Raw genomic sequence first — 57,671 nt, forward strand, 5'->3', positions numbered from 1 at the left:
ATATTCTTCTACCTTCTTTACGTCTTCTAGTTGTATTCTTTTTCTTTCTTCTTTTGTCTTTTTTAGACTTTTTTATAATTACCATAGGTCAACTCTTCTCTACTTACAAATAGGATGCCTTTATCTATATAATTATAGATAGTCTTCCAATGTAATTCTATTTCAAAATCTTCACTATTTTTTTATCATATCTGCAATTACTTCTGGAGAATACTTATCTTTGATTTTTTCCTCTATAAACTCAGCTAACCTGTGATCTTTACCTATTTTTATTTTAGCTCCTTTAGCTGTAGCATTTTGATCATATACCTTTTGAGCCTTTAATGCATCATATTCTATTCTAATTGTATAGTCCCAATTTAATAGCTCTATTTTGCCTTTTTTAACCTCTCTGCTTATTGTAGTTCTATGTCTACCTAACTCTTGTGCAATCTCTTTGGGAGACTTGTTTTGTTGATTATACAAGTGTTCTATTACTTTTCTATCTTCCCATTTTAAGTGTTCACCTTTGTTCTCATTTGTGTTATAATTATCTTGGCACATATCAATACCTCACTTTATGTTATTTGTGGTTATTTAACATTATATATGAGGTATTCATATGTGTCATTTATTTTTTGCACTATCCGTGCATTTAATTATACAATGTTCCTAATAATATTAATTAAGTGTAACTTTCAGTTACAGGAACCTCTAAAACCTTAAAAGCTCAGAATGCCTCCTGCTCCTATTAATCTTAAGAGGGAGGATCTAGTAGCTTTCTCTTAAGATTGAATTGTGAGTTCTTGACTTTACTGATTCCATATTCCTGACTCTACTAGTCTTACAAAACAAGACTCTCCGTGAAAGCCCTTCAGGGCTTATCAGCCCTTTCGTGAAACCCATAAAAACCATATCCACAAAAACCGTATCTCCTAATTCCCGTAATAAAGCTACGTCTTTATTACTAACACCACATCGACATTTTCTTATAAATACACGCCCAAGACCTTCTACAAAATAAACACTTAACCCCTTCACTTTTAGCCTTTAACTTAACATCTTCACAGAGATTATGACTAACATAATCAGTCAAAACCAAAACCATATCTATATTCTTTGCTATCTTACACCGCTTAGATTTCCTACCTGTTATATGTAAGACTTCATCAAAACCCAAACTCTTTAACTTGGAAGGTATATTCCCCAATGAATCTCCTCCCACCACCAAGATCGAAATTTTAACCACCCTCTCCATTGTGTAATAACGAAATTCATTCTCAATTAACTTTCCTAAGCAAGGCTACCGACCCCTCGATAGCCTTGCTTAATTATTTATTACCTACTTAACTTTATTCTTTTTGTCCAATAAGAACTCCAGCAACTATAGCAGTAATAGGAATCGCAATAATCAACCCTATACTCCCTGTAACCCCTCTTACAAATTCAGTTACTATTAAATCTAAGTTTATTATTCTAATGAAATCAGCCTGGTTCCCAATCAATAAGAGCATTAGTGGTATGGCACTACCTACATAAGCTAACAACAGAGTATTGGCCATAGTTCCCATAATATCTCGACCGACATTCATTCCACAGATAATCAAATCTTTACTCTTAGTATAAGGGCTACTATTCTTAACTTCAGAGATAGCAGAAGCTATAGACATAGCCACATCAGTTACCGCTCCTAAGGAACCTATAATTATCCCTGCAAATAAAAGCCCTCTCACATCTATCGTTTGATCCATAAAGGAGAGCATCTGAGCCTCTTCACTACTAAAGCCAGTTAAATGTGATATATTACCTACCCAAAGGGCCAACATACCTGCAACTAAAACTCCACAAGCTGTTCCTACAATAGAAGCAAAAGACTTAGCATTAAAGCCACCTATAACCAATAAAGTAGGGATTATTATGATTATCGCAGATAAGGTTGCCACAATTACTGGACTATATCCTGCCAATAAGAGAGGTAAGAGAACTCGCATAATTACAAAACCGGTAAAGACTAAAGTGATGATCGTCTTTAACCCTTTAATCCCTCCAATCAAGAGCATCAAAGCCAAAAATAATATAGTTAAATATAACACTCCCCTTTCACGGGATACATCATATATATTAACTTGACCTAACCTACCATCTTCTACTGTCGCCATCAATATAACATCCATTCCTTCTTCTAAAAGAACATCTATATACATATTATTCTTAGCATAAAGATTATCGACAATAACAGTCTCTCCACGATAAGGACCACTTCTAATAACTATCTCAGCCCTCTGTTCTAATTCAATAAAATCCAATTCTGATTCCTTACTCTCTACCGATACTACCCTACCCCGATAATACTCGTCGCTTCTACCATATATTTCTTGTTGGATTGATCCACTATCCATCTCATCTACAACATCATTGTTTATTGCAAAAACGGCTGTATTACTAGTCAAAAGCAAAATTGCCAAAAATATAAAGATAAACTTACCTCTTCTACTTAGCAAAATACCACCCCTTAGATATATAATAATTAATAGGCACCTATTAATTATTATATATCTATTAGATTAATTTAGCAATTCCAACTTTTGAAGTCTATTTACTATAATAGAATTAGATAAAAAGGCCACCTATCCTTGCAACAATTCCACCTAATAAAAATGATAGACCAGTAGTTAGTGTTAAAATACCAACTGCAATAGATACCTTAAACTCTCTAGCCAATACAGCTAAAACTGCAATACACGGAACATAAAAGAGACCTACCGTTGCCCCTACAAAAAGCTGCAAGCTCGTCAAATTCATCTCAAGAAGAGGTAATACTGAAAGCTCCCTTCTAACCACTCCCAAAACCAGAGGAACTGCTGCCTCTTCTGGCAACCTAAGCCAACCTGTAATTAAAGGGCTTAAAAACCTACCTATATAAACCAATATCCCCAGCTCATATAATAATGCAGCCAAAGCAATGCCATAAATCATCGTTACTGCACCACTAAAGACATAAGCCTTTATCCTAATTAAAACCTTCTTTCCTAACATATTCCACTTAGGTACCAATAATTCAGGAACCTCAACTATAGTTAAAGGCTTTTCTCCTTCTAAGGTCTTATCTAATATAAGCCCTGCACCAATTAAAGCCAAAAACGAGAACATAAATAATCCTACAACAATCCATAGTGAAGCTTCAGACAATAAGGCTATAAAAGCACCGGTTTGAGATACGCAAGGTACGGCTAAACAGATCATTGTAGAGACTGTCAACCTCTCTTTTTTCGTATTCATAGCTCTAGTAGCCATAATACCTGGGATAGCACACCCATACCCTAACAATAAAGGAATTATATTAGACCCTGATAACCCTATCTTCGCAAGAAGACCATCTAATAAAATACCTAAACGAGGCAAATATCCACTATCCTCTAAGATGCTCAAAGCTGTATAAAAAGATAATACATAAGGCAATACAAGGGCAAAAGGCCACTCCAAGCCTTTAATTAAGAATCCATATTCACCAATCAAGATATTTCTAAAAGTTCCCGGGCCAACAATAGTTTCCACAACACTGATCAAAGGAGGAAATACCACGCCTCTAAAGAAGGGAACCAATATAAACTGCCTTATCCCCATACCTAGACCAACTACCACACCAAAGATAAGACCTAAGATGATTATAGCTAATGGTAATCCAGTAAGGGGTTGGACTAATAGATCTCCCCACCTTTCCTTTCTTGAAACTTCTTTGTCTTGACAAGAAGTTTTGACTTGACCAGTTAACTCCTCAGCCATCTTCCAATTATCCTCTTCCTCTAGCTTCTTTCTAAAGATTATATCTTGTCCATCTAAGCAATTCCTTAATTCTTCTTCTAATAAATCAAAACCCTCTCCTGTAACAGCAATAGTAGGGATAACAGGAACTCCCAAAGAATCTTCAAGAGCCTTTACGTCAACCTTATACCCCTTATCTTCTAAAATATCGATTCTATTTAAAGCAACTACCGTAGGTAAGTTATACTCTAAAACCTGTAAAAGAAGATAAAGACTACTCTCTAAATGATTAGCATCAATAACACAGACAACTGCCTCAGCCCCTTGAGATAACATCTCAACTGCTACCTCTTCAGCCTCATTTGTTGCATTTAAAGAGTAGGTTCCTGGAACATCTATCAAATCAACCTTCTCTCCAGCTAAACTATAACCTCCTACCTTATAATCTACAGTAGTTCCAGCATAATTGGCCATACTCACATCAAGACCGGTTAAACGGTTAAAAAATACACTCTTACCTACATTAGGAGGGCCAATCAACAAGACCCTCCGATTCGAATCTTCACTCTTAGTTCCCATCTTGCTCACCACTTCTTATAGTTATCTCTCTAGCTATCTTTCTACTTAAAGCCACACTTCTCCCATCAATTTGAGCTATTATTGGCCCGCCAAAGGGATGCCTACTCTTAATTTCAACCTTTTTACCCACTCTAAAACCTAAAGGAGCCAACAAAGGATGATCATCAACAGCTAATATCACCCCTGACTCTCCTATATCCATCCCCTCTAAATTACTCTCTATAACTTCATCTCCAAAAGAAGCCATAATTCCATTATCAACACTAATATCCATCACAAGCCCTCCCTTATATTATTAAACTTTATATATCAAAACACTCTCTTTGCCAAAACTTTGCTTTCTAATTGTATGATTTATATCTAAAGATAAACTTTCAGGATATACCCTAGGGTATATTTTACTTAATAATCCCCTTGGATTACGATAAACAACCCTAGTACCCTTATCTAAGCCTTCAATAATTTCTTCAATAGTTCTAGCTTTAGGTATTACATGCAGTGATAGTATAATAAGGTCAAAATCATTGTAACCTATACCCAAAGCATCGATCTCTTTAAATTTAACTAAGGATGATAAGCCCATCTTATCCACTAATCTCTGACCACTTCTTATAGCCTTAGGATCATTATCAACCCCCACAACTTCATAACCACCTTGAGCCAAGGCTATAGCAGTCATAGGGTAGGGACCACTTCCTATATGCAAGACCTTACTACCTTTAGCAATCTCTCCTAAAGCAATCTCCCTTGCTACCATCTTCTTATAGAAAATATTATTATATAAGGACCCAAATGCGGTAAATTTACTACCTAAAAATTCAAAACCCTTAACTATAAACAAGAAAAACTCTACTAAATAATTTAATAATTTTGTAAATATATCATTTAAAACTTTCATATAAGACTCCTTAATATATAATGTTTTCAAAGTTTAAATTCACACAACTCCCTGTGACTCTACTTTTGAATTTGATGATTTCCAAGATAATGATAACTTATCGACTAAAATCAAATATATAGTAGCTCCAGCTGAAATCAATAATGGTAACCAGAAAGTAATAAGACGGGTTAATAAAGCAATTGCTAGACCTTGGGTAAACAATAGACCGTTTAAACTGAATATAGCTCCCATTGTCCCCTCAAAACTTCCTAAACCTCCAGGTAATAAAGGTAACATACTGACTAAATAAGCTGCATAAGTAGCTATTGCTGCTAAAATCAAGGTAATCTCAAAGCCTAATATCCAGGCTGCCAGATATATCTTAACAGGATATAACCCCCAGACTAACAGTGATATAAATAATAGATATAACTGTTCACCTTTATTGATTATACCCCTTGTCTCTTTTATAGCATTAAAGAGAAAACAATATCCATTATCAATCTTAGCCAATAAGAACTCAATTATCTTATTACCATTGTAACCCTTTAATAAATTTGAATACTCTTCTTTACTCCATATCACCATTGATAGGCCTATTAATAAAGTAAAGCTAATAAGAATAATAATAAACCCTAGATAAACTATAGCTGGTAAGGTGAATTGAAATAATGAAATAAATAAGACAACTCCACTTATAAGTAAGAAAGGTAATAAAGATATATACTTATGAACTAAAGTTAAAGTAGTTAATCTATTATAACTTACACCAGTATCTTCTTTTAAAAGATAAATCTTTGCTGCTTCTCCACCCAACTTAGATGAAGGAGTAACACTCTCAACAAAGGTCGCAGCTAAATTAATTCTTAAAAACTTAAAGAAACTTATCTCAACCCTCTTCTCTTTGCTTAATAAATAATGCCATTGATAAGCTGTCAAAATAATTGTACCAAACTGGAACAAAGCCAATGCTAATATAATTAAAGGATTAATACCCTTTAATGTTCCTAATACCTCGTCAGCACCAAAATAAATAACCATTAGAGTAAGTACTATAATACCTAAAACCAATAAAAAAGCCTTTTTTGCTACCATACTATCCCTCCATTAACTTATAAAGAGCAAAGATCTATCAAAGGTTATCATCTTCTGTTTAACTGCTCCATCTTCCTTAAATTTATCTGATAATAGATCATATTGACTATTAAAGAAAGGGCGAGGACTTCTAAAGACCAAACGAGACCCTTTAGCAGAATTTTCTAATAAATTCTTCAAGACTCCATTCTTAGGCTCAGTCTGCAAAGCAACCAAGGCAACTGTAAAATCTATCTCTTCTAACTCTGAACCATCGCCTCTAACAACCTTTATCTGATTTTCAAGCTTTAAGTCCTTAACTGCCCTTCTAGCCTTAGCAATGACCTCTGGGTCTTTATCTACAGCAACCACTTTGGCCCCAGTCAACCTAGCCATATATATAGCACTAAAAGGCATTGCACCACAACCAATATTCAAAACCTTATCCTCTGGGCCAACACCTGCCAATGAAATTTCATTTTTTAATATTTCTTTATAAGGCCATGAGTAGATTTTGAATAACAAGGGATATTTACTACACTTCTTCTCCATCTTTGCAACTAAAGATCTAATCAACTTCATATCCTCCTTTTTATATTAGCTTATGTGATTAAAAATAAATAATAATCATTCTCAACGACAATTAAAAAAAATATAACTGCTAATAGTTAGTGTTTTAGCTAAGTTATTTTATTCACACACTTAACTTATAATCTTATTCTAACATATGTTATTAAAGCTTTCAATATTAACTTGAAATTTTTCAAAGAAAAAAGCTATTGCTTATTGACACTCTTCGCAATAGCCATAAAATTTAATTTTATGTTCAGTTACTTTAAAGTTATACTTCTTCCCCAAGTCCTTTTCAAAGTCTTCTAATATTTGATCATTGAACTCCATAACTTTAGAACACTTGACACAAAGAAGGTGGTGATGATGATCTTCTTCACTCTCCAACTCGTATCTTCTACAGGTCTCATCAAAGGTTAATTGCTGAGTAATTCCTAACTCACAAAAAAGTTCAAGAGTTCTATAAACTGTAGCAAGTCCAATTCCTGGATCTTCTTGCTTAACAATACTATAAATCTCCTCCGCACTTAAATGCTCACCTTTATTCTCCAACAAAACACCAAGTATAACCTTCCTTTGTGAGGTTAACTTGTAATTATTCTCAGCCAATATACTCTTTAAATCCTTTAAACTATTTGCCATAAATTTTCACCTACTAAATAGTCCATTATTGATTCTCATTATATCTTATCATTGCTCTAGGTGTCAACCCCTTACAAGAAGTTATTTGTTCAAAAAATATCATTTTCATACTTAGCTAACGAACTTTTTAATTATCTTTATCAATTTGTCCAACAAATAATAAAACTTTTCAGAGATGAGATCTGATAGTTTCTTTCCCCACTCATCATTGGAAATACCTATAGTTACCATCAATAATTCTTGGAGGTTATTAGTTGATTTAGTGCTCACTTTAAGATAATTCATCTCTCCAGGCAAGATTACCTCTCTGATAGTATCTAACACTATTACCTTCTCAGCTTTAACTTTCATCAAAGTATTATATAGATCTTCACCATCAAAACCACCATTTAAAAAGATCATATCTCTTTCATTAGAAAATACCTTCTTTAACTTATCTAATAGATATATAGTTATCCCCTTATCCTTCTTACGTACATCACCTAATCCAATTATAGCCAATTTAAAGGACAAAAAACCACCCCTTTTACTCAAAGATTCTTATTTATCATTATCTTCAAAAGAAGTGGCCCTTATTCATAATTTTAAATTTTCATTTAAGCTTACTCCTTACTTAGAGCTTTAACTGCATTTAAAGCTGCTACCTGCCCCTCACCTACAGCTTTACCAATCTGTAGAGGCTCACCAGTACAATCACCAGCTGCATAAACTCCTTTTACACTTGTTTCAAGATCACGATTAACGCTAATATATCTACCCTCTAACTCTAGACCATCTATAACTTCTGTTGGAGGAACTGTCTCTCTTAAGATGAATACTCCAGCTATATCATATTCACCTTTGTCCAACTTTACCCTCTCTACTAAATCCCCACCTTCAATTTCTTCAACCTTTCCTTGGATAACCTCAATTCTCTCATCAAGATCTTCAACTTCATCATATTGAGCTATATAATAGATGTTCTCACAAATATCAGCTAAAAAATTAGCCTCCTCTTCATGATGAGCACTATCGCTGATAACCATAACATCCTTGCCCTTATAAAGCATACCATCACAGGTAGCACAATAACTAACACCTTTGCCTAGATAGTCTGCTTCCCCACGAATTTTGGCCCTTTGGATAACTCCAGAAGATAAAATCAGCTTCTTAGCATTATAATTATCACCACTTGTAGTAACCATCATCTGATCACCCATAGGATATACCTTAACTACCTTCTTTTTAATTATAGGTATCTCTAACTCTTCGATATGTTCTATAAAGGCCTTTGCTACTTCTGCCCCTGTTGCTTTACTAAACCCTAGGTAATTGTCAATATGAGGAGCCCAGTCGATCTTTTTGGCCAGTTGGCCCCCTTCAAAGATAGCGACCTTCTTATTTCTAGCCTTAGCATTGATAGCAGCCGACATCCCTGCTGGCCCAGCCCCAATAATTGCAATATCATACACTTCACTCATTAATATCACCCCAATTATAGTTTTTACTATTTATCTCTATTATATCAAAGATAATTATAATTTTTAACCTTTAAATTCTAAGTTTTCCAATCGGTTTTATTTAAATTCCTACCTTTGGCTATTTATCTCCCTTTATTATTTGAGCCCTTTCATTAAAGAACGTTTTATAACCCAAAGTAACAAAGATGATAACAGTTAAGGATACACTTCCTAATATCCCTAGCATAATTGCTATCTGATACTCAATTGCCGTTAAAGGAGATAGACCTGAAAGTATCTGGCCAGTCATCATCCCTGGCAAAAAAATAATCCCCATCCCCATCATCGAATTAATTGTTGGTATAATAGCAGCATTAAAGGCTTCATTGACCAAATCATTCACAGCCCTTTTAGGTGTTGCTCCAAACATTAAAGCAGCTTCTACCTGATCATGATTACTCTTAAATCCAGAGACCAACCTCTCTACACCTAACGATATTCCAGTCATAGAATTACCAATTAACATACCTGCAATAGGTATAAAATATCTAGGATCATACCAAGGTCTCAACCCTATAACTACTAGAATAAAATAAAATAGACTAGCCAATGTACCAATTACCATAGAAAGTCCAATAACCTTCTTTAGTTCCTTATTTATTCTCTTATCTACCCTCCCATAAATGTTATAAATAGCAAAGACCTGCATTACTATAATAACTAAAACAGTAAAGATATAATTATCCCGTTCAAAGAGAAAAGTCAAAAGATAACCTACCAATATCAATTGGATAGTCATCCTAGTTGTAGCCAAAAGAATCTCATTCTCCTTCTTCATCCCCCTTAGCTTTACAATAAATAAAAGAAGAAGAACAAATAGATAAGCTGCTAACAGCTGCCATAACTGCAAGTAAATAACCCCATCACCATTCACCTTAATTCCTCCTCTTCAACTATCTGCCCTGCTTCCATCTCAATAATTCTATCACCATAATCTCTAGCTATACTTTTAGAGTGTGTAATCATAATTAAAGTTTTATCCTTCTCTTTTACATAATCGACAACCTTCTCTATCACTAAATTCTCCGTCTCCTCATCCAAGGCTGACGAAGGCTCATCTAATAATAAGACCTCTGGTCTTAACAGCAATATCCTTGCTAAAGACAACCTCTGCTTCTCTCCCCCAGATAAATTGCTCGCACCCTTATCCAAGCCTACATTCAGCCTAACATCATTTAATATATCCTTTAACCTACCATCATCTGGAACCTCTCTATCCAACCATCTAAAGGGTATCTCTAAGTTATCCTTAACGCTACCTTCAAAGGTTATCGACTTCTGTCCAAGCATCATAACCTCTCGCCTTAGCTTAATTGGATCAAGTGCTTTAACATTATTACCCTTATATAATACTTCTCCTTTATCTGGACTAATTAAATTATTCAATAATTTAAGCATCGTCGACTTCCCAGCTCCACTCGGGCCAACAATACAAGTAATCTTATTCCCTGGAACCTCCAAAGAATCAATATCCAAGATATCTTTAAACTCAACATCTTTTAAGACAAACATAAAATAACCTCCCAAATCTACTCTTTACCTGCTTATTTCTATAGTGGCACTTTCGTGCTACTTAGTGTCAGTGTCAGTAAAGTCAAAACCTAAAAGGTCACCTAAATTTAGCACTCTTATTATAGTTCTAAGGTTTTTACTGATACAGACACTAACACTTACACTAGTAATAAAGCTACGCTTTATTACTACATTAAGCCTCTATTTTCTTAGGAAACCATCCCTTGGTTCTATTTGCTATCCCAACTAAGGCCAACATCACAGGCACCTCAACCAGAACTCCCACTACAGTAGCTAAAGCTGCACCAGAAGTCAATCCAAAGATTGAAATAGCCGTTGCTACAGCCAATTCAAAGAAATTGCTTGCTCCAATCATACTTGCAGGAGCTGCAACAGAGTGGTCTAACTTCAAGACCTTAGACGTACCATAAACTAAAAAAAAGATGAAGAAGGATTGAATAGTCAAAGGTACGGCAATCAAGGCAATGTGTAAAGGATTATTTATAATTGTATCACCCTGGAAAGAGAATAAAATGACCAAAGTTAATAATAAACCAGTAACCGTTAAATTACTTAGCTTCTTAAGAAAAACATTCTCAAACCAATCCATACCTTTATTTTTAACCAAATACTTTCTAGATAAATAACCAGCTACCAAAGGTACTACAATATATAAGACAACCGATAAAAAGATTGTATTATAAGGTACAATAAGGTCAGTTACCCCTAGAAGCAGCATAACAATCGGCGCATAAGCAAAGACTAGAATTAAATCATCCAAAGCAACCTGCACCAAGGTATAACTTGCATCCCCATCAGTCAAATAACTCCATACAAATACCATTGCTGTACAAGGAGCTGAACCTAAAAGTATTGCCCCAGCAATATATTGATCTGCTAACTCCGGGCCAATAAAAGGACTAAATACATATCTAAAGAAGAACCAAGCAAAGAAAGCCATAGTAAAGGGCTTAATCAACCAGTTACTAATAGATACCATAGTCAAAGGCTTTGGCTTCTTCCCTGCCTCCAAAAGACTAGAAAAATCGATCTGTACCATCATCGGATAGATCATAAACCAGATCAAAATAGCTACTGGAATAGAGACTTGAGCATACTCAAAGCGGCTTAGAGTCTCTGGAAAGACCGGAAAGAAACGCCCAATCAAGATTCCTGCCACTATACAGATACCAACCCACAGGGTCAAATACTTCTCAAAAAAACCCAACCCACCCTCTTCAACGGTTGTTATTGCTTCATCATAAATTTCATCCTCACTCATAATTAAAACCTCCTAATTTTATTTGTTAAACCCAACATAATATAATTATATTATGTTGCTTTAATTAAGAACTCAAATTCAGAATATTAAGACCATTTTTTACCACTCCCTGAAGATGTTTTTCCTGAAGAAGTAGTCTTTGGCTATGCCTGAGGATAATTTTTCTAAAGAAATGCCCTTGGAGTGCTAATGAACACGAATAGTCTCGAATAAAAGGATTAAAAATAAAAATTATCTGAAATCTATTTCAATCCAATAAATAAATCTTTCGCCGCAAGCAACAAATTTCTAATGATAATTTTAATTATATTAGTATTAATTCATCTCCATTAGTGATTACAAAAGGTCTTGATCTACTCCTTTTGGAACGCTAGCTTCGTCCTTTCTCCAATAGTTCAATCAACTCATCAGCTAATTCGCTCTCTCTTATCTTAGCTGTTACCTTCTCTACATCATAAGGAACCTCGATAAATTCCGTCTTTAGCTTTCCATCCTTGCTTTCGATAATCGTATAAATTGCATTAGGATTCCCATGCTTTGGCTTACCGATACTACCCACATTAATTATATGCTTGCTATTAATTATTTTGTGATAGGGAAGGTGAGTATGACCACATAATAAAACATCCTCGACTAAGCCCTTAGTTACCTCTTCTACTGCTTCACTATCTTGGTATAGATATTCATTCAACCTTCTAGGGCTACCATGAACTAAAAGGACTGAGTAATCTCCTAGCTCTAGCTTCAACTCCTTAGGCAGTTCTCGTAAAAACTCTTTGTTTTCATCAGTTATTTCGTTATTGGTAAATTGAATCGATGACAAACCGATTCTTTGAGCAACCTCAGTCTTATAATCACATCCACAAGCAATCCTACTATGGCCAATAGCATCATCATAATTTCCCTGTACCGTTACTATATTCTCTTCCTTGATCTTTGCAATAACCTCATTAGGAAAAGGTGCATAACCTACAAGATCACCGGCACAGACTATCTTGTCAACACCTCTACCCTTAATATCTTTCAACACTGCCTCCAATGCATAAACATTACTATGAACATCTGAAATAACTCCTATTCGCATATAAATTCCTCCTTTAGTTAAATCTTTTCTTCGTGATAAAGCGGAGCTTTATTACTGGTGATGAGTAATGGGTAAAACCTTAAAAAACAGAAACCCCTTTGTTACCTAAGACTTATAAGAGGTTTTGAGATTTTGACTTTACTCATTACTCTTCACTCATTACCCATTACTAGTGGCACGAAAGTGACACTCTATTACTATATAATTTCAATTAGTACAACGTACTTAATAATAGATTTATCTACATTTATCAGAACAATCGCAGTCTAGATTGTCATTATCTACATTAATTATCCCTGTTAGATACTTTCTCACATAAGACAACTTCTCTCTATTCAAACTATAATAGACCCATCTTCCTTTTTTAATAGAATCAATCAAATTTACATTCTTAAGTATCTTTAAATGATGAGATATATTAGGTTGACTAAGATCTAACTCTTCAGTTAAATCACAGACACATCTTTGACCACAGGACAACAAATCCAAAATTCTCAACCTATTACCATCAGATAATGCTTTAAAAAATCCCACTAACTCATCTTTGCTCTCCATAGTACCCCCCCTTGTTATTTACTAGCTTTTAGCTAAAAGATTCAGATTATATTAAACTATTAATAATATAAATTCACCATAACATATAAACACATAAACATATATTTATATGTTAGCATTAAAATAACTTTTTGTAAAGTGTATTTCATTATTATATTAACTATTCTCCAAAAGAAAACCCCCTAAAAAAGGGGGGCAAAATAAAAGTATTATATTAGTTCAATAAGCCGCTTACTTTCAATCTTTTCTTTAATAGTCTTTAAATTTTTTCCTAAATTACTCTCTATAGCTGCTACCATTGCACCTTCTACCAAAGGTGCACTACTTATAGCCACATTTTCATATCCTTCTAAATCTAAGATCTCTAATGCAACCTTAGAATTCATCAATGAACTTCCTACATCACCTATAATAATGACACCTTCTTTAGTATATACTTTTTCTACAGCATCTATTATATCTTCTAACTCTGTTCCAATTCTTCCATCAGAAGTTCCACCTATTGAAATCAAAGGTACCTCACGTGGCACAAGTTCCTTAGTCAATTCCTTTACACCTTCAGCAATCTTATAACTATGTGAAACTACTACTATTCCAACCATTCCCTCCTATCCCCCCTTAATTTAAAGGAAATTCATTTCCTTACTCCTAATTTTATCAGATATCAGTGGAAATTTCATCACATAATTTAAAATAATTACTAGTATATTATTCTTAAACTTCATATAATATTACCTTCACAAAAATATACATATCTTCATAGTGAAATAAATACCAATATGAAAGAAGCTGATTAGTTAATCAGCTTCTTTCATTATACAGTACTAACTATTTAGATTCAATAGATATTAAATCCCTTGTTGCTACTACATCTACTCCAGTTGCTAATATATCTTTTATTACTACTTGACCCAATTTAACTGGTGCTTCTAACTCTATCTTAGCCAATTCTTTCATTGCTTCTTCTAGTAAAGCTTTAGGTATAGGCTTGGCAGTCTTGACAGGAACTAATGGTAAAACTCCACCTTTAACTCTAACTGTTGTAGGCAAGATTCTAGTAGGGTTAAAATATTCACCCTCAACATAACTCTTACCTCTAGGACATTTATTACCTGATATATTAAGAACCTCATCATTCTCTACCTCTAAACTTACCTCACAACCGATAGGACAACTAATACAAGTGATTAATACCTCTTTCATAACTACTCCACCTCCCCTACAATTTTAACCTCAACCTTTTTACTAGTCACTTTATCTATAACCTTCTCTGGTAATGCTAATGAAATCATCTCTGCAGGTTTAATGAACCTTTCTTTCTTAGTGAAGATCTCTTTATCTCCATCCAAAATAATTACCTTTGCATTCTTCATTGGTCTTTTACCTCTCATATAAAGATCAACTCTTTTGCGCCCTTTAACCTTAGTAGTAATCTTTTGAGGAACAATATAAGAGAGGTTATCACCTGCTATCAATTCAATCTCATCTTCTCTCTTTTCTATCTTATTATTTAAATATTCTGAGGCTGTCTTACCAGCTATTTTGCTCTCTTCAGTTACATAATCAACTAAGTCATGTACATGAAGAACATTTCCACAAGCAAATACTCCTTCAATATTTGTCTCCCTACCTTCATTGACAATTGGCCCGCCAGTTCTTGGATTCAATCTAATACCTGCTTCATCAGATATTTCATTTTCTGGGATTAAACCAACTGATAGTAATAAAGTATCACATTCTATCTTATACTCTGTTCCTGCTATTGGCTTTAAGTTTTCATCTACTTGAGAAACTGTTATAGCTTCTAGCCTTTCTTGCCCATGAATCTCAGTTACAGTTTGGCTTAGCCTAAGAGGAATATCAAAATCATCTAAACACTGAACAATATTTCTTGTTAGACCACCTGAGAAAGGCATCAACTCCAACACTGCTTCTACTTCTGCACCTTCAAGGTGCATCCTCCTAGCCATAATCAACCCAATATCACCTGATCCTAAAATAACAACCTTTTTACCAGGCAGATAACCCTCCATATTTATATACCTTTGGGCTGCTCCTGCTGTAATTACTCCAGCTGGTCTACTACCAGGAATTGCAATTGCACCTCTAGTCCTTTCCCGACATCCCATAGCCAAAATTATTGCTCCAGCTTCTATCTCCAACATTCCTTCTTCAGAATTGATTGCATATATCTTCTTATCCGGGCTAACCTCTAAAACCATAGTATTTAACTTAACATCGATACCTCTACTACCTACCGATTCTATAAATCGTTGTGCATACTCTGGACCTGTCAACTCCTCTTTAAAGTGATGAAGACCAAAACCATTATGAATACACTGTTGCAAAATCCCACCCAACTCAAAGTCCCTCTCAATAATCAAAACTTCCTCTACCCCTTGATCATAAGCCTCCTGTGCTGCTGCTAACCCTGCTGGCCCTCCACCTACCACAACCAAATCATAACTTTGTCTATTCATTATTCACTCACCTCTTTTAGTAAAGATTCTTTTGCTCTTTCTAATAATATCCTTGAATCTCCTCCATCTTCTGTAACCTCAGTATGGTCAATACCTAACTCCTTAACTAAGATATCAACAACCCTTGGCCCGCAAAATCCACCTTGACAACGACCCATTCCTGCTCTAGTTCTTCTTCTTACTGCCCTAACTGAATTTGCACCTACAGGTCTATTAATTGAATCTATAATCTCACCCTTTGTTACCATTTCACACCTACAGATTACTTCACCATATCTAGGATCTTCTTTAATTAATTTTGCTTGTTCTTGGACAGATAACTCTCTAAACCTAACAACTTCTTGCCGATAAGGATTAAAATCTTTATTTGCCTCTAGACCACCTAGAATTTCTGCTAAGATCTCTCTTACCATCTTAGCAATAGCAGGAGCAGAAGATAGACCAGGAGATTGAATTCCTGCTACATTAATAAAGCCATCTACTTTATCACTAGCTTCAATTATGAAATCTCCTGTCTCCTTATAAGCCGGCCTTAAACCTGTAAACTGATTAATAACTCCTCTTCTACTTAACTTTGGAAGAGTCTTTTTGGCCCCTTGTAGTATATTCTCTAAACCTTGACTAGTAGTTGAGATATCCGTCTTGTCATCTATCTCTTGGGCATTAGGGCCAACCAATAGATTACCATCAACTGTCGGAGTAACTACAATCCCCTTACTAACTCCTGTTGGTACTGGAAATATCGTATGATTAATCTGTGAGCCTAGCTTCTTATCATAGACATGATACTCGCCTTTACGAGGAGTAATATCAATATCATCGATACCTACCATCTTAGCAACCTCATCAGCATAAAGACCAGCAGCATTAATAACTACTTTAGCCTTAATTTGACCTCTATTAGTGTAGACTACTTTATGGTCTTTCTTTACTTCTATACTCTTAGCAGCTGTATTTAATAAGACCTCTACCCCATTAACAGCTGCATTTTCGGCCAAAGCCACTGTCAATTCATAAGGACAGACTATAGCAGCAGTTGGAGCGTATAAAGCAGCTACTGAATCAGGATTTAAATCAGCTTCTAATTCAAACAACTTCTCCCCTTTAATAATCTCTAAATCAGGCACCCCATTCTTTTTACCATTCTCCAATATACTCTCTAGCCTAGGGATGTCATCTTCATCTTGAGCTACCACTAATGCACCCCTTCTTTCAAAGGGAAACTTTAACTCTTCCTTTAATTGATCATACATCTTATTTCCTTCTACATTCAATCTCCCTTTTATTTTACTAGCCTCTGCATTAAAACCAGCATGAATCAATCCTGTATTTGCCTTACTAACCCCACTTCCTACATCACTCTTCTTCTCTATTAAGGTAATATCTAACTTATATTTAGCCAACTCTCGGGCAATGGCAGTTCCTACTACCCCACCCCCTATAATTAATAAATCAGCCTCTTTATTCACTTTAACCCCTCCTTATAATTAATAAAACCACACCTCAGATCCTAAAATAGACATACTGCTCCCTTTTAGTCACTTAGATGTGGCTTCTCTTTGGTCTCTACCACATAGCTTATTTTAAGTTATATCTCTTGCTCCAAATTTTATTTTATAATCTAATTCACTTAACTCTTTACTCTTCACTACTTCTCTTCCCAGCCCATAGATCTTTTAACTGCCTTCTTCCATCCACTATATAGTTTTTCTCTTTTCTCTTCTTCCATCTGAGCAGTAAATACTCTATCTACCTTCCTTTTAGCCAATACCTCTTCCTTACTATCCCAATAACCAACTGCTAATCCTGCTAAATATGCTGCACCTAAAGCAGTAGTTTCAGCCACAACAGGCCTTTCTACGTTGCTTCCTAATATATCAGCTTGGAATTGCATTAAAAAATTATTAGCTACAGCTCCACCATCAACCTTTAAATCTTTAAGACATAATTTAGAGTCAGCCTCCATTGCAGTTAGAACATCTCTAGTCTGATAAGCTAGAGATTCTAGTGTTGCACGAATTATATGCTCTTTACTACTTCCTCTAGTCAGCCCTACAATAGCTCCTCTAGCATACATATCCCAATAAGGTGCCCCAAGCCCAGCAAAAGCTGGTACAACATAAACCCCATCAGTACTATCAACTTTGGTAGCAAAATATTCGGAGTCAGAAGCATCTTCAATCAACTTAACTTCATCTCTTAACCATTGTACTGCAGCACCTGCAATAAATATACTACCTTCCAAAGCATACTTAACCTCTCCACCAAGACCCCAAGCAATAGTAGTTAATAAACCATTTTCAGAAGGAACTGCTTTATTACCAGTATTCATTAACATAAAACACCCAGTACCATAAGTATTCTTAGCCATTCCTTTCTCATAGCAGCCTTGACCAAAGGTTGCAGCCTGCTGGTCTCCAGCTATCCCTGCAATAGGAACATTTTGACCAAAGAAATGATAATCTACAGTCTCTCCATAAACTTCACTACTTGATTTAACCTCTGGTAACATTGATTTAGGTATATCTAAGATATCTAGTAACTCTTCATCCCATTTTAGATCATAAATATTATAAATTAAGGTTCGAGATGCATTACTATAATCAGTAACATGGACTTCTCCACCTGTTAACTTCCAAATCAGCCAACTATCTATTGTACCAAATTTCAGTTTTCCTGCCTCTGCTCTTTCTCTAGCACCATCTACATTCTCTAAAATCCACTTAACCTTAGTACCAGAAAAGTAAGCATCAGTTACTAAACCAGTCTTGCTTCTGATCTTCTTTTCTAAACCATCCTCTTTTAACTTATCACAAATACTAGCTGTTCTCCTATCCTGCCATACAATAGCATTATGAATAGGCTTTCCAGTATCAGCATCCCAAACCACAGTAGTTTCACGCTGATTAGTAATTCCTATCCCAGCTATCTGTACTGGTTTTATATCAGCCTTAATCAATGCTTCAGAAAGAACACCAATTACAGATACCCAAATCTCATGGGGATCATGCTCTACCCAGCTAGGTTTAGGGTAATGTTGTTTAAACTCCTTTTGAGCAACACTGACAATTTCACTATCTTTATTAAAAATTATTGCTCTAGAGCTTGTTGTCCCTTGGTCAATAGCTAAAATATACTTTTCCAATTTTATTCCCCCTCTATTATTAGTTTTCTATACTCTGTACTTCTTCACATATCTCTTGATCTAACCTTAAAACCTCTGGTAGATAAGCACGTATCAGTTTTTTATAGACAAATCCACCCAATACTCCCCCCAATAACGGGCCAACAATCGGTACCCAGAAATAATAATTCTGAGCCACAAAAGGCGTTGAGCCCCAACCTGCTACAGCAGTAAATAACTTAGGTCCAAAGTCTCTTGCTGGGTTAATAGCAAAACCTGTTAAAGTTCCTCCAATACCGCCAATCCCTGCTACTAATAAACCTATTGCTAGGGCAGCACCTATCCCTTTAGGAGCCACACTATTTAAAGGTTCAGTCATAGCCATAACACCTATTATGAGTATAGCAGTTAAAATTAATTCAATCATCATCGCCTTTGGATTAGATATATTATCCATTGCAAGTGTATGAAATATAGTCATATTAGCTGCAGTTTTTTCTGTAAACTGCTCAGAGTAGATAAAATAAGCACCTGCAGCACCTAAGAAAGCACCAGTAACTTGAGAAGTGACATAAGGCATTACCTTCTTCCAAGGAAAGTCTCCTACACTGGCCAAAGCAACTGTTACTGCTGGATTAATATGCGCTCCTGATACGCCTCCAGTAACATAGATAGCAATTGAAACACCCAATCCCCATAGCAAACATAACTCCCACCAGCCAATATTAGCTTCAACTAAAACTAAATTAGCTACTACTCCAGCACCAAAGAATAATAATATAGCAGTACCAATAACCTCTGCTATGCATTCTCCAAACAAACTATTATTTTCCATCAAAAAGCCTCCCTTATTATTTTTTGATATAACACAAACACGTTTGAACTTTTATTACATACCACCCCACTTCATTGTAACGTATCTAAACTACTATATCTTATAAGGGTTATTAAGCTCTATATATAATTATAATCTTATTAAACTTGTTAAGCTTGTTGTTATAATATTTAAAGTTTGTTAAAGAGATTAAATCAAGTGCCAAAAATTTAAATTTATACAACTTTTTTCTAATTTTGGTATAGATAAACCCCTAATTAACCCTCTTAGACATAGTATCCCCAAAGGGCATAGTTATCCTAAGAAAATTAATTAGGGGTTCTCTTCTTCTCTACCCTAATTTAATTTTACTATATTCATATATTATTATTATTATAGCAGAAAGATTCCACCTTTACAAAATAAATATTAATTTCACAAAGTCCCATTCAACTCTTAATCAAAATCACAATCCCATAACTCCTTCTGACTTGTAGATATAGCTATAATATCTTCTTTAAGTAATTTTTTTAGTTGAGTGAATTCTTTAATTAATCCACCTGCAATAATTGGAATATCTAACTTTTCTTTTAAATCATCTATTAATTCAGGGATAACTAATCCTGGCAATACTTCTACTAGGTCAGGTTTAGTTGAATTTACTATATTAATACCAGTTCTAAGTGATTCAGAATCTAATAAAAATAATCGTTGTATTGTTATTAAACCTTCCTTTTTAGCACAATTAATCAAATAACTCTTAGTAGTTACTATGCCATCAACACCTATCTCATGGGCCAAATATTTTATAGCTTCCTTATCATTACCTATCCCCTTAATCATATCAACATGTAAAAAAACTAGAGTATCTAATTCTATAGCCTTATTTACTAACTCAGCTAAATTTGATATCTCCCCTCTTAAAACAAATAAAACATTTATCTTATCAATTGGTACTCTTTCTAAATCATTTAAATCTTTAATTGCAGCAATTATCGGTTTCTTATTTAACACGTACTCTAAATACATAATCCCCCTCCTATAGACTACCTATGTTATATATAATCATTTCAAGAAAATTTCTAAAAAGCCTTTATAATTATTAAAAGGTTAACTAATTACGCTAACTTTATTTATCATATTAATTATTATTAACAAAAAATAAAAAAATACTGATTTTATCAGTATAATAGAATGGTACCGAAGGTCGGGTTCGAACCGACACGGGCCAAAAGCCCACCGGATTTTAAGTCCGATGCGTCTGCCAATTCCGCCACCTCGGCTTACCTACCAATTGATAATTGATAGATTAAAATTGATAGTTAAAATCTTAATTTCTTAAAATCTTTTAACTGTCAATTATCAATTTTCAATTGTCAACTGCTTTATTTGGAGGCGGCACCCAGATTTGAACTGGGGAATAAAGGATTTGCAGTCCTCGGCCTTACCACTTGGCTATGCCGCCACAAAATATAACTATTAATTAAGAGTTTAGAATTAAAAATTATTTGAACTCTTTAACTTTTCCTTCTTAATTGTTAATTCTTAATTATTTTTTATATGATACCCCTCAATATGATACCCCTCAATGTTTTAAAAAGCAAAAACATCTCGTGGTGTCGTAATTCCATACTTTCTTAGTAGCACAATAATTCAATGCCACTCTTTAACTCTAACGAAACTATATGGTACCCTTTCAAGGATTTAAAATTCAAAATCCCTTTATGGTGTAGAAACTATAAATTTTTTTGAAAGATAATCATCAATGTTAATGTTTTAATCATTTCGAAACTATATGGTACCCCTCAATGTTTTAAACAGCAAAAACATCTCGTGGTGTCGTAATTCCATACTTTCTTAGTAACACAATAATTTAATGCCACTCTTTAACTCTAACGAAACTATATGGTACCCCCAAGGGGATTCGAACCCCTGCCGCTGAGATGAAAACCCAGTATCCTAGGCCACTAGACGATGGGGGCCTAGTATTTAGTTGAAAGTTTATAGTGGATAGTTAAGACCTTAAATTCTTAAAATCTTTTAACTGTCAATTGTCAACTATCAATTATCAACTGTTTTAAATGGTGAGCCATGGAGGATTCGAACCTCCGACACCCTGATTAAAAGTCAGGTGCTCTACCGACTGAGCTAATGGCCCTCATTTTTATTAGTTTACAATATAGAATCAAAGATTAAATCCTTAAAATCTTTTTAAGTATAATTTTCAATTATCAACTGTTCTTTAAGCTAAGTTTATTTTTCAAATTTCTTCAACAATTATTAATTCTATATTATTTTTTATTAAAAGTCAAAAAAAATAATATTATCCCTCAGCACCTTTTATATAATAATATATTAAAACAAGTTTGTCAATGATTTTATCAAATAATCTTAAAACATCAATGAAAAAGGTGTTATTACAGAGAATTTATATTCCCTACTATGCTTAAAACCATAGTAAGGAATTATTATTTAATTAATCTATGTCTATTCCTTCAGGTAACCAATTTCTAACAAGGTCTAAATTATTATCTACAAATTCCTTAGCTGCTTCTTCTGGATCCATACCATCTTGTATCATCAACATTACTGACCCTAACTCTTCAGTTGTTACTTGATAGTTCTCTAAAAATCCAGCAACTTCAGGTAGGTCTTCTCGAATATCTGGTCTTCCCATACTCTTAATATATTCACCTGTACCCATAGTTAGATCTGGATCCTCTAAGAACTTAAGGTCCCACTTAGACCACTTCCAATGGGGTTTCCATCCTGTAACAGCAATCCACTCTTCATTGTCAATAGCTCTGGCCAACTCTGCAGTCATAGCTGGTCCACTACTAGCTTGTAAACCCCAATCTTCTAAATCATAGTTTGGCATAACATCCTCTTCTATTAAGATCATTTGTGCAGCACCTGGATCAATTCCAACTATCCTACCATCAAATTTATCTTCATAATCCTTCATCTCCTTTATGCTATCAATATCAACATAACTAGGAACTACAAGTCCAATTTCAGCCGACTCATAATTGTCATTTAACTCTACTAATCGATCTTCAAACTGCTCCCAGTAAAACTTATCTGTATCAGGTAACCAAGATGAAACAAAGGCATCTAGTTGGCCCTGAGCTGTACTTTGATACTTAGCACCTGTCTCTAATGATGAAACTTGAACATCATAGCCCATTCTCTCTATAACTTCTTGAACAATATGAATAGAAGCTTCTGCTGAAGCCCATTGTACATATCCTAACTTAACTTCTCCTTTATTCTCACCTTGATTATTTGCTTGTTGAGGAGAGCTTAATAAATCACAACCTGTAATTGTAACTAGTAACAATAAAGCTAAACCTACCATCATAAACCTATTACTATTCGTAAAAATAATAAATCCTCCTTTAATTTATTTATTATTAATTGATTAACTTATAACAAACTAAAATTATGCTTTGCTTTGACCAATACCACTAGTAATTCTATCTAAAACAATAGCTAAGATAACTACTGCCAACCCTGCTTCAAAGCCAATACCAATCTGCATTCTTTGAATTCCAGTTAATACCGCTTCTCCCAAACCATTAGCACCGATCATAGAAGCAATTACTACCATAGATAAAGATAACATAATACTTTGATTAATCCCAGCCATAATAGAGGGCAAAGCCAACGGCAACTTAATCTTAACAAGCATCTGTAATGGAGTTGATCCAAATGAAGTCCCTACTTCTTCTAGTTCATCTGGCACTTGTTTTAAACCTAATTTAGTTAACCTAATAGCTGGGGGCATAGAAAATACAACTGTTGCCATTACTCCAGGAACATTACCGATCCCAAAAAACATAACTGCTGGAATCAGATAAACAAAAGGTGGCATTGTCTGCATAAAGTCTAATGCAGGAGTAAGAAAATCATCTAAGAACTTATTACCACTCATTATTATCCCAATCGGTATCCCTAAAAACAAGGCAATGCTGGCAGAAACTAAGACCATTACAAAGGTCTGCATAGTAACAATCCATAATCCCATACTAAATATTAATAAAAATCCAATTATAGTGAAAAGTGCAACCTTCTTATCGGCTAATAAATAAGCAACTAAAGCAAAAACTATGATTAAAACTATAGGTGGCAGAGATAAAATCAATGATTCAACACCACCCATAAATCCTCCTACTATTTGAGCAATTAAGGCAAATAATGGGCCAAAGTTGATAAGTAAAAAATCAATAAAGCTCTCAACTACTAAACCAATCGATAAATTCATCTACATTCCTCCTTCCGCTAAATTAGCTAATACTGTACTTTTAACTATTATCCCTAATAATTTATTATTATCATCAACTACTGGTAACGGTATATCTGAACCGGCAATATTAGAAAACAACTTATCAATACTTTTTTCTGGTCTAGCTACTGGTATTTCTTTTATTAAACCCTCCAAATTATTTTGACCATTATTGACAGCTTCTAAAGCATCTTCAACCCTTACAATTCCTTTAAGCTTACGTTTCTCTCCTACAACAAAGATACTAGATATCTCATTCTCCTTCATCTTATGCATAGCAGTTCTAGGACCATCATTACTATAAAGCAATGCTAAAGGCTTGACCATTATATCATCTGCAACTAAAATTCTAGAACGGTTAACATCTTTGACAAATTCTTTTACATAATCATTTTGGGCATTAGTTAAAATTTCTTCTGGTGTTCCCAGTTGAACTACCTCTCCATCCTTCATAATTGCAATTCTATCACCTAACTTTAGAGCCTCATCTAAATCATGAGTAATAAAGACTATAGTCTTATCCAATTCTTCATATAATTCTAATAACTGATCTTGCATATCCTTTTTAATCAAAGGGTCTAAAGCACTAAAAGGTTCATCCATTAATAAAACCTCTGGTTCAACAGCCAAAGCCCTGGCTAAGCCTACACGTTGTTGCATACCACCACTTAGCTGATCAGGGTATTGATCTTCCCAACCTTCTAGTCCAACTTGATTTAAGGCCTTTTTAGACCTTCTCTCCCTTTCACTCTCTGGAATATTTTGAATTTCTAACCCAAACTCCGCATTCTCTAAAATAGTCCTATTTGGTAAGAGACCAAAGTTCTGAAATACCATTCCAAATTTTTCTCTTCTTATTTGGCGCAAACTCTCTTTATCTAAATTAGTTAAATCTTTACCATCTATTTTAACTTCGCCGGCTGTCGGCTCTACTAACCTATTTAAACATCTTAACAAAGTAGATTTACCACTTCCTGAAAGCCCCATAATCACAAATATCTCTTTTTCTTTAATATCAAAACTTACATCATTAACTCCTACCGTTAAACCCGTCTTCTCTAATACTTCTCTTTTAGAATATCCCTCTTTAAGCAGTCGAACTCCTTTATCTGCATCATCACCGAATACCTTATAAAGATTTTTTAACTCTAGCTTCTTCATTAATCATCCTCCTATTTTCTAGTTAAACTAAATTCTTATAATTTAAAGCCTCTAACAAAAACATTATCCCTAATAAAAAATCTTTGAGATAATAAATCACCTCAAAGATTTAAAGACCTTTATATAAATGTTAATCAAAATTATTAACGGAAAAATAGCATCCAATATAGATCATATAATACTAATTATATTTTGTCAAATCTAAACCTTTGTACTTAATTTAGGGTGAATTGCAATAATAGATTAGTTAATTATTTTACAAATTCCCCAAAAGGTCTTCTTCTCTAAAATAATTAGATCAATAAAAAAAGCCAACGACTAAAGTCATCGGCTTCATTTTCAGTGTACCTTTATAAAATTGTCATTATTTAATTAACTCTCTCTATATATTCTCCACTTCTAGTATCAACTTTTAAAACATCTCCTTTGTCAACAAACAATGGAACTTTAACTTCAAATCCAGTCTCTAAAGTAACCTTCTTTGAACCACCACTAACTGTATTCCCCTTTACAGCAGGAGGTGACTGAACTACCTCTAATTCCACAGTATCTTCTATCTCTACCCCAATTGGGTTATTTTCATACATTTGTACCTGTATGTCAGCATTTTCTTTAAGATAGTTTACTGACTCTCCCATCTGTTCACTGCTTAAGGTTAACTGCTCATATGTATTTTTATCCATAAATACATAGTCATCACCACTTTGGTAAAGGAATTGGTACTCCCTAGTCTCTACAAAAGCCTTGGCAACCTTCTCACCAGATCTAAATCGTTTATTTATAGTCTGACCAGTCTTAATATTTTTGAGTTCTGTCTGTAAAAAAGCCCCACCCTTACCTGGTTTAACATGATCATAACCTACAATGCTATATAACTCTCCATCCAGTTCAATAGTCATTCCTGTCTTAAAGTCCTTAGTTGAAATCATCTTCTCATCCCCTTCTTGGTAATAGTTCAGTGTAAAATTAAAATCAAGACCTATTTCTTATTTTATATTTATACTTCTTTGTTGTCAATTAACCCTATACTACAATTAACTCCTTAGGTGATTGAGTTAGAATCTCACACCCACCTTCTTTTACAACTACTATATCTTCGATTCTAACTCCTCCAAACTCAGGTATGTAGATTCCTGGTTCAACAGTAACTACCATACCTTCTTCTAGGACAACATCTCCTTTGGGTGATAACCTTGGCCCTTCATGAATATCTAAACCTACTCCATGACCTAAACCATGACCAAAATAATCTCCATAACCGGCTTCTTTGATAATATGCCTAGCTATCTTATCAACTTCAGATCCCTTCATTCCAGCTTTAATGCCTTTAATAGCTTCCTCTTGGGCCTTTAAAACTGCATAATAGACCTCTTTTTGTTTTTCTGTTGGCTGCTCTCCAACAACTACCGTTCTAGTCATATCTGAGTTATAGCCGTCAAAGACACAACCAAAATCCATTGTTAAAAATTCACCCTTTTTTATCTTCTTATCACTGGCTACGCCATGGGGTAAAGCTGATCTTTCACCAGAGGCTACTATGAAGTCAAAAGCGTTGTCAGTTGCTCCATTCTTCTTCATAAAAAACTCTAACTCTAAAGCAACCTCTCTCTCTACTCCTCCTACTTCAATATGATCTAAAATATTAGTAAAGGCCTCATCAGTAACCTTAATTGCTTTCTTTAACTTATCTATCTCCTCATTACCTTTAACCAACCTCAACTTCTTTACTAAGTTTTTAGTAGATTTAAGCTCTATATTCAACTTTTCTTTATATTTTAAGTATGTATTATAATTCTCAAACTCACCTTCAAAACCTAAAATTTCTAAAGACTCTCTTTTAATTAAATCATTAATCACCTTTAAATTAGAGTCCTTAAACTCTATTACCTCACAATGGGGTGCTTGATATTTAGCTTGATTTGTATATCTAAAGTCAGTTACTAAAATAGCTTTACCCTTAGTTACAAGCAAAGATCCTGCTGTACCGATAAATCCAGTTAAATACCTTCTATTCTCAGGGTTATGTATTAGTATTCCATCTAACTTCTCTTCTTTTAGTACATCTTGTAATTGTTCAATTCTCTCTTTCATAAATTAACTCCTTTCTGTAATTTAGCCAATAGCTACTAGCTAGTAGCTATTGGCTAAACCCTAATTCTTCTAAGTAGTGCTTCCAAAGCTAAAAGATAGCTATCTGGGCCAAAGCCTGCAATCTGACCTTGGACAACAGGGGAGATTACCGACTTGTGCCTAAACTTCTCTCGCTTATAGATATTACTTAAATGAACCTCAATTATTGGAATATCTATAGCTGCTAAAGCGTCTCTAATAGCTATACTATAATGGGTAAAGGCTCCTGGATTGATAATAATACCTTCAATATCCTCATTAAAAACCCTATGTATATTATCAATTATCTCGCCCTCATGGTTGGATTGAATAATATCCATATTGACACCCACACTTCTTGCCTTAGAGATTAAAGTATCATTTATACGATCTAAGCTCCTCTTACCATAAAATTCAACTTCTCTGACCCCTAATAGATTGAGATTTGGCCCGTGAATTACCAAGATCATCTTTTATTCCCTCCCCAACTCATTTACTACCTCTTTAATATTATTAGTATTTACATCAGAGGTTATTACTACCTCACCTACCTTCTTTGCTAATATAAATCGTAGTTCTCCAGATTTTACCTTTTTATCCTTCTTTAAAGCTCTTATAATAGCTTCAACTTTTAAATCATCATAAGAAGTAGGTAAGCCATAACTCTTTAATATATTCTCTTGCTTTATTAGATCCTCTTCACTTAGAAGTCCCTCTCTAAAAGCTATCTTCGCTGCACCTACCATACCAATACTTACACCCTCTCCATGGACATACTTCTTATAATTACTTACTGCTTCAATGGCATGACCTATAGTATGGCCATAATTTAATATGGCTCTCAACCCTTCTTCACGTTCATCCTTAGAGACTACTTGGGCTTTAATCTGACAAGACTTCTTAATTAAATGAATCAAGGCCTTAGTATCTAAGTTGAAGATCTCACTCTTATTATCGATTAAAAAATCAAAGAACTGTTCATCCCAAATAACTCCATACTTGATCACCTCAGCTAAACCAGCCTTTAACTCTCTTTTTTCTAAGGTCTCTAAAACCTCTATATCGGCTACTACAAGCTTTGGTTGATAGAAGTTGCCGATAAGATTCTTTCCTAGAGGATGATTAACTGCAACCTTACCTCCAACACTACTATCAACCTGAGAAAGTACAGTAGTTGGAATCTGAACAAAGTTTATCCCACGCATATATGTAGCTGCAATAAATCCTCCAATATCTCCAACTACACCTCCACCTAAAGCAACCACTGTCGAGCTTCTATCTAAACCAAAGTCTACTGCTTTATCATATAAGTCCTTGGCGGTATCCAAAGACTTATACTTCTCACCGTCACCAATTTTGGCTACTTTAACTGAAAATCCACCATCTTCAATGGAATTTTTGGCCCTTTCTCCATAAAGGCTATAAACTAGATCATTACTTATTAATAAAACCTTTGGCCCTAAATCAAGGTCTTTTAGATACTCACCAATTCTATCTAATATTCCCTCACCTATCTTTATATCATAACTTCTTTCACCTAAATTTATTCTAACCTCTTCCATAGTTATCCCCCCTTTTTTATCAATTCTTAACTATCTTTATTATCTCCTCCACAACCTCTTCTACCTCTAACTTATTCGTATCTATCTTGTAAGGTGTGCAATCATACTTATTCCTTCTGTGCTCTAACATACTCTTAATCTTTGCCAAAGGGTCTTCAACATTTAAAAGGGGGCGATTATTATCATTACTAGTTCTTTTTAAAATCTCCTTGGCACTTGCTTCTAGTAGAACAACTATTCCCTTTTTCTTTAAATTGTCGATATTTTCACTTCTTAAGACAACCCCACCACCTGTTGATATCACTTGCCTATCCTTCTTGGAGAAATCAGCTGTTACTTGAGATTCTAAGTTCCTAAAATAACCTTCTCCATCTTGAGCAAAGATCTCTGGGATACTCCTTCCATCCCTCTTTACTATCTCTTCATCTAAATCTATCAAGTCATAAGCCAATCTCTTTGCTAAAATCTTGGCTACTGAAGTCTTACCAGTCCCCATAAATCCAATCAAAGAAATATTCACTTTAATTACCTCCCTTCAATATCTTGGAGATAATTATTATAATTTCTCTCCATCTCTTCTATACTATCTCCACCAAACTTCTCTATAAAGGCTTTGGCCAGCTCAAAGGCTACTACCGCTTCACCTACTACACTTGCTGCAGGAACTGCAGTTACATCTGACCTCTCTACACTTGCTTTAAAAGTCTCCTTGCTTTTTAGATCTACTGAAGATAATGGCTGATATAAAGTAGGAATAGGCTTCATAGCAGCTCTTAGGATTAATCCTTCTCCATTTGTCATTCCACCTTCAATACCTCCAGCTCGATTTGTCTTACGATAAAAAGCACTATCATAAAAAATCTGATCATGAACCTCTGATCCCCACTGCTTTCCTGCTGCAAAACCTATACCGATCTCTACTCCTTTAATAGCCTGAATACTCATTAAAGCAGCAGTTAACCTAGCATCTAACTTACGATCCCATTGCACGTGACTTCCTAAACCTACAGGCAAAGGAGTCGTTCTTATCTCAAAGATCCCACCTAAAGAGTTTCCTTCTTCTTTACATCTATCAATCTCTTCAATCATCTCTTCAGTAGTATCTTGATCTACACACCTTAAAGGAGAATCTTCACTTATCTTCTTTAGCTCTTCTAAGTTAAGATTAACCTCCCCATCAAAACTTACCTTTCCTACTTGTATTACATGTCCCCCTACTTCAATATCAAAGTTTCTTAATAAAACTTTTGCTACTGCACCTACAGCTACTCGCATAGCTGTTTCTCTAGCGCTGGCTCTCTCTAATATATTTCTAATATCATCCTGATTATACTTTAACGCTCCAGCCAAGTCTGCATGGCCTGGACGTGGTTTGCTAACCTTAGTCTCTACATGCTTAATTTTATTCTCTTTCTTTATACTTATCTCACCTTTATCATAACCACAATTACCAAAAGGAGCCATAACCTCTTCCCAGTTTTTCCAATCATTATTCTCTATCTGTAAAGTTATTGGACTACCTGTTGTCCTTCCTCCTCTTATACCTGATAAGACCTTTATCTTCTCACTTTCTATCTTCATCCGGCCTCCACGACCGTAACCCTTCTTTCTTCTTGCCAATTCGTAATCTATATCCTCTCTACTAATCTTTAAATTGGCAGGCACCCCTTCTAAAATCGCTGTAATAGCTCTTCCATGTGATTCTCCTGCAGTTAAATATCGCATTAATTATTCCCCCTTCTACTCTACTCCTCTTGATTGTTGTTGATTAAACTTCTTGATTGTCTAGGTCAATTCCTCCTAAATACCAAATTTATTTGATTTTAATGAAAAAATCTGATTTTTCTTTTACAAAGTTAACCATCTATTCTATAATGTATTCATAAGCAGATTAAATAGGAGGAATTAAATATGAAGATAAGTAAATCAACTAAACTAAAGAAAGAGTTTATTCTTATTTTAACCTTATTTGCTTTATTAACTCTCTTAGGGTCAACAATTTCTGCCCAAGAAGGTGATAATTTTTTATGGGAAGTTAGTTCTGAAAATAACCGAGTATATATTTTAGGATCAATCCATTTAGCAAAGAAAGATATTTATCCTTTAGATCCTATAATTGAAGAGTCTTTTAACAGATCTGATTATCTAGTTATCGAAGCAAATATTCAAGATATTGATGAGAGTCTAATGCAACAATTCGTTCTTCAACGTGGTCTTTATATGGATGGAAGTAATCTTAGAAGCAATATATCAAAAGACCTTTATGATCAAGTCCTAGAAGAAGGACAAAAGTATGGACTAGATCCTTTTCAATTAAATTTTATGAGACCTTGGCTTATATCAGTAACTTTAGAAATGTTAAGGTTTGAGTCCCTAGGCTATAAAGCAGAGTATGGAATAGACAATTACTTTATCACTAAAGCTACTAACAATAAAGAGATAATAGAATTAGAATCTGCAGAATTTCAATTAGAAATGTTAAGTTCTTTCTCACCTAAATTACAAGAGATGGCTTTAAAATCTACTATCGAAAATGGTATCTTTGCTGAAGAGATAGTTGAAATCCTTTTTGACTATTGGCTAAGAGGAGATACCAAGGGATTAGAGAAATTGTTATTCAAAGATCGTATAGAGAACCCTGAACTTGAAGAATTTTATTTTAAGGTCTTTGATCAAAGAAATTATACTATGACTGATAAGATACTTAAATATCTAGAGGATGAGAACGACTACTTTGTAATAGTGGGAGCAGGTCATTTGATTGGAGAAGCTGGAATCATAAACCTACTAAAGAAAACAGGATACTCTCCAAAGCAACTCTAACTTTATCCTGTTAAAGCAATAATAGGTAATGGGTACTGAGTGCTAAGTAAGATATAAAGACCTAGTTTAAAAGTTTTCACTTTTCGTCTCCATCTTTTATGCCAACTTCATACCCATAACCCTCTTTGCTAATTAAGGTAATCTTATCCTCGCCTTCAATTCTAACTTCAAAGGATTTAAAGATCTCACCTTCTTCTAACAAATAGCTCTTCCCATCTTTTTTCACTAAGGCAACTCCCCTGCCCTCCATAGACAATATCCCTTGCAGGGTTAATTCAATATCTAATGATTTTTTAGCCTCCTCCTCTTCTTTAGAGGATTGATAAGTAAACTCTCCACTTCTTCCCTTATCTTCACTTAAGAAGGGGCTTTCTCTACTTGGATCATTTAAATGCTCTTTAGATAAAGGATTAAAATTTTTATTATCAGATAATCCTTCAATCTCTGCTTCTGTCGTTATCTCTTCTACCTTTAAATTATCAACTTTTGCAATATCTAAATCATCATTGCCAACTAATAGATTGGCCCATAAAAAGGTGGCTAATATGGCTAAAACCAAAGCTAAATATCGTTTCCATTGGGGGAGATCTTTTAAATTAAATTTTAAGTTTTTGTTTATGATATCTTCACTCCCCATCCAAAGAATATATGTATAGATATGCCTCTAATTCAACATCCCCATTACCTCTATCTACAATCCCTAAACTTTCTATATTAATCAAACGTTTCATAGACTCTATCTTCTCTAAAAAAACAACCATGCTCTGATAACTTCCTGAAAGTAATAAATCAATAGCTTGCTTATTATAATTTTCCTTTTTAGTTACTTCTCTAGGAGAGAATATCTCTAACTTCACATCACTTCTTCGGGCCAACTCTTCTATATCAGACAAAAAAGCACTTAACTTAATATCCTCTGGCATTGTCATATCTAACTCTTCTAATTCTTCTCTTAAAATAAGCAACTCTTTTTCCAGTTCTTGGAATTCCAAAGCACTCTTATTGACTTCCTCTAGTTGCAACTGCTTACCTTCTAGATCTCCTCTTAACTGTTCTATCTTAGCTAAAGTTGGTCTAAAAGCGAAAAAATATGAACCTAAGAGCACTAAAATAGAAGTTAATATTATAGAGAAAACAATAACCCTACTATCAAACTTAAATAACATTAATAATACCTCCCTTTGAGATAAAATTTAACTCTTTCTCCCTCTTTTTGATTCATAAAATCTATATCCATATCATAAAAAAATTGATAAGCTTCTAAGCTATCTAAAACCTCTACAACCTCAGCATTACCTAAACCCTCCCCTCTAAATCCAACTCCTTTATCACCATCAATCTTAAAGTAGGTTAACCAAATTCCTTTAGGAATTAAAAAATTTAAATCATTAAGTAAGTACGAATGGTTTAAAGAAGAAGATAAACTATTTATCTTTTGAATTTTATAATCAATATCCTTAACTAGTAAATAAATCTCCTCTTCCGTATCAATTATATTTTGAAAGTTATTCACCTCATTCTCTATAGTATGTATACCTCTCTTATAACCTTCTAGCCTTTTGTTTAAAATATTAGAATATGATATAACTATTAAAATGACACTTATTAATATCAAAATAGAAAATTTCTTATAACTTTTATATCTCTGTTCTAACAAGAACTCCCTTGGCATTAAATTAATCATAATATCACCTTGTTTTATATTTTTTGATTACAAAACTCTTATTAAAAATATTTAATCAAAACTTAAAAATTCTCTTCTCTCTTCAATTAATTCATCATCTAAACTAACCTCTATTACAAAGGAAAAATCCTTTGTATTCACCTTTATATTATCTTCTATGCCCTTATAAGTCTTTTCCCCTAAATTAGGAATATCCTTAAGCTCTTTGATATCTTTAAAGGGGCGATTATTGACTATTTCATAAGACAACGCACTACCAATACCTTTTAAAGTCCTCAATACCTCTTTAGGAGCCGTATTTATATTTATTCTCCCATCAGAACTGACTGTAAGATATCTCTTCAAGCCTTGATAGGTAGAGGAATCAATATCCCCAACTCCCTCAACACGAGTCAATTCTTCTATATTCTTAAAGAATCTTTTAGAGATTATACCTTCAGCTAATGAATTGCCTATATCATTAATTTCCATTAACTCTTGCTTTTGAGCCTTATTAATATTGAGTTTAGAACTTTCATCAATTATATCTCTTATACCATAAGTCAATCTAAGCTTTTCTCCCTCTTCTAAACTAAACTCTACGCTACCACCAACCTCAGCTTCTTTTAGATGGTCTTGGCTAAAGTAAGATTTAGAGCTTAGTATCTCTTTTAGTTTACTTCTCCCTTTAGTTAAACTTAGATTAACTCCACCTTCTCTTAAATATCTCTCTTCTAAAGATTTACTGTGGTTTCTAGAAATTATAAGCTCATTTATAGTTAACCTAGCTACTAAGGGGGTTAAAATCATGATAGAAGATATTAATATAAGCAAAAAGATGATAATATAACCATCTTCCTCTTTGTAACTTTTATATATTTTATTTAGCAATTCTTAACCCACTCCTTAATTCAAACTCTTCTTTATTCTCTATCCCCTTTAAATGAACAAATAATAATTCCCCATCAACTAATTGAAATCTAACATCTTTTAATCTATTACTAATAAGATTACTATCATCATTTAAAGCTAGTCCAAGATTAGATTGATAGTATATCTTTCTAGTTCTCCCCTTCTTATCTACAAAAGCAATGGACTTATAAACCTTACTTTCATCTACTTCTTCCAACGAGTGTTGGCCCAAAGAAACAACATATAAGGAGTCTCTAAGAGATTCTATAACCTTGTCCATACTAACCCTTAAATCTTGTTGTATTAAAGAAATATCTTTATGTTGCCTCCAACCCCTTGCAATAAAACTATTTGCCACTAAGATGGTAGTTAACATAGAAGATATTATAGATATAACGACCAGTAATTCAATCAAGGAATATCCATCCTCAAGATCAACTTTAATTAAGATCACCAATTACTCCCCTTTCCATAGAATGTTAGCAGTTGCGCCTTAAGATCACCTTTCCAATAAACTCTAACCTTAACTTCCTTAACTCCTTTTTTAATTTCTCTAACAATTATCTTATAACTATAATCTAATTCCCCATCTACTTTGCTAATTAATTTACTATTAATACTCTTATACTCCCTTAACCCAAGTTCTTCTATCTTTAACTGGGTCAAATTATTTGCTACGCTCACCCTCCTGCTATAAAATAAAGCTGAATAACTATTCAAAAAGAAATTAGATACTGCAAGAAAGACTAAAGATAGCAGGGCTATTGTTAACAAAACTTCTACTAAAGTAAATCCTTCTTCCATTAATTCATCTCTTATCAATAGTATCTACCTCACATTCAACTCACCAGCATTTGACGAAAAGACTACTCTCCTATCACCAAAGCCTTTTAGATAAACTCCTACCCCACCATTATGCCCATCAAGACTCCCTAAATCCTTAAAAAATATCTCCCTTGTATACCCCTCTAACCTATTAGACTCAGGTAAGGTAATCTCATTAAGTATAACTTCTTCTAAAAACATTTCTCTTAACAACTGGGGATTATCCTTTCCTTTAACAACTACATAACCAGATCCATTCTCTTTAAAGAGAATACCATAGCTATCCCTATTTAATATTGACTCCTGCCTAGCCCAAAGAAGATCACTGACTAATTTACTTGTTACCTTCTCTAATCTAAGGTTATTTAAATAACTGCCAACTCTTGGGATTGATATTGAGGATAGTATAGAAATAATAGAGATAACTATCAAAACTTCAATCAATGTAAAGCCTCCGTTTGCTTTCATCTAACCACCTTGCTTTTAACTTTATATTCTAACAAGGGTATAATTCCCATTTGATAAATATTTATTCATTCTAATTTTTCTAGATCTTAGTATTATTAATTTATAATAAGCTCGAATATTATTAGGTTAATTTGCGTATTATTTACAAGAACAGACTTAATCATTTATAGCTATACTACAATACATTAACTAATAAGGAGGAGAATATGAAAAATTGTCCTTTACTCTTTATAGCCTATAAGAACCTTAACTATAAAAGAAAGAATATGAAGAAGGCCTTAAAGAATAGTAATTGTTTAGAGGGCGAATGCTCCTTATTTAATCCCAAAGAGAAAAGGTGTGAGATTAGAAAGGTTAATTATAGCTCTTATATGGAAAAGACCTTAGGATGCTTTTAGAAGCAATGGACTTTAAGTCCATTGCTTCTATGTGCCTTAAGCTAAAAAATTCGCTATTTTAATTATCAGTTAATAAAAAAGAGCGCCTTAGAATAGTCTTTAAAGACTATTCTAAGGCGCTCTTTTGCAAATTAAGGTTGTATCAATGTTTCACCTCTATTAACTTTGGCTTTATAACTCCATAAATCTAATTCTTCAAAATCTAACTCTTTAAAGCCTAAGAAATCCTTACCTAATTCAACAAAGTTTTGGGATACTCTATTTAAATCACTAACATAAAATTTATTGTTAACTTCAAGCTTATTTTCCTGCAATATATTCTCTTCTTTAAGAAGATTCTTTACCTTTAAAGCAATACTCTTACCTGGATAGATCAATTCTACCCCTTCTCCCATCACTTCACTAATTATTTTTCCAAGATATGGGAAATGAGTGCATCCTAAAATTAATGTATCAATTCCTTCCTCTCTTAAAGGAACTAGATATCGTTGGGCTACTTTCTTTGCTTTAAGAGTATACAATTCCCCTTCTTCAACTAAAGGAATAAACTCTGGGCAAGCTTTTGCAAAAACCTCTAAATCAGGGCCAACCCTTTTTAATGAATTCTGATAAGCTCCACTTGCTATAGTTCCCTCAGTAGCAATTACACCTATCCTCTTATTCTTGGTTGCCAAAACCCCTTCGCCTACTCCAGGCTCAATTGGCCCTATAATAGGTGTATCAAAGACCTCTTGGACCTCTCTTAACCCTGCTGCTGTAGCTGTATTGCAGGCAATTATTATCATTTTGGCCTTTAAACTATGAAAGTATTCTATAATATCCATCACAAAACCCCTTACCTCACTTTGATTGCGAGGACCATAGGGTAAGTGTGCAGTATCTCCAAAGTAAATTATCTTCTCATTTGGAAACTCATTTATAATCTCTTTAGCTATTGTTAATCCCCCTACCCCCGAATCAAAGAGGGCTATCGGACTATTTTTATCCATCTTCACCATCCTATTCAAAACTTAATATGTCAATCTCTTTAAAACATACTCTTATTATTTATTATATGCGATTCTATGCTAAATATCTAATCTTTAGCAATAAAGCGTAGCTTTATTACTTAATCCACCGCAAAGAATAAAGCGAGACATCTGTCCCGCTTTATTCTTTATCTACTAAATTATCATTAAACTCCAAAGGTGATTCTAACTCCAAATGTCCTGCTAAGGTCTGTACCTCTCTACCAGAGATTAATATCTTTACCTCTTCTACCCCATCTAATGATGTCATTGTATTTACAATAGAGTAAATAGTAAGTATCTCTCCTGTACTACCTCCCCAATGTTCAGCTCTTAACTCTTGAGTAAAATCTAAAACAATTAGATTATCCCTTCTATCTGCATCAATCAATCTAGTATCTGGAGGGATTGTAAATCCTAGCGATTCATCCCTTGGCCCTTTAATCAATTCTCTAATAATATTAGCATAAAAGTCATCCCTATCTACCTCTCTAGTTTCAGGGACTAAATACTGGGCTCCTTCATCACCAAAAAAAAGTTTAACCTCTTCAGTGCCGCCCTTTCTAAAATAAAATCCGATTAAAACTAGAAGAAGTACTGCTATAATCAAAAGATAGACTTTCTTGTTCATCTCCAAAAGAATCCCTCCCTAGTTATATTCAAAATAATCTTTAATTCCTTTATAAAGAGACATAGCAGCCTTTTTTCTAAAGGATCTACTTCTTAATAGTGCTTCATCCTCTGGATTACTTAAGAAAGCAATCTCGCTTAGTACACTTGGTACATCAATATGGTTAAGAACATATAGGTTATTATGTTTGACCCCTCGATCAACAGTAGCTAAATTTTCAACCTTATAACTTTGAATCAAGTTTGCTAATAACAAAGACTCATTATCTGGATTACGCTTAACATATGTTTCAGTACCTTTATGTCTTCTCTCAGGATGCGAGTTAGCATGAACACTAATGAAAATGTCCGGTTCTATACTATTTGTCAGTTTAGCTCTATCCTCAAGATCTACAAAATAATCTCCTTTTCTTGTCATAAAGACTGTAGCTCCTGCATCCTCTAACAGATCTTGTAAGATCAAAGAGATATCTAGAGCCACCTCTTTTTCTAAAAGGCCTGTAAACCCTATTGCACCAGGGTCACTTCCTCCATGGCCAGGATCTATTACAATCACTTTTTCTTCAAAAATATCCTGTTTTTTTCTTCTTTCAACCAACCTTGATTTTGTATCAAAGCTTACCTGAATATCCTTAGTTAAATCTTCAGATAAGACTTCAAATTCAACATCATCTATTAAATCTAGAACAACTCTTACCTGCTTAGGATTATTTGTATACTGACTGACTCTAGCACTATTAACGACCTCTATTTCCTCAAATCCTCTAACCTGATCTTCTTGTACAATTGCATCAAAGATATCAACTATTAACCTATTAGGATTAGGGAGTTTATAAACCCCATAGCTAACTTCATCAGATAAGGATAAATTTAAATCTACCCCTTCTTCCTTAGCTTTTAGTTCTGCATCCACCAATCTATTATCAGGTCTAAATAATAAGGTGTTATCTTCCCACTTCAAATCATAAGAAGATAAACTTACCATATCTAAGACAACCCTGGTTGTATCATCAGTAAATTGAGAGATACGGATTGAGTTGATAAAATCATTATTTAAAGAGATTAGATCCTTATTAATCTCACGCTTAGTAAATGGAAAGTCAAAGATCAACCTACTTCCTTTCTCTAAAGGTATTATCCTTGGCTTAACTTCTTCTGTTAATTCAAAAGCTAACTCTCTTCTACTGTCATCATACTCTATATCTACAAGGGATGATTTAACAGGTATTATAGTTAAGAATTTTTTGTTATTAACTACTCTAACCTTAATATCATCCTTCAAATCTAAGACTGCTCTGACAATATTGTCAGGATCTGTCTCATACTGACTTATACGAGCCCTTTCAATAACTTTATTATCTATATCTATGCTTCTGCTCTTCTCTATAGCAGTATTCTTAAGATCAATTACAGCTCTAGAAGGATCCGTTAAATACTTTAGTTCAAAGTCTTTTATCGGACTTGTAGGATAAATATTGAACCTCTCTTCATTATAAACAATATCTTTTATTATAGGACTTACTTTAACAATAAAAGCATAACCATCCTCCTCTTTGGTCTCTTCAACACTATAATCTAAATTAGAAAAGAGGTCCAAAACCACCCTACTAGTGCTGCTATTTAATTGTGAAACCCTAACATCCCTAATTAAATCACTTTCAAGGTCTATTTTCTCAATCTCTTCATAAATTGTTGTTTCATCTAAATCTATTACTAAACGATAAGGATCCTTTAACGTTTTAACACTATAATCAACTTCTTTACTTACCTTAACTTTTATCCCTTCATAAGATTCATTACTCAAATGTCCAATGCTATCTAAAGATGAAGTCCTATCTAAAATATGAAGAGTCCTACCCTCTGCATCTGCCCTAATAAGCAAGCCCAATGCATCACCTATTGGGTTTAATGGTACCATAACTTGTCCATTAACCAATCTTGTAGCAGCTGGCATCTCTATCACACTATTATTTACTTGTAAATTTCTATCACCAATTCTCAATTTAATCTCTTTATCATCATTTTCTAGCTGCCATGTATCTATAGATCTAAAGAATCTTACCCTTAAATCTAAATTATCTGTAATAATATCTAAAGGTATCAATATATTATCATCAATAATCTTATAACTTAGATCTTCAGTTATAATCTGATCATTTACTTTTAGTGTAATTTTTTCTTGTCCATAAACAATATCTCCATAAAAAAATATTAATACTGCAATTATTGATAAAATCACCATTAATTTTTTTGGCATCTTAACTGCCTCCTAGATAAAAGGTATTTAAGCCCCTCCAGCTAATCAATTTCTATATTCTTTAACATTCTCGCTTTTTAGACAAACTCCTCTTTATTATCAGTTTTTATTCTGATAATATTTGTTAATACCTTCTACAACCCCATAGGCTACCTCCTCTTGAAATGCTGGATCTCCTAATAGCCTGTCCTCTTTAGCATTAGACAAGAAGGCTACCTCTAGTAAGATAGCAGGTATCTCTGTCCTTCTTAAGACTGCAAAATTGGCAGCTTTAAGACCATGGTCTCTCAATCCGATTCTATTGACTACTTCACTGTGAACATACCAAGCAAAGGCCCAATTATCCTTACTTGCATTCCAATGAGCATAGGTCTCAGTTCCACCAACATCTGGATTGGGATGAGCATTTGCATGAACACTAACAAAGAGGTCTGCACCTCTTTGGTTCGCAATCTCAGCTCTTTGGGTCAAAGGGACAAAGTAATCTCCATCTCTAGTCATAATTGTATTATAACCTTCATCCCTTAGTAATTGATCAACTTTAAGAGATATATCGTAAGCCACATCCTTCTCATAAAGGCCACTTGCTCCTATAGCTCCTGGATCACTACCACCATGTCCAGCATCTATTACTATAGTTCTTTTAGATGGATTTAGCTTTATATCATCACTTTCATAGTTTGTACTTATAATAGATGAAGTAGCCACCTCAATATTCCTATCTATTCTTAAAGTTAAATTAGAACCATTTTGGATTATATCATAACCACTCATACTATCTACATCTGCGACTATCCTTACCTTAGCAGGATCAAAGCTAAATTGGCTTATTCTAACCCCGTCTAGAATACTATCATTTACTTCAATTAAATTACTGATATCATTAAGTCCTACATTATAGATATCTATAACCACTCTAGTTGGTTGGTGGTATAATTCAACTTCATATTTAGCCCTTCGATCTGTCCGTATTACTACATCTGTACTACTTGAAGAACTTTGAACCTCTACATCATTAACCCTATTTAAATTATAACTAGTTGCTTTAGCTTGATTATCCCAAGAGAGATCCCCCCCATATACTTTGGTTAAAAATCTCAAAGGAAGCATTACTTGATTTTTTATTATCTGTGGCGAAACATCTAAGTATACAGGCTGGTCATTGACCAAAGCAACTCTATTATTCATCTCTAAGTTGATTTTAATATTATCATTTAAAATTTCTAACCTCTTATCTTCATTATCCCACTTCACATCATCACCAAAGTAATCTGAAACAAAGCGTGCCGAAATCATTGTCCGGCCATTAACAACCTCTATGGCAGAATCTACTAAGTCACCATTAAATAATAAGGTTGGTCCTTGGCCCTTCACAGCATTTGAAGAGATAATAAGTGCTATGACTACTAGTATAACTAAAGTATATTTAACTTTCACAACCTTTCCCCTCTCTAAGATTAAACGTATAATAATGATGAAAATTTTAGTCTATCAAACCTCTTCAGTATAAATAATATTTTCTTGATCATCTATAAATCTAAACTTTCTTTTTATAGGTAAATGACTCTTGTCTAACTTAATTAGATCATAAGGAAGGGTAATAACCTCTAAGCAGAACTCTTTAGCTGCCACCAATTTACTCACCTTTACCAAGACCTCTTCTCCCTCTTTATATACATTATCTATCTTCACTTCACAACCTCGATCATAGTCATCTTTAATACCAGCATAGATTAATAAATACTTATTAAAGTCGACATTAAGCTCCTTAATCTTTTGATGATATTTAGGCAAGGTTGAAAGGTTTTCCTTGCCAGTTAGAACCTTAAAATAAATTTTACAAGAACACCCCTTCCTGCGACAAACAACCCCTTCCTTATTACCTGCTAATCGAGTAAAAGGAATTTTATTCTTAGTATTTAAGGCTTTTAAAATAGAAAGTATAGACGACTTAATCATTAAACTCCTCCTTGAGTAAGACTTTAGGGTTACTCTTTTGTAAAATGAGTATAAAGTAATAGGTAAATTAAAGTATGCTTTTTAGCTGGATTTTAATTAAGTAGTTATACCTTTTTAGTATTATTTTCTTGATTTTACTGATAACTCATCACTAATAAAAAAGAACTGCCCCCATATCATATCTATACCTATATAGGAGTTATTATTACAATTAGCTATTAACTTATTTTTTTGGTTAAGGTAATAGATTAGATGTTTATTAACTCTAATTGTATAATATAATCTTACATCTGTACTCCTCTTATAATTATATCTTTTAAAAACTAAAAAACAAAGGTGATTTGTTATGTAATTTTATCCACTAGTTTAGCTATCAACTTTCAGCCATCAGCAGAAGTATCAAAGCTAATACATAGAGACAAAAACATAAATAAAAAAGACCCCCAAAGGGGATCTTTATAAAGCTGAATCTCTAATTGTATTACAAAATGAAATCTTCACTCTTTTCTGGACGATTATCAAACTCTTCTTTCATCTCAGCAAATCCTCCTCTACCTAGAACTCCATAAGCATATTGCTTACCTAATTCTACACCTGGTTGATCAAAGGCGTTGATATCGTACAGTTCTCCAGCAAAAGCTGTCTGCAGCTCAAACATATATAAGAATTGACCTATTGTAAAGGCATTTACTTCTGGGAAAGTAATTGTACAGTTTAATCTATTATTCTTAGTTAAAGCTAACTCAGTAGCTTTCTTCTCTACTGTTAATAGCTCGTTGAAGCTATGAGCACCTAAATAAGATACTCCAGAGATATTTTCATAACCTGGTGCAATCTCTAGCTCTTCATTGTATTTTTCAACCTCTAAGAAGGTTACTACCTTATCAAAAGGTCCTTCCATATAAAGTTGAGCTTGAGAGTGTTGATCAGTTGCACCTAAGGCCTTAACTGGTGTTGGGCCAACATTTACAACCTCACCTTGACGATTGACCTTCTTACCTAAAGATTCAGCCCATAATTGACGATACCAATCAGCTACATCCTTTAGAGAGTGAGCATAAGGCATCATAACAGACATAGGCTTACCATCTTGATCAGCCAAGTATTGTAAAGTAGCATTTAAATAAGCTGGATTCTTCCATAACTTGTCTGTATCACAGATCTTGTCCATATAAGCAGCACCTGCTAATAACTCTTCAATGTCTATACCTGTAAATGCAGCAGATATTAATCCAACTGGAGTAAGAACAGAGAAGCGCCCTCCAACATTCTCAGGAATGTAGTAAGTCTTCATTTCCTCTTCTTTAGCAATCTTAATTAGATTTCCAGAGTTAGCACTTGTAGTCGCAACAAAGTGATCCTTAACTGCTCCTTCGCCCAACTCTTCTACAACCATAGCTCTAGCTGTTAAAAATTGGCTCATAGTCTCAGCAGTTCCACCTGATTTAGAGATTACATTAAATAAAGTTTTACTAAGATCTAGTGTTTCTAGTAATCCCTTTAATCTATCTGGGTCTACATTGTCAGGAACAAATAACCTTGGATATCCTCCTCTTGCTTCTTCATTCATGTTATAATAAGGATGATTTAAAGCAGTCTGTAAAGCAATATTACCTAAAGCAGACCCTCCAATACCTAAGACAACAAAGTTATCATACTTATCACGATTTGCTTCTACATACTCTTTGATATCCTTAGCAATCTCTTTATGAGATTCAGGCAACTCCATAAATCCTAATTCTCCAGCTTCTTTAGCCTCATTAATAGCCTTATGAGCTTTAGTAGCTCGCTCTTGCATAGCATCGATATCCTCTTTGCTATACCCATGCTCTTCACCTATAGTTTGAGCAAACATATTATTTAAATCCAACTTCAATCTCATTGATTCTTGCCATGATGCATCTTCATATCGTTTTGACATTTTTTCATTCCTCCCATATTTTATTATCCTCTTATCTATGTATTTTTATCCGACTGCTAATTACCACTAATCTCCTTATTCAAATAAGAGTATATGGAAACTAAGCTTCGGATCATTTTACTAAGCTTTAGCAAAATTTAACTCATTCTAAAACTTAGCAATTAAAACCAAGTCAAATAATATTAAAAGACTTGATCAAAGAGAACTACATTTGTCTTTAATATCTTATTTAGAGATGTTCTTGAAACCTGATCTTTTAAATCAACTCCACTATACACTATTCTACCTAAAAAGATCCTTTCCTGCAAGTATTAACTCTTAAAGCTAAAAATCTTTAAAGATTAGCTATTAGCCATTGGGCTTCTAATCTAATAGAGTTATCTTTACTATCTTTAAGTATAGTTAATAACTCTACTAATTCTTCGGTTTTTCCAAGAATTAATATCAAGGTATAGATCCCTTGATAGCGCAGAGATAGTTCTCTCTTTTTATCTAGTATAATCTCCCAAATAGTAGGTATTGCTACCTCTGCTAATTTACCATAGCTTCCAAGTAGCATTAAAAGTCCTTCTTGATAGCTTAACCTCCCTATCCTTTCAAGTTCTAAAATTGCTTTTTTTATTATCTCTTCATCTCCAATAGAGTTTAAGATTTCTATTACCAGCTCTCTATTATAACTATTTCCTAATAATGCAAATAAATCGCCAACAAATTCTTCCCCTCTTTCTCTAGCCAATAGCGACTCTTTAATTAAACCACTTAACTTTCTATCTTTTAATAGTACCTCTAATGGAGGATTATCTAACAGGGCCAACGCCCTTAACACCTCTTCTTTTAATTTAGGAGAAGACTTTAATAATTCCATCAATACAGTTTTGACCCTATCATCACCTAACTTAGCTAATAAGTTAACTATAGCTGATCTCCTTCTTAGTGACCTAACCTTCTCTAACTGACTTAATAACTCTTCTAGCACCTTATCTTTCTTATAATTAGCCATAATCTTCTCTCTTGCTAAAGAGTCTACCTTTTTAGATCTACTTCCTAGATAAGAGATAAGAGTCTCAAAGGAGTTGGCCCTTCTTAGCTTATAAATTAGCAATCTCTCTCCAAGAAATAATATAATTGTCCAGGCAAAGATAACCCACTTTAGATCTAAAGTTAATCTACTATAAACCAAAGCTATTATGATCATCCCTAGACCACTTTTAAGTACAAGTTCAGTATTCCACCTTGTCAATACTTTAACTAAAGCAAATCCTAGTATCAAGCTTAAATAGTCTCCAAGGCTCCATTCTAAAAGGCCGAGAAAATCAAGAATTTGTCTAATAACCCAAAACAGATAATCTTCTAACGCAAGTAAAGTAGGAAAAATAACTAAAAGAGATACAATTGCTATAAATACCCCTACTATAGAGTCTCTTTTAACCCAATAAAGGCTTGATAATATAAAGACAGCACCCAAGAGCCATAGTATTCCTAGATCATCAACTAAATAATTTACTCCTACCTTAGCTAAAGCTTTTCTTTTATTAATAACTCCAGCCCCTAAAAACTCCTCTTCATACTTAGAATCCCTAATAGGATCGGCACTTTCTAAGATTATCTCCATCCCTTCTTTAGGAGATAAATCAGGGTCTTCCTCCAATATCCTTGCCAATAACCCTACAACTCTAGGAGCAGAAAATGAAGTACCTAAAGTCTGATACGTATTAGTACTGACCCCACTTGGCAGATATATTCTAGATATATAACTGACATCACCCCTAGCAGAAACATCTACAAATTCTCCATAATTAGAAGTTGGATCCTTTCCACTTCTTCTAGCATTTCCAACCCCTATCACCTCTTCTTTAAAAGCAACAGGATCTCTAGCATCCATAGAGTTATCATTCCCAGCAGAGCTTACAACAATCACTCCTTCTTCATACAAGTTACTAATTAAAGAGAAGTGTTTATCACTTCTACTAGAGAAACCTAAGCTTATATTGACTAAAATCCTCTCATCAGGATTATCTATACTATAATCTAATATCTCTTCTAAAGCATTTAAATAAATCTCTTCACTGATACTCCCATCTTCTCTTCTCAGATCGTAATTAACCACTTTTGAATCAGAAGATTCTTCATTAACAATCTTGCTTACAATACTACCATGACCAAGCTTACTATTAACAGGGATTATTCCCTTCTCAATAAAGTTCTCATTAAAATCTATATCTATAACAAAGATTTTAACTCCACCACCTTTACCATAAAGAGGTAGAGTGACTATTAACATAAGAATAAACAATAATACTAAAAATAATTTTATCATCTCCAACCTTTTATAGAACAGCTCCATTATTCTGCCCTCCTCTAGTCAAAACTTATCTATAGCCTAGCTTCTTTAAAGACTTTCAAATCCCTCTATTCAATTCAATAAGATGTTATAAAGAAATCGTTTATAACATAAATATATCTTATACATAATATAAGCCCTATATATTATTTTTCATAGGATTATCTATTCAAATTAAATTTCAAAGTGCCACTTAAGAATTTAAGAGTTTAATTTAAAATGTCTATTTAGGAGGTGATCTTCTGTTCTTTAGCAAGAGAGTTCTATCACAGCTTTCTATTTTAATAGGCTTAACTTTAGGAATAATAATTAATATATCTACTTCTAGAACTGAAAGCTTAGAATATATTTATTATGACCAAAATCTCATTTATAAGAACCTTGCTTGGGAAAAAGATAATAACTTTAGAGAGATCACCTTAGAGAATAAGATAACATGGAAGTTAATGACTTATAAGGTGAGCTTTCCAAACTCACCATTAGATGAGAGCCATAATGTTGATATATTGACAAATGAGATAACTGGTCTAGTTATAGAAGCTGGTGAGACCTTCTCTATTAATAAAGTCGCTGGCCCTTATAGCTCTGATAGAGGCTATAGAAGGGGCGAATCTTATCACGGTAGTAAAGTTATTAAAACATATGGAGGAGGAGTATGTAAGGTAGCTTCAGCCTTATATAACTTAGCTATACTTTCAAACCTAGAGGTGGTAGAACGACATAGCCACGGAATGCCTATCCCTTATGTACCTCCAGGCAGAGACTCAGCCTTAGCCTATGACTATAAGGATTTGAAATTTAAGAATACTACAGATGGGCCAATACTGATCTGGGGAGAGGTAATTGGTGATGATCTCTACCTTGCCCTCTATGGTACACAGCCACCACCTTCAGTTACTTGGAAGCAGAAGATAATAGAAACTGAAGGTTTTCCAACAATTAAAAAAAAGACCAAGAGGTTAAAAGAGGGTGAAGAGAAGGTGGTTATCCAAGGAACTAAGGGTATCACCATTAAATCTTGGTTACTAATCGAATATTCTAATGGGAGAAAGGAAAGAAAAAATTTGGGAGTTGATTCTTATAACCCACGACCTAGAGTTGTTTTAGTTGGGGAAGGAGAGTAGATAGCAGATAATAGAGGATAGAGGAATCGAAAGTCAGCAAGCTGACTTTCGATTCCTGATTCCAGACTACTGCTTTTAGTCAGATTTTAGTCAAAGGTTTAGTCGTGCCCTTGTCAGAGTTAATGATTTTGAATTTAAGTCTTTAACTCAAAGCACATAGCTTTAATTAACCTTTAATAACTTCTCCTTCTTCTAGACCCTTTATCAATTCCTTAGCATAGCTCTGCTGTTCTTTGTATATCCGATTAGCTTCTGGGAGATAACATCTACCTTTACCTAAAATATTCTCCTTAAAATACTCAATAGTCTCTTCAAGGGTCTGCTCACGTACCGATCCAGTTATCAGAGATTTAACGATTAAGAAGACCTTGCCCCCTTCTACCATATGGGCATCAGTAACTAGAGGCTAGTAGCTAATAAAACTAAGCTTTATTACTCAAACTTACATAATCAAAGACCTTCTCCTCCAAGATTATCTCTTTGATGAACTCATTCACCTTCTTATTGCCGATTAGATCTAAGAATCCTCCACTATGGAGTAAAAATAAAAGCTCCTGTTCAAGATCGGTATAGTTTAGGCTCCTTCTTCTATTGAACTTGCTCCTCTCACCTTCTAGCCAGTTAACATATCTCTTCACAACAACCTCCAAAGGCTTTACATCCACTCCCTTTCTATAATAAAGCTCTTTCATATGTACCAAGAGTAGATATACCTCATCATACAAGGGGAGTTTCCCTTTATAAAGGGAATGAGGAAATAGATAAGAAATTGAGTATTGGTCCAAAAGATGATAGATCTTTTTATAAAGCTTATTTCTATAAGAGGATCTCATAATCCCCGAAGGTCTATTCTCACCATACAAATAATTTAATTTAGAATATAATGCTGGGTAGTTGGCCCTTATCCCCTCCATAAATAGCTCCTTTTGCTTGCCAGGCCTTAAAGTCAAATCACCAGGTGAGACAAAGTCTACTCCAATCTCCTCAAGCTTAGAAAAAAACTCATCCATACTCTCCTTAGAATCAGATATATAAGGGATAAAGGGCATTGCAAGAACGCCTACCCCTATCCCCCTCTCTTTAAACTTCTTTATTACAGTAAGCCTTTCCTCTACTGAGTTGGCCCTTGGCTCAAAGAAACTGGCCAAGGATTCGTCTAAGAAGGTCAATGAGACCATAACTGTAACCCCAGATTTTTTATTTATCCGCTCCAATATATCTATATCCCGTAGGATTAGAGAGGACTTGGTCATAATAGAGATAGGTAGGTTATACTTTTCTATAACCTGAAGAGTCCTCTCTACAATTCTCTCTTCTTCTTCTAAAGGATGGTAAGGGTCACTGACTCCTGAGCTAATAGAGATGATTCCCTTCTCTCTAATAGAGCTTAGCTCTTCTTCTACTAATTGTGGTATATTCTTTCTAACAACAATATCTTTCTCAAAATCTCCTTCTACATAGTACTTCTCCGCCCTCCCATCACAGTACCTACACCCATGCTGACAGCCCCGATAAGGAGAGAACCTATATCTACTAGGGAAAAGATCACCTACAAGTCCCCTATTCTTGGAGATGCTCTTTAAGTCTATGTAATGCTTTCTTACTTTCTTCATATCGTTGGCCCTCCCTTATCCTTTGCTAGTTATATTGTACTATATTACGATTTATTTACAAGGGAATATAGTATTATAGTTATTGGAATTAACATCATGTAGTAATAAAGTGCAACTTTTAAAAACCAAAAAGAAAAGTTCAAGAGCTTTTTGAAACCATACCCTGAGGGAGCACCTTTTGAATTGGGATCGCACGAGATGTTTTTGGTTTTTAAAACATCGAGAGGTACCTTTTAAATTGGGATCGTATGAATGGTTTATGGCTTTTATAAACCATGAAAAATACTCTTGGGGTGCTAATTAACACTAATATAGGTCAAAAAATATTTTGTTCATTATTAAAATTTATGATTTTGATGAAGGTTAACTAATTTTTATTATGATTTCAGTATTTTAATTTTAAAGATTTATTAATATTAAGTTGTTTAAATCTTTTATTCGTGACTATTCGTGTCCATTAGTGGTGAAAAAATCTTTTGGCTTTAATTATGAAAGGGTAACTATATTACTATAAATCACTATTCCTATAACAGCTCAAATAACACCTCAAAATTTTTTATTATAATCTCACCAAAAATAGCTAATAATAACAGTATGACTATTAGATTTATTATCTATGGAATGTTGGGATGGTGTTTGGAGATCTTTTGGACTGGGTTTAACTCTCTTTTAGCAGGAAGTCCCGACCTTAGAGGTTGGACTTATCTCTGGATGTTTCCTATCTATGGTTTGGCAATCTTACTAGAGCCTATCTACCTAAGGATAAGAGGTTATAATTTTTTATTAAGAGGAGGGATCTATACTTTATTAATCTTTAGTATCGAGTATCTTACTGGATGGCTACTCCTAAATACAATAGGAATCTGCCCCTGGGATTACACAGGTAAAGCATATTCAGTTCACGGACTGATAAGATTAGATTATGCACCACTTTGGTTTCTAGTAGGTTTATTATTCGAAAGAGTCTATGAAACCCTGATTAAACTAAATATTGGATTAAGCTAGATTATACAATAATCTCGGTAACATTAAAAGAAACTAAGACCTTTAAAGGGCTTAGTTTCTAAATTTTTAACTAAACTATTCTATGTTATAAAATCGATAAAACTAATAATACCACTAAGGCTAAAGGTAAAATTCCAGCTAAGCCTATTCCTAACCCTGGCTTAAGGCCTGGTTTTAATCCCGGCTTAAGACCTGGATTTCTTTGGGCATAAGTCTCTTCCATCTCTATCACCACCCCTTCTTTCCCTCTAATCTATGTCAATATAATCAATACTGTTACTCTTTATTTAAAAATTTACTTTAGTATTCTCTTTAAGACTTATAAGAACTTTTAACCCAAGCAATCATCAATAGTAAGGTCGGTATAATCATCTGAAAAGATACATGAACATACTTTATAATCTCTGTAATATCCTGTGGCAAATGCATTATCCAATGATGAAAAAGGCCCCCAAAAAAAGGTACATATATAAGAATAGCTAATAAAATAGTAAGCGGAAATATTATTCCCACTTTATTATTTATTTTAAATCCACATTCTAATAAGCTAATAGCCCCATATAAAAAAAGAACAACCTTAAAGAAGCCACTTGTCAACAAAAATGTTACAACTATAATGTCTACATTATTAATTACCCCAATATCTATTACATCACTAACCTTCATATTAGCATAGGTCAATATATTAGATAACCTTACTCCTAAAGTAGCCACCATTATAAACAAGGATAAACTAATTATTATCCCCCCTAAAGTCATCCCTGCTATAGATAGTTTGAAAATCGCCCTCTTATCATTAACATATCTCCAAATAGTTAAAAACATTACCATATCAGCAAAGGGAAATATCATCAAATCAGGGATAGCTGCATCAAGGACAGGTCCTAAACCTCTACCCAATATCGGTTGTATATTGGTTATATTTACAACTCCAGAAGCAAATACCATAGTATATATAATTATTATAAATAATACAAAAGATATTGCGCTAAAAATAGCAACCCTAGATATAACCTCAATACCTGAAAATATAATGTAAAGTACATTAATCATCGCCAATATATAAATCATAATCACTGGCGTTCTTGGTATGAGAAAAAGTTGAACAAATTCAATATGTAAACTAATATTCAGTAGAGTGATATAAAGAAAATATAGACAATAAAGACAGATTAGAGGAATTCCAACTACCTTGCCTAGTAGTTTAATGATTATATCCGCTAGATTATCCTGTGGAAAACAGCTCTGTAACTTAATATATATCCATAACAGGCCATAACTTACAACCATAGCAACTAACATTGCAATCCAAGCATCCTGCTCTGCTACATCTACACCTAAAGCATAAAGTCCAACATTACCTATAGTAAATATAAAGACTAAACAGAATAGCTCTATATTTCCTATTTTTTTCATTTTTACCACACCTTCTGTTAGGCTTATTTATTTTATTTTGTCCTATAACTATTTTTCTATTAGAAAAAGTATAGTCTATATACAAATAAAAGGTACTAAAAAAGAGAAGAGTCTAACCTTCTCTTTTTTAGTACCTTTTATTGTTGGTCTTTAATATATTGAGCTAGCTTATTATCCTCACTTCCTATATGTCTGATTAACCACTTTAGTACAAATGCATTTAGTTTAGATAAGTTAGTTAAAGTATTTTCACCTTCTTTGAAATCAACATTGAATTCTTCAATTTTTTGAATAAATTTATTATGTGAATTTTTATGATTCCTGTATTCAGGATAATCATATTTTAGTTGTAGTTGTTCTTCATCGCTAAAGTGGGTAATTATATATTCATTTAAAAAATCAATCACCCTTTCAGCCTCTTCAACCCCTTCTTTTATCCCGAAATTTTTGTTGATTTGTATCAGACTGTTGGCCCGATCAAATATCTCTTGGTGCTGCTTGTCAATCTCCTCAATTCCTGTCTCATAACTCTTTCTCCATATAATTGGCACTAATTCCACCTCCCTTTTATTTAATTCTACTACCTTCATATAATTCCTTTACTTTTAATAATATAACTATAATAATCACTTGCTATATTTATGCTTTTCTTGACTAGACAATAAAGAATTATTACCCTTTAAACTTAGATCATATATTAATTCGCAATTGGAACCCTTTGATTTTAATCCCTATTTTCCCACAAAAAATAAAAAAAGAGCGATATATAATCCCTCTAAATAAAAGTTGGCACGGGAAGCAGGACTTGAACCCGCAACACCTGGATTTGGAGTCCAGTGCTCTACCAATTGAGCTATTCCCGTACAGTATAAAATTTTGGTGGAGGTGGGCGGAGTCGAACCGCCGTCCCTACAAAGGTACACTAGAGGTTCTACGAGTGTAGCTTGTATTTTTTATTCGCATCCTAGACCCCTACAAGCAGGACCCTAAAATGCTAGCTTGTTAATTTCCACATCCTTTTACAAGCTTCAAAGGAAGGGTAGTCTGCTGATTATGACATTTCTAACTACTCACAGACAAAGCAACTAGAAACGTAGCTGGTGCTTACGCAGCAGCTAATGCGTAATTATTATCGTTTGCAGATAATTTTAAGTTTGCTATTAGTTTACGAGATTAATAGCAATCTCGACTCGCTGTCTCCGTGCTACTTTGCAGGTCGAGTACCAGTTACACCCCCAAAGTTTTTAGAGATTCTTTGATCAATCTTAAATAATAGTTAAAAATGCTAAGATTAAAAGCAATCAGAGATCCCTCTTACAAGATATTAATATCTGCCTAAGTTATTATCCTTAAAGGCACGTTCAATATCACGTTTAGCACTTTTACGTTTCAAATCCTCTCGCTTATCATACAGGTTCTTACCCTTAGCTAGGGCCAACTCCACTTTAATAAGCTGACGCTTAAAGTAGAACTTCAAAGGAATAAGGGTATATCCCTTCTCCTTAGTCTTTCCTATCAACTTCCTAATCTCCCTCTTATTTAAGAGTAACTTTCTAACCCTTTCTGGGTCATGGTTAAATCTATTACCCTGTTTATAAGGAGATATATGAAGGTTATAAAGAAAGACCTCCCCATCCTCTATTATAGCAAAGGAGTCCTTAACATTAATCCTACCAGCTCGAATCGACTTTACTTCAGTACCTTGAAGTACAATTCCAGCTTCATAGGTCTCTTCAATATTATACTCATGACGAGCTTTTCTGTTTCTAGCAATAACTCTATTACTCATTTTTTTCACCTCTTAAAAGAACGTGCACATATTATTATAACAGCTTAAAGTAAAATGTCAAGAACTCCATTACAAAAAACTAGATTTTCCCTAGAAAAATCAGGAATTAACCTTCTTCTATAACAAGATCAAAGTCTATCTCCTTCTCATCTAAGTTAACTCTTCTAACTTTAACCTTAACTTTATCTCCTAATTTATAGACTTTGGCGGTTCTTTCTCCAATAAAGGCATGTTTGTCCTCATAATAATGATAATAATCATCTCTAAGCGAACTCACATGTACCATACCCTCTACCCCATTCTCTAATTCAACAAAACAAGCAAAAGACATTACACCGCTTATTATTCCATCATAAACCTCACCGATCTTATCTTGCATATACTCTACCATCTTCAAGTCTACAGATTCTCTTTCGGCATCCATAGCTTTGCGTTCTTGTACAGAAGAATGATCAGAGATTCTATATAAAGTCTCCTGTAATTCATCTGCTCTCTCTTCATTTATATAACCCTCATTGATAACCTCTTTAATAACACGGTGAATAGTAAGATCTGGATACCTTCTAATAGGAGATGTAAAATGAGAATAACACCTTGAAGCAAGACCAAAGTGTCCAATGTTTTCAGGGCTATAATGGGCCTGTTGCATACTTCTTAACAAAACAGTATTTACAACTCTCTCCTCATCTTTACCCTTAACCTCCTCTAGTAGATCCTGTAGAGCCTTTGGATGTAGATTATCTCCTAACCCCTTAATACTGTATCCCAAGTTATGGATGAAGGCATTAGCATTCTCTAACTTAGTCATCTTAGGCGTATCATGAACCCGATAAATAAATGGTATCTCTCGATAGTAAACACTCTCTGCTACAACTTCATTGGTTCTAATCATAAACTCCTCAATAATTCTCTCTGAAACACCACGGTCAACTTTAATTATATCTATAGGCCTTCCTTCATCATCTAAAATAACCTTAGACTCAGGGAAATCAAAATCGATACTCCCTCTATCAAAGCGTGCTTCTCGAATCTTTGCTGCCAACTCTTCCATAACTCTTAAGTCTTCAATTACATCCTTGTACTCTTCTATTAACTCTTCATCACCATCTGTTAACATTCTATTGACCTTGGTATAAGTCAGCCTATGGTTTACATTTATAATACTCTCAGTTATCTCATAGTCTACTAAGTTTCCATCCTCAAGGTCAAAGTCCATAAAGACTGTCATTGCCAACCTATCAACACCAGAGATCAAACTACATAAGTTGTTAGATAATTTTTCAGGTAACATTGGAATTACCCTATCTACTAAATATATACTGGTAGCTCTATTATAAGCTTCACTATTTAAAGCACTTCCTTCATTGACATAATAGGTTACATCCGCAATGTGTACACCTAGCCTAGCCTTTCCATTATCTAAGATCTCTAAAGATACTGCATCATCATAGTCTTTAGCATCTTCTCCATCGATAGTTACCATCCTAAGTTCTCTTAAATCTCTTCTTCTCTTCACTTCACTTTCAGGTATATAATCATCAATTAATTTCATTTCCTCTTTAACAGCATTTGGAAAGTCATCAGGTAGATCTAAATTCCTAATTATAGCTTCTATATCTACCCCAGGATCTCCCTTATCTCCTAAGATTTCAACTATACTACCTTCAGGATTTCTTCGCTCCTCTGGCCATCTAGTTATCTCGGCAACAACCTTCTGACCATCCTTGGCCCCAGAAGTTTGAGACTTTGGAATGAAAATATCATGATATATCTTATTATCATCTGGAACTACAAAACCAAAATTCTTACTCTGATCGTAATTTCCAACTACTTTGGTGTTGGCCCTTTCTAATATCCTAACAACCTCTCCAGATAGCTTCTTACCATCAGTATTTTTAGCTACTCTAACAATTACCTTATCATTATGCATAGCACCCTTTAAATCCTTTAAATTAACATAAACATCTTCAATATCTGGCTTTTCTGGTATTAAGAAAGCAAAACCTTTAGCATTTCCTTGTAACCTCCCTACTACCATACCCATTCTTTCAGGAACACCATAACAATCACGCCTATTACGAATAATTAAGCCCTTCTCTTCCATATCATCTAATATGTCTAAAAGCATCTTTTCTTCATTCTTAGGAATCTCAAAAACATCTAATAATTCACTTGCAGTCAATGGTTTATAAGCTTCCTCTTTCATAAAATTTAATATAACCTTTTTAATATTCATTCTACCACTCCCTTCTAATTTTTTAATCTTAGCTTACTTATTATTTTGCTTAAAGAAGAAATAAATATGTATTTCTTGTGAAATATAGAAAACTCTCAGTCAGATCACTATCCAACTAAGAGTTCTATATTTAAGATTATTGGACTGCAGCAATTATCAAAGCCAATAGCATAAATAAAATAGAAGAAGCTATAGTAATCTTAGACAACAGCTTGTCTATAGCTTTTCCACTACCTCCAAAGGATTGAGCAGCTCCACCACCAGTAAGAGCACCCATTCCAGAACCTTCTCCTGACTGTAATAATACTGCAGCAATCAGTACAAATGATACAATAACAAGAAGCACTTTAAGAAGTACCACCCACAACGCACCCCCTATATTAGAAAATAACATTATCATTTTAACATAAGTTGCCTTAAAAAGCAATTGAATCACTGGTAATGAGTAACAAGTTATGAGTGATAAGCAAGTTCAAAACCTCATTTCTATGCCCATTAGCAATAGATTATATCTATTTGATTTTTCATAAGAAGTTTTATCTTCTTAATTTCACTGATTACTCATAACTAGTAATAAAGTTATTTAGAGTCTCTAAAAAAGTAATATTTACTAATATTTTTTAATATTAAATTAGATAAAAAAGGTGCAGGTCTTAAGACCTACACCTTTTTATATTTTTATAGGTTATAAAAGTTATCTAAACCATTATATTGTGCAGTTTCACCTAAAGTCTCTTCAATTCTTAATAATTGGTTATATTTTGCCATTCTATCAGATCTAGATGCAGAACCAGTCTTGATTTGACCTGCATTAGTAGCAACTACTAAGTCAGCAATAGTATCATCAGCAGTCTCACCAGATCTATGAGATACTACAGCAGTCATATTATTTCTCTTTGCTAACTCAATAGCATCAAGAGTTTCAGTTAATGTACCAATTTGATTTACTTTGATTAGAATAGAGTTAGCAGCGCCCATTTCAATTCCTTTAGAAAGGAATTCTGTATTTGTTACAAATAGGTCATCTCCAACTATTTGAACCTTATCTCCAATTTTTTCAGTTAGTTTAACCCAACCATCCCAATCATTTTCATCTAATCCATCTTCAATAGATAAGATTGGATATTTCTCTACTAGGTCAGCATAGAAATCTACCATTTCGTCAGTAGTTCTTACTACACCTTCACGTTTAAAGTTATAATCTCCATCTTCAAATAATTCACTAGCTGCAACATCAAGGGCCAACATAATATCCTCACCAGGAGTATATCCAGCTTTCTTGATAGCATCTAAGATAGTATCGATAGCAGCTTCAGTTCCATCTAGGTCACGAGGAGCAAATCCACCCTCATTACCTACTGCAGTTACATCTCCACGTTCTGCTAAGATATCATGTAAAGCATGGAAAATTTCAGCTCCAGCTCTTAATCCTTCGCTATAAGTATCAAAACCTACAGGCATAACCATAAACTCCTGAACATCTACTGCAGAATCAGCATGCTCTCCACCATTTAAGATGTTCATCATAGGTACTGGAAGCTCTTTAGCATTAGTTCCTCCTAAGTATTGGAATAAGTGAAGTCCTAATTGATTAGCTGCAGCTTTAGCTACTGCCATAGATACACCTAGGATAGCATTAGCACCAAAGTTACCTTTGTTCTTGCTTGCATCTAGTTCTATCATTAAAGTATCAATTCCAACTTGATCTCTAGCATCTAAACCAATAATTTCAGGTGCAATATCTTCATTTACATGATCAACAGCTTTTAATACACCTTTTCCTCTATACCTATCTTTATCACCATCTCTTAACTCTACTGCTTCATTCTCTCCAGTAGAAGCACCAGATGGAACTGCAGCTCTACCCATCTCTCCTCCTGCTAAGTAAACATCTACCTCTACAGTTGGATTACCTCTTGAATCAAGAATTTCTCTTGCGATAACATCATTAATTTCAAACATCTCTTAACTACCTCCTACATTTTATTTGATTTGGTTTTACTTTCAAGTTTAAATTCAACTTCAATGAACTTAAACCTTATATCTATTAACTCCTAGTAACTATAACTAATCACTAGTCATTAATTACAATTAAGATTATTTAATTAATTGACTACCTGTCATCTCTTTAGGTACATCAATTCCCAATAACTTAAGCATTGTTGGAGCAAAGTCTGCTAACTTACCACCATTGACAAGCTTAGCATCCTTATGATTATCATTAGCATAAATAAGCGGAACTTGATTAGTTGTATGAGCAGTAAAAGGCTCACCTGTATCATAATCAACCATCTGTTCACCATTACCATGATCTGCTGTAATTAAAAGACC

Annotated in this window: 59 protein-coding genes, 5 tRNA genes, 1 other RNA gene and 1 pseudogene (1 of these 66 cut by a window edge); 4 read left to right on the top strand and 62 right to left on the bottom strand. The window is 34.0% G+C overall.

The features are described 5' to 3' along the window. The 36 genes and pseudogenes from HALSAC_RS17515 to aroC form a co-directional block, all read right to left on the bottom strand. Positions 1–543: pseudogene (locus HALSAC_RS17515) on the bottom strand (transposase); the annotation flags it as partial. A gap of 403 nt (positions 544–946) precedes the next feature. Further along, positions 947–1,237 (bottom strand): DUF2325 domain-containing protein, encoded by a 291-nt coding sequence (locus tag HALSAC_RS0109630; RefSeq protein ID WP_281172341.1) that lies wholly within the window; start codon positions 1,235–1,237, stop codon positions 947–949. A gap of 94 nt (positions 1,238–1,331) precedes the next feature. Then, positions 1,332–2,480, bottom strand: a complete 1,149-nt coding sequence (locus HALSAC_RS0109635) for a YibE/F family protein (RefSeq protein ID WP_035571582.1) — start codon at positions 2,478–2,480, stop codon at positions 1,332–1,334. A gap of 109 nt (positions 2,481–2,589) precedes the next feature. Further along, positions 2,590–4,320 (bottom strand): ferrous iron transporter B, encoded by a 1,731-nt coding sequence (locus HALSAC_RS0109640; RefSeq protein WP_027340091.1) that lies wholly within the window; start codon positions 4,318–4,320, stop codon positions 2,590–2,592. Then, on the bottom strand, positions 4,310–4,594 hold the full coding sequence (locus tag HALSAC_RS15615; RefSeq protein WP_035571584.1) for a FeoA family protein: 285 nt from the start codon (positions 4,592–4,594) through the stop codon (positions 4,310–4,312). Before HALSAC_RS15615 ends, HALSAC_RS0109640 begins: the two co-directional genes overlap by 11 nt. A 21-nt stretch (positions 4,595–4,615) precedes the next feature. Further along, positions 4,616–5,218, bottom strand: a complete 603-nt coding sequence (locus tag HALSAC_RS0109650; RefSeq protein ID WP_027340093.1) for a class I SAM-dependent methyltransferase — start codon at positions 5,216–5,218, stop codon at positions 4,616–4,618. Positions 5,219–5,257: 39 nt separating this feature from the next. After that, entirely contained in the window at positions 5,258–6,295 is a 1,038-nt protein-coding gene (locus tag HALSAC_RS0109655; RefSeq protein WP_027340094.1) for a lysylphosphatidylglycerol synthase transmembrane domain-containing protein, read from the bottom strand. A gap of 12 nt (positions 6,296–6,307) precedes the next feature. Then, positions 6,308–6,856, bottom strand: a complete 549-nt coding sequence (locus HALSAC_RS0109660; RefSeq protein ID WP_027340095.1) for an SAM-dependent methyltransferase — start codon at positions 6,854–6,856, stop codon at positions 6,308–6,310. A gap of 201 nt (positions 6,857–7,057) precedes the next feature. After that, positions 7,058–7,486, bottom strand: a complete 429-nt coding sequence (locus HALSAC_RS0109665; RefSeq protein ID WP_027340096.1) for a Fur family transcriptional regulator — start codon at positions 7,484–7,486, stop codon at positions 7,058–7,060. A gap of 111 nt (positions 7,487–7,597) precedes the next feature. Then, positions 7,598–7,999, bottom strand: a complete 402-nt coding sequence (locus HALSAC_RS0109670) for a hypothetical protein (protein WP_027340097.1) — start codon at positions 7,997–7,999, stop codon at positions 7,598–7,600. An 89-nt stretch (positions 8,000–8,088) separates the two neighbouring features. Next, positions 8,089–8,946, bottom strand: coding sequence for an NAD(P)/FAD-dependent oxidoreductase (locus tag HALSAC_RS0109675; RefSeq protein ID WP_027340098.1), 858 nt, complete (start codon positions 8,944–8,946; stop codon positions 8,089–8,091). Positions 8,947–9,064: 118 nt separating this feature from the next. Further along, positions 9,065–9,859 (bottom strand): ABC transporter permease, encoded by a 795-nt coding sequence (locus HALSAC_RS0109680; protein WP_035571587.1) that lies wholly within the window; start codon positions 9,857–9,859, stop codon positions 9,065–9,067. Beyond that, entirely contained in the window at positions 9,856–10,497 is a 642-nt protein-coding gene (locus tag HALSAC_RS0109685) for an ABC transporter ATP-binding protein (RefSeq protein WP_027340100.1), read from the bottom strand. The genes HALSAC_RS0109680 and HALSAC_RS0109685 overlap by 4 nt, the downstream gene beginning before the upstream one ends. A 193-nt stretch (positions 10,498–10,690) precedes the next feature. Then, positions 10,691–11,779 (bottom strand): ACR3 family arsenite efflux transporter, encoded by a 1,089-nt coding sequence (gene arsB / locus HALSAC_RS0109690; RefSeq protein ID WP_035571589.1) that lies wholly within the window; start codon positions 11,777–11,779, stop codon positions 10,691–10,693. A 370-nt stretch (positions 11,780–12,149) separates the two neighbouring features. Next, positions 12,150–12,863, bottom strand: a complete 714-nt coding sequence (locus tag HALSAC_RS0109695) for a metallophosphoesterase family protein (protein WP_027340102.1) — start codon at positions 12,861–12,863, stop codon at positions 12,150–12,152. A gap of 237 nt (positions 12,864–13,100) precedes the next feature. Beyond that, positions 13,101–13,418 carry an ArsR/SmtB family transcription factor gene (locus HALSAC_RS0109700; RefSeq protein ID WP_027340103.1) on the bottom strand — a complete coding sequence of 106 codons (318 nt, stop codon included), beginning with the start codon at positions 13,416–13,418 and terminating at the stop codon, positions 13,101–13,103. 209 nt (positions 13,419–13,627) lie between these two features. Further along, entirely contained in the window at positions 13,628–14,020 is a 393-nt protein-coding gene (gene dhaM, locus HALSAC_RS0109705) for a dihydroxyacetone kinase phosphoryl donor subunit DhaM (RefSeq protein WP_027340104.1), read from the bottom strand. A 226-nt stretch (positions 14,021–14,246) separates the two neighbouring features. Beyond that, positions 14,247–14,621, bottom strand: a complete 375-nt coding sequence (locus tag HALSAC_RS0109710) for a DUF1667 domain-containing protein (protein ID WP_027340105.1) — start codon at positions 14,619–14,621, stop codon at positions 14,247–14,249. Positions 14,622–14,623: 2 nt separating this feature from the next. Continuing rightward, entirely contained in the window at positions 14,624–15,898 is a 1,275-nt protein-coding gene (locus HALSAC_RS0109715) for an NAD(P)/FAD-dependent oxidoreductase (protein WP_027340106.1), read from the bottom strand. Beyond that, positions 15,898–17,367, bottom strand: coding sequence for an NAD(P)/FAD-dependent oxidoreductase (locus HALSAC_RS0109720; RefSeq protein WP_027340107.1), 1,470 nt, complete (start codon positions 17,365–17,367; stop codon positions 15,898–15,900). Before HALSAC_RS0109720 ends, HALSAC_RS0109715 begins: the two co-directional genes overlap by 1 nt. 179 nt (positions 17,368–17,546) lie before the next feature. After that, complete coding sequence (gene glpK, locus HALSAC_RS0109725) at positions 17,547–19,043, bottom strand: glycerol kinase GlpK (protein ID WP_027340108.1); 1,497 nt, start codon at positions 19,041–19,043, stop codon at positions 17,547–17,549. Between the two features lie 19 nt (positions 19,044–19,062). Next, positions 19,063–19,857 carry an MIP/aquaporin family protein gene (locus HALSAC_RS0109730; protein WP_027340109.1) on the bottom strand — a complete coding sequence of 265 codons (795 nt, stop codon included), beginning with the start codon at positions 19,855–19,857 and terminating at the stop codon, positions 19,063–19,065. Between the two features lie 435 nt (positions 19,858–20,292). Continuing rightward, entirely contained in the window at positions 20,293–20,865 is a 573-nt protein-coding gene (locus tag HALSAC_RS0109735) for a glycerol-3-phosphate responsive antiterminator (RefSeq protein ID WP_035571590.1), read from the bottom strand. Positions 20,866–21,031: 166 nt separating this feature from the next. After that, positions 21,032–21,119, bottom strand: a tRNA-Leu gene (locus HALSAC_RS0109740). 107 nt (positions 21,120–21,226) lie between these two features. Continuing rightward, positions 21,227–21,301, bottom strand: a tRNA-Cys gene (locus HALSAC_RS0109745). 441 nt (positions 21,302–21,742) lie between these two features. Continuing rightward, a tRNA-Glu gene (locus HALSAC_RS0109750) sits at positions 21,743–21,818 on the bottom strand. A 100-nt stretch (positions 21,819–21,918) separates the two neighbouring features. Continuing rightward, positions 21,919–21,994: transfer RNA gene (locus tag HALSAC_RS0109755), tRNA-Lys, on the bottom strand. Between the two features lie 318 nt (positions 21,995–22,312). Continuing rightward, complete coding sequence (locus tag HALSAC_RS0109760; RefSeq protein WP_035571729.1) at positions 22,313–23,194, bottom strand: glycine betaine ABC transporter substrate-binding protein; 882 nt, start codon at positions 23,192–23,194, stop codon at positions 22,313–22,315. Positions 23,195–23,278: 84 nt separating this feature from the next. After that, entirely contained in the window at positions 23,279–24,100 is an 822-nt protein-coding gene (locus HALSAC_RS0109765; RefSeq protein ID WP_035571591.1) for an ABC transporter permease, read from the bottom strand. After that, complete coding sequence (locus HALSAC_RS0109770; RefSeq protein WP_027340113.1) at positions 24,101–25,282, bottom strand: quaternary amine ABC transporter ATP-binding protein; 1,182 nt, start codon at positions 25,280–25,282, stop codon at positions 24,101–24,103. 368 nt (positions 25,283–25,650) lie between these two features. Then, a complete protein-coding gene (gene efp / locus HALSAC_RS0109775) occupies positions 25,651–26,211 on the bottom strand; it encodes an elongation factor P (RefSeq protein ID WP_027340114.1) in 561 nt (186 codons plus the stop codon). A gap of 94 nt (positions 26,212–26,305) precedes the next feature. Then, positions 26,306–27,373: a M24 family metallopeptidase gene (locus tag HALSAC_RS0109780; protein WP_027340115.1), complete on the bottom strand. Its 1,068-nt coding sequence runs from the start codon at positions 27,371–27,373 to the stop codon at positions 26,306–26,308. Positions 27,374–27,426: 53 nt separating this feature from the next. Next, complete coding sequence (gene aroQ, locus HALSAC_RS0109785; RefSeq protein ID WP_027340116.1) at positions 27,427–27,861, bottom strand: type II 3-dehydroquinate dehydratase; 435 nt, start codon at positions 27,859–27,861, stop codon at positions 27,427–27,429. Positions 27,862–27,864: 3 nt separating this feature from the next. Continuing rightward, positions 27,865–28,953 (bottom strand): 3-dehydroquinate synthase, encoded by a 1,089-nt coding sequence (gene aroB / locus HALSAC_RS0109790; RefSeq protein ID WP_027340117.1) that lies wholly within the window; start codon positions 28,951–28,953, stop codon positions 27,865–27,867. A gap of 19 nt (positions 28,954–28,972) precedes the next feature. After that, positions 28,973–29,473 carry a shikimate kinase gene (locus HALSAC_RS0109795; protein WP_027340118.1) on the bottom strand — a complete coding sequence of 167 codons (501 nt, stop codon included), beginning with the start codon at positions 29,471–29,473 and terminating at the stop codon, positions 28,973–28,975. 5 nt (positions 29,474–29,478) lie between these two features. Further along, on the bottom strand, positions 29,479–30,678 hold the full coding sequence (aroC, locus tag HALSAC_RS0109800; protein WP_027340119.1) for a chorismate synthase: 1,200 nt from the start codon (positions 30,676–30,678) through the stop codon (positions 29,479–29,481). A gap of 186 nt (positions 30,679–30,864) precedes the next feature. Here aroC and HALSAC_RS0109805 point away from each other — a divergent pair, with 186 nt between their 5' ends. Beyond that, positions 30,865–31,776 (top strand): TraB/GumN family protein, encoded by a 912-nt coding sequence (locus HALSAC_RS0109805; protein ID WP_027340120.1) that lies wholly within the window; start codon positions 30,865–30,867, stop codon positions 31,774–31,776. 76 nt (positions 31,777–31,852) lie between these two features. Here HALSAC_RS0109805 and HALSAC_RS0109810 read toward each other — a convergent pair whose 3' ends face one another. The 7 genes from HALSAC_RS0109810 to HALSAC_RS16545 are packed head-to-tail and all read right to left on the bottom strand — an operon-like array spanning position 31,853 to position 35,644. Beyond that, on the bottom strand, positions 31,853–32,413 hold the full coding sequence (locus HALSAC_RS0109810) for a hypothetical protein (protein WP_027340121.1): 561 nt from the start codon (positions 32,411–32,413) through the stop codon (positions 31,853–31,855). Beyond that, positions 32,403–32,942: a type IV pilus inner membrane component PilO gene (locus HALSAC_RS0109815; RefSeq protein ID WP_027340122.1), complete on the bottom strand. Its 540-nt coding sequence runs from the start codon at positions 32,940–32,942 to the stop codon at positions 32,403–32,405. The genes HALSAC_RS0109810 and HALSAC_RS0109815 overlap by 11 nt, the downstream gene beginning before the upstream one ends. After that, a complete protein-coding gene (locus HALSAC_RS0109820; RefSeq protein ID WP_027340123.1) occupies positions 32,942–33,460 on the bottom strand; it encodes a PilN domain-containing protein in 519 nt (172 codons plus the stop codon). The genes HALSAC_RS0109815 and HALSAC_RS0109820 overlap by 1 nt, the downstream gene beginning before the upstream one ends. 51 nt (positions 33,461–33,511) lie before the next feature. Further along, positions 33,512–34,330, bottom strand: coding sequence for a helix-hairpin-helix domain-containing protein (locus tag HALSAC_RS0109825; protein ID WP_027340124.1), 819 nt, complete (start codon positions 34,328–34,330; stop codon positions 33,512–33,514). Then, positions 34,320–34,805 carry a PilW family protein gene (locus HALSAC_RS0109830; protein WP_027340125.1) on the bottom strand — a complete coding sequence of 162 codons (486 nt, stop codon included), beginning with the start codon at positions 34,803–34,805 and terminating at the stop codon, positions 34,320–34,322. Before HALSAC_RS0109830 ends, HALSAC_RS0109825 begins: the two co-directional genes overlap by 11 nt. Continuing rightward, complete coding sequence (locus HALSAC_RS0109835) at positions 34,802–35,173, bottom strand: type IV pilus modification PilV family protein (protein WP_027340126.1); 372 nt, start codon at positions 35,171–35,173, stop codon at positions 34,802–34,804. The genes HALSAC_RS0109830 and HALSAC_RS0109835 overlap by 4 nt, the downstream gene beginning before the upstream one ends. A 6-nt stretch (positions 35,174–35,179) precedes the next feature. Next, entirely contained in the window at positions 35,180–35,644 is a 465-nt protein-coding gene (locus HALSAC_RS16545) for a prepilin-type N-terminal cleavage/methylation domain-containing protein (protein ID WP_051412167.1), read from the bottom strand. A gap of 206 nt (positions 35,645–35,850) precedes the next feature. Between HALSAC_RS16545 and HALSAC_RS0109845 the strand changes: the two genes are divergently transcribed. Further along, positions 35,851–36,042: a hypothetical protein gene (locus HALSAC_RS0109845; RefSeq protein WP_027340127.1), complete on the top strand. Its 192-nt coding sequence runs from the start codon at positions 35,851–35,853 to the stop codon at positions 36,040–36,042. 131 nt (positions 36,043–36,173) lie between these two features. On the opposite strand, the gene murI is transcribed toward HALSAC_RS0109845, so the two are convergent. The 7 genes from murI to HALSAC_RS0109885 all read right to left on the bottom strand — a co-directional run bounded on the left by murI (position 36,174) and on the right by HALSAC_RS0109885 (position 46,160). Continuing rightward, positions 36,174–37,031, bottom strand: coding sequence for a glutamate racemase (gene murI, locus HALSAC_RS0109850; RefSeq protein ID WP_027340128.1), 858 nt, complete (start codon positions 37,029–37,031; stop codon positions 36,174–36,176). A gap of 160 nt (positions 37,032–37,191) precedes the next feature. Beyond that, entirely contained in the window at positions 37,192–37,680 is a 489-nt protein-coding gene (locus HALSAC_RS0109855) for a GerMN domain-containing protein (RefSeq protein WP_035571734.1), read from the bottom strand. Positions 37,681–37,698: 18 nt separating this feature from the next. Further along, on the bottom strand, positions 37,699–39,936 hold the full coding sequence (locus tag HALSAC_RS15625; protein ID WP_035571593.1) for an N-acetylmuramoyl-L-alanine amidase: 2,238 nt from the start codon (positions 39,934–39,936) through the stop codon (positions 37,699–37,701). A 99-nt stretch (positions 39,937–40,035) separates the two neighbouring features. After that, entirely contained in the window at positions 40,036–41,373 is a 1,338-nt protein-coding gene (locus tag HALSAC_RS0109865) for an N-acetylmuramoyl-L-alanine amidase family protein (RefSeq protein ID WP_027340130.1), read from the bottom strand. Between the two features lie 54 nt (positions 41,374–41,427). Beyond that, a complete protein-coding gene (locus HALSAC_RS0109870) occupies positions 41,428–41,895 on the bottom strand; it encodes a hypothetical protein (protein ID WP_027340131.1) in 468 nt (155 codons plus the stop codon). Between the two features lie 481 nt (positions 41,896–42,376). Next, on the bottom strand, positions 42,377–43,816 hold the full coding sequence (locus HALSAC_RS0109875) for a glucose-6-phosphate isomerase (RefSeq protein WP_027340132.1): 1,440 nt from the start codon (positions 43,814–43,816) through the stop codon (positions 42,377–42,379). Between the two features lie 334 nt (positions 43,817–44,150). Beyond that, positions 44,151–46,160, bottom strand: a complete 2,010-nt coding sequence (locus HALSAC_RS0109885) for a S8/S53 family peptidase (RefSeq protein WP_027340133.1) — start codon at positions 46,158–46,160, stop codon at positions 44,151–44,153. Between the two features lie 443 nt (positions 46,161–46,603). On the opposite strand from HALSAC_RS0109885, the gene HALSAC_RS0109890 reads away from it, so the two are divergent. After that, complete coding sequence (locus tag HALSAC_RS0109890; RefSeq protein WP_051412169.1) at positions 46,604–47,281, top strand: VanW family protein; 678 nt, start codon at positions 46,604–46,606, stop codon at positions 47,279–47,281. A gap of 166 nt (positions 47,282–47,447) precedes the next feature. On the opposite strand, the gene HALSAC_RS15630 is transcribed toward HALSAC_RS0109890, so the two are convergent. Together HALSAC_RS15630 and HALSAC_RS0109900 are read right to left on the bottom strand one after the other, a co-directional pair. Continuing rightward, positions 47,448–47,666 (bottom strand): hypothetical protein, encoded by a 219-nt coding sequence (locus HALSAC_RS15630; RefSeq protein ID WP_051412170.1) that lies wholly within the window; start codon positions 47,664–47,666, stop codon positions 47,448–47,450. A 37-nt stretch (positions 47,667–47,703) separates the two neighbouring features. Further along, entirely contained in the window at positions 47,704–48,894 is a 1,191-nt protein-coding gene (locus HALSAC_RS0109900; RefSeq protein WP_027340135.1) for an SPL family radical SAM protein, read from the bottom strand. A 594-nt stretch (positions 48,895–49,488) separates the two neighbouring features. On the opposite strand from HALSAC_RS0109900, the gene HALSAC_RS0109905 reads away from it, so the two are divergent. Continuing rightward, the gene (locus HALSAC_RS0109905; protein ID WP_027340136.1) at positions 49,489–49,899 is read left to right on the top strand and encodes a putative ABC transporter permease; all 411 of its coding nucleotides are present in this window, start codon (positions 49,489–49,491) and stop codon (positions 49,897–49,899) included. Between the two features lie 85 nt (positions 49,900–49,984). On the opposite strand, the gene HALSAC_RS17090 is transcribed toward HALSAC_RS0109905, so the two are convergent. From HALSAC_RS17090 to gpmI, 10 genes are all read right to left on the bottom strand, one after another. Further along, positions 49,985–50,122, bottom strand: coding sequence for a hypothetical protein (locus HALSAC_RS17090; protein WP_156924172.1), 138 nt, complete (start codon positions 50,120–50,122; stop codon positions 49,985–49,987). Positions 50,123–50,211: 89 nt separating this feature from the next. Next, on the bottom strand, positions 50,212–51,315 hold the full coding sequence (locus tag HALSAC_RS0109915) for a GerAB/ArcD/ProY family transporter (RefSeq protein ID WP_027340137.1): 1,104 nt from the start codon (positions 51,313–51,315) through the stop codon (positions 50,212–50,214). 137 nt (positions 51,316–51,452) lie between these two features. Continuing rightward, positions 51,453–51,866, bottom strand: coding sequence for a bacteriohemerythrin (locus tag HALSAC_RS0109920; protein WP_035571595.1), 414 nt, complete (start codon positions 51,864–51,866; stop codon positions 51,453–51,455). A gap of 236 nt (positions 51,867–52,102) precedes the next feature. Further along, a tRNA-Trp gene (locus tag HALSAC_RS0109925) sits at positions 52,103–52,178 on the bottom strand. A 14-nt stretch (positions 52,179–52,192) separates the two neighbouring features. After that, positions 52,193–52,552: a transfer-messenger RNA gene (gene ssrA / locus HALSAC_RS16880) on the bottom strand. A gap of 87 nt (positions 52,553–52,639) precedes the next feature. Beyond that, positions 52,640–53,104 carry an SsrA-binding protein SmpB gene (smpB, locus tag HALSAC_RS0109930; protein WP_281172342.1) on the bottom strand — a complete coding sequence of 155 codons (465 nt, stop codon included), beginning with the start codon at positions 53,102–53,104 and terminating at the stop codon, positions 52,640–52,642. 106 nt (positions 53,105–53,210) lie between these two features. Then, positions 53,211–55,340 (bottom strand): ribonuclease R, encoded by a 2,130-nt coding sequence (rnr, locus tag HALSAC_RS0109935; protein WP_027340140.1) that lies wholly within the window; start codon positions 55,338–55,340, stop codon positions 53,211–53,213. Between the two features lie 136 nt (positions 55,341–55,476). Continuing rightward, positions 55,477–55,701 carry a preprotein translocase subunit SecG gene (gene secG, locus HALSAC_RS0109940; protein WP_027340141.1) on the bottom strand — a complete coding sequence of 75 codons (225 nt, stop codon included), beginning with the start codon at positions 55,699–55,701 and terminating at the stop codon, positions 55,477–55,479. Between the two features lie 317 nt (positions 55,702–56,018). After that, positions 56,019–57,302, bottom strand: a complete 1,284-nt coding sequence (gene eno, locus HALSAC_RS0109945) for a phosphopyruvate hydratase (protein WP_027340142.1) — start codon at positions 57,300–57,302, stop codon at positions 56,019–56,021. Positions 57,303–57,437: 135 nt separating this feature from the next. Continuing rightward, on the bottom strand, positions 57,438–57,671 hold the final stretch of the coding sequence (gene gpmI, locus HALSAC_RS0109950; protein ID WP_027340143.1) for a 2,3-bisphosphoglycerate-independent phosphoglycerate mutase. The gene runs 1,308 nt beyond the window's last position; 234 of the gene's 1,542 nt are visible here — the last part of the coding sequence; the start codon falls outside the window, past its right edge; its stop codon occupies positions 57,438–57,440.

The organism is Halonatronum saccharophilum DSM 13868 (assembly GCF_000517025.1).
GTDB classification, from domain to species: Bacteria; Bacillota; Halanaerobiia; order Halobacteroidales; family Halobacteroidaceae; genus Halonatronum; species Halonatronum saccharophilum.

Bases quoted from the DNA above. Each gene is read 5' to 3' on its own strand.
- murI (WP_027340128.1), bottom strand. From the start codon at position 37,031: ATGGATAAAAATAGTCCGATAGCCCTCTTTGATTCGGGGGTAGGGGGA.
- HALSAC_RS0109655 (WP_027340094.1), bottom strand. From the start codon at position 6,295: ATGGTAGCAAAAAAGGCTTTTTTATTGGTTTTAGGTATTATAGTACTT.
- HALSAC_RS0109900 (WP_027340135.1), bottom strand. From the start codon at position 48,894: ATGAAGAAAGTAAGAAAGCATTACATAGACTTAAAGAGCATCTCCAAG.
- HALSAC_RS15625 (WP_035571593.1), bottom strand. From the start codon at position 39,936: ATGCCAAAAAAATTAATGGTGATTTTATCAATAATTGCAGTATTAATA.
- rnr (WP_027340140.1), bottom strand. From the start codon at position 55,340: ATGAATATTAAAAAGGTTATATTAAATTTTATGAAAGAGGAAGCTTAT.
- arsB (WP_035571589.1), bottom strand. From the start codon at position 11,779: ATGAGTGAGGATGAAATTTATGATGAAGCAATAACAACCGTTGAAGAG.
- HALSAC_RS0109815 (WP_027340122.1), bottom strand. From the start codon at position 32,942: ATGTTATTTAAGTTTGATAGTAGGGTTATTGTTTTCTCTATAATATTA.
- HALSAC_RS0109890 (WP_051412169.1), top strand. From the start codon at position 46,604: ATGACTTATAAGGTGAGCTTTCCAAACTCACCATTAGATGAGAGCCAT.
- efp (WP_027340114.1), bottom strand. From the start codon at position 26,211: ATGATTTCAACTAAGGACTTTAAGACAGGAATGACTATTGAACTGGAT.
- HALSAC_RS0109845 (WP_027340127.1), top strand. From the start codon at position 35,851: ATGAAAAATTGTCCTTTACTCTTTATAGCCTATAAGAACCTTAACTAT.
- dhaM (WP_027340104.1), bottom strand. From the start codon at position 14,020: ATGGTTGGAATAGTAGTAGTTTCACATAGTTATAAGATTGCTGAAGGT.
- HALSAC_RS0109730 (WP_027340109.1), bottom strand. From the start codon at position 19,857: ATGGAAAATAATAGTTTGTTTGGAGAATGCATAGCAGAGGTTATTGGT.
- HALSAC_RS0109855 (WP_035571734.1), bottom strand. From the start codon at position 37,680: ATGAACAAGAAAGTCTATCTTTTGATTATAGCAGTACTTCTTCTAGTT.
- HALSAC_RS0109735 (WP_035571590.1), bottom strand. From the start codon at position 20,865: ATGTATTTAGAGTACGTGTTAAATAAGAAACCGATAATTGCTGCAATT.
- HALSAC_RS0109905 (WP_027340136.1), top strand. From the start codon at position 49,489: ATGACTATTAGATTTATTATCTATGGAATGTTGGGATGGTGTTTGGAG.
- HALSAC_RS0109875 (WP_027340132.1), bottom strand. From the start codon at position 43,816: ATGTCAAAACGATATGAAGATGCATCATGGCAAGAATCAATGAGATTG.
- HALSAC_RS0109675 (WP_027340098.1), bottom strand. From the start codon at position 8,946: ATGAGTGAAGTGTATGATATTGCAATTATTGGGGCTGGGCCAGCAGGG.
- HALSAC_RS0109810 (WP_027340121.1), bottom strand. From the start codon at position 32,413: ATGGGGAGTGAAGATATCATAAACAAAAACTTAAAATTTAATTTAAAA.
- HALSAC_RS16545 (WP_051412167.1), bottom strand. From the start codon at position 35,644: ATGAAAGCAAACGGAGGCTTTACATTGATTGAAGTTTTGATAGTTATC.
- HALSAC_RS0109805 (WP_027340120.1), top strand. From the start codon at position 30,865: ATGAAGATAAGTAAATCAACTAAACTAAAGAAAGAGTTTATTCTTATT.
- HALSAC_RS0109665 (WP_027340096.1), bottom strand. From the start codon at position 7,486: ATGGCAAATAGTTTAAAGGATTTAAAGAGTATATTGGCTGAGAATAAT.
- HALSAC_RS0109660 (WP_027340095.1), bottom strand. From the start codon at position 6,856: ATGAAGTTGATTAGATCTTTAGTTGCAAAGATGGAGAAGAAGTGTAGT.
- HALSAC_RS17090 (WP_156924172.1), bottom strand. From the start codon at position 50,122: ATGGAAGAGACTTATGCCCAAAGAAATCCAGGTCTTAAGCCGGGATTA.
- HALSAC_RS0109885 (WP_027340133.1), bottom strand. From the start codon at position 46,160: ATGGAGCTGTTCTATAAAAGGTTGGAGATGATAAAATTATTTTTAGTA.
- HALSAC_RS0109915 (WP_027340137.1), bottom strand. From the start codon at position 51,315: ATGAAAAAAATAGGAAATATAGAGCTATTCTGTTTAGTCTTTATATTT.
- HALSAC_RS0109685 (WP_027340100.1), bottom strand. From the start codon at position 10,497: ATGTTTGTCTTAAAAGATGTTGAGTTTAAAGATATCTTGGATATTGAT.
- aroQ (WP_027340116.1), bottom strand. From the start codon at position 27,861: ATGATCTTGGTAATTCACGGGCCAAATCTCAATCTATTAGGGGTCAGA.
- HALSAC_RS0109765 (WP_035571591.1), bottom strand. From the start codon at position 24,100: ATGAATTTATCGATTGGTTTAGTAGTTGAGAGCTTTATTGATTTTTTA.
- HALSAC_RS0109640 (WP_027340091.1), bottom strand. From the start codon at position 4,320: ATGGGAACTAAGAGTGAAGATTCGAATCGGAGGGTCTTGTTGATTGGC.
- HALSAC_RS0109780 (WP_027340115.1), bottom strand. From the start codon at position 27,373: ATGAAAGAGAGAATTGAACAATTACAAGATGTACTAAAAGAAGAGAAG.
- HALSAC_RS0109650 (WP_027340093.1), bottom strand. From the start codon at position 5,218: ATGAAAGTTTTAAATGATATATTTACAAAATTATTAAATTATTTAGTA.
- HALSAC_RS0109760 (WP_035571729.1), bottom strand. From the start codon at position 23,194: ATGGTAGGTTTAGCTTTATTGTTACTAGTTACAATTACAGGTTGTGAT.
- aroB (WP_027340117.1), bottom strand. From the start codon at position 28,953: ATGGAAGAGGTTAGAATAAATTTAGGTGAAAGAAGTTATGATATAAAG.
- HALSAC_RS0109770 (WP_027340113.1), bottom strand. From the start codon at position 25,282: ATGAAGAAGCTAGAGTTAAAAAATCTTTATAAGGTATTCGGTGATGAT.
- HALSAC_RS0109870 (WP_027340131.1), bottom strand. From the start codon at position 41,895: ATGATTAAGTCGTCTATACTTTCTATTTTAAAAGCCTTAAATACTAAG.
- HALSAC_RS0109700 (WP_027340103.1), bottom strand. From the start codon at position 13,418: ATGGAGAGCAAAGATGAGTTAGTGGGATTTTTTAAAGCATTATCTGAT.
- HALSAC_RS0109695 (WP_027340102.1), bottom strand. From the start codon at position 12,863: ATGCGAATAGGAGTTATTTCAGATGTTCATAGTAATGTTTATGCATTG.
- HALSAC_RS15615 (WP_035571584.1), bottom strand. From the start codon at position 4,594: ATGGATATTAGTGTTGATAATGGAATTATGGCTTCTTTTGGAGATGAA.
- eno (WP_027340142.1), bottom strand. From the start codon at position 57,302: ATGTTTGAAATTAATGATGTTATCGCAAGAGAAATTCTTGATTCAAGA.
- HALSAC_RS0109710 (WP_027340105.1), bottom strand. From the start codon at position 14,621: ATGAAAGAGGTATTAATCACTTGTATTAGTTGTCCTATCGGTTGTGAG.
- HALSAC_RS0109715 (WP_027340106.1), bottom strand. From the start codon at position 15,898: ATGAATAGACAAAGTTATGATTTGGTTGTGGTAGGTGGAGGGCCAGCA.
- HALSAC_RS15630 (WP_051412170.1), bottom strand. From the start codon at position 47,666: ATGGTAGAAGGGGGCAAGGTCTTCTTAATCGTTAAATCTCTGATAACT.
- HALSAC_RS0109820 (WP_027340123.1), bottom strand. From the start codon at position 33,460: ATGATTAATTTAATGCCAAGGGAGTTCTTGTTAGAACAGAGATATAAA.
- HALSAC_RS0109630 (WP_281172341.1), bottom strand. From the start codon at position 1,237: ATGGAGAGGGTGGTTAAAATTTCGATCTTGGTGGTGGGAGGAGATTCA.
- smpB (WP_281172342.1), bottom strand. From the start codon at position 53,104: ATGAGTAATAGAGTTATTGCTAGAAACAGAAAAGCTCGTCATGAGTAT.
- aroC (WP_027340119.1), bottom strand. From the start codon at position 30,678: ATGCGATATTTAACTGCAGGAGAATCACATGGAAGAGCTATTACAGCG.